Origin of the sequence: Streptomyces sp. AK010 (assembly GCF_014207295.1) — a bacterium.
Taxonomy (GTDB): Bacteria; Actinomycetota; Actinomycetes; order Streptomycetales; family Streptomycetaceae; genus Streptomyces; species Streptomyces massasporeus.
In genome coordinates this window covers 233,097-289,473 of the sequence record NZ_JACHCX010000006.1, presented here as the reverse complement: position 1 = coordinate 289,473, position 56,377 = coordinate 233,097, and the positions used below count along the sequence as shown (strand labels likewise).

52 protein-coding genes and 1 pseudogene (2 of these 53 only partly in view) are annotated in these 56,377 nt (G+C 72.6%); 24 read left to right on the top strand and 29 right to left on the bottom strand.

Translation table 11 applies throughout. The features are described 5' to 3' along the window. Window positions 1-497, top strand: partial view of a carbohydrate ABC transporter permease gene (locus HDC93_RS14640; protein WP_185010877.1) — the 3' portion only. The gene continues 334 nt to the left of window position 1, outside the view; 497 of the gene's 831 nt are visible here — the last part of the coding sequence; its start codon lies off the left edge, out of view; it ends in the stop codon at window positions 495-497. A 33-nt stretch (window positions 498-530) separates the two neighbouring features. Here the strand turns inward: HDC93_RS14640 and HDC93_RS14635 are convergent, their stop codons facing one another. The 3 genes from HDC93_RS14635 to HDC93_RS14625 all read right to left on the bottom strand — a co-directional run bounded on the left by HDC93_RS14635 (window position 531) and on the right by HDC93_RS14625 (window position 3,690). Then, window positions 531-1,820: a ribonuclease D gene (locus HDC93_RS14635; RefSeq protein WP_185010875.1), complete on the bottom strand. Its 1,290-nt coding sequence runs from the start codon at window positions 1,818-1,820 to the stop codon at window positions 531-533. 186 nt (window positions 1,821-2,006) lie between these two features. After that, window positions 2,007-2,669, bottom strand: a complete 663-nt coding sequence (locus HDC93_RS14630; protein ID WP_043444816.1) for a response regulator transcription factor — start codon at window positions 2,667-2,669, stop codon at window positions 2,007-2,009. A 346-nt stretch (window positions 2,670-3,015) separates the two neighbouring features. Next, window positions 3,016-3,690: a DUF3000 domain-containing protein gene (locus HDC93_RS14625; RefSeq protein ID WP_185010873.1), complete on the bottom strand. Its 675-nt coding sequence runs from the start codon at window positions 3,688-3,690 to the stop codon at window positions 3,016-3,018. A 101-nt stretch (window positions 3,691-3,791) separates the two neighbouring features. Between HDC93_RS14625 and hemE the strand changes: the two genes are divergently transcribed. Both hemE and HDC93_RS14615 read left to right on the top strand, forming a co-directional pair. After that, window positions 3,792-4,859, top strand: coding sequence for a uroporphyrinogen decarboxylase (gene hemE, locus HDC93_RS14620; protein ID WP_185010871.1), 1,068 nt, complete (start codon window positions 3,792-3,794; stop codon window positions 4,857-4,859). 114 nt (window positions 4,860-4,973) lie between these two features. Further along, entirely contained in the window at window positions 4,974-5,306 is a 333-nt protein-coding gene (locus HDC93_RS14615) for a hypothetical protein (protein WP_031109274.1), read from the top strand. Window positions 5,307-5,357: 51 nt separating this feature from the next. Here HDC93_RS14615 and HDC93_RS14610 read toward each other — a convergent pair whose 3' ends face one another. Beyond that, window positions 5,358-6,746 carry an FAD-dependent oxidoreductase gene (locus HDC93_RS14610; RefSeq protein WP_185010869.1) on the bottom strand — a complete coding sequence of 463 codons (1,389 nt, stop codon included), beginning with the start codon at window positions 6,744-6,746 and terminating at the stop codon, window positions 5,358-5,360. Between the two features lie 27 nt (window positions 6,747-6,773). Beyond that, window positions 6,774-7,754: a DUF4349 domain-containing protein gene (locus HDC93_RS14605; RefSeq protein WP_185010867.1), complete on the bottom strand. Its 981-nt coding sequence runs from the start codon at window positions 7,752-7,754 to the stop codon at window positions 6,774-6,776. Window positions 7,755-7,910: 156 nt separating this feature from the next. On the opposite strand from HDC93_RS14605, the gene hemG reads away from it, so the two are divergent. Both hemG and hemQ read left to right on the top strand, forming a co-directional pair. Further along, window positions 7,911-9,356, top strand: coding sequence for a protoporphyrinogen oxidase (gene hemG / locus HDC93_RS14600; RefSeq protein WP_185010865.1), 1,446 nt, complete (start codon window positions 7,911-7,913; stop codon window positions 9,354-9,356). Between the two features lie 5 nt (window positions 9,357-9,361). Next, complete coding sequence (hemQ, locus tag HDC93_RS14595; RefSeq protein WP_031112661.1) at window positions 9,362-10,105, top strand: hydrogen peroxide-dependent heme synthase; 744 nt, start codon at window positions 9,362-9,364, stop codon at window positions 10,103-10,105. On the opposite strand, the gene HDC93_RS14590 is transcribed toward hemQ, so the two are convergent. The 3 genes from HDC93_RS14590 to HDC93_RS14580 all read right to left on the bottom strand — a co-directional run bounded on the left by HDC93_RS14590 (window position 10,106) and on the right by HDC93_RS14580 (window position 13,446). Next, window positions 10,106-11,710, bottom strand: a complete 1,605-nt coding sequence (locus HDC93_RS14590; protein WP_185010863.1) for an alpha/beta hydrolase — start codon at window positions 11,708-11,710, stop codon at window positions 10,106-10,108. Between the two features lie 114 nt (window positions 11,711-11,824). Further along, entirely contained in the window at window positions 11,825-12,595 is a 771-nt protein-coding gene (locus tag HDC93_RS14585; RefSeq protein ID WP_185010861.1) for a TIGR04222 domain-containing membrane protein, read from the bottom strand. Between the two features lie 44 nt (window positions 12,596-12,639). Continuing rightward, window positions 12,640-13,446, bottom strand: coding sequence for a DUF4142 domain-containing protein (locus HDC93_RS14580; protein ID WP_185011069.1), 807 nt, complete (start codon window positions 13,444-13,446; stop codon window positions 12,640-12,642). A 350-nt stretch (window positions 13,447-13,796) separates the two neighbouring features. On the opposite strand from HDC93_RS14580, the gene HDC93_RS14575 reads away from it, so the two are divergent. The 3 genes from HDC93_RS14575 to HDC93_RS14565 are packed head-to-tail and all read left to right on the top strand — an operon-like array spanning window position 13,797 to window position 18,369. Further along, window positions 13,797-15,263 carry an aldehyde dehydrogenase family protein gene (locus HDC93_RS14575; protein WP_185010859.1) on the top strand — a complete coding sequence of 489 codons (1,467 nt, stop codon included), beginning with the start codon at window positions 13,797-13,799 and terminating at the stop codon, window positions 15,261-15,263. 56 nt (window positions 15,264-15,319) lie between these two features. Continuing rightward, the gene (locus tag HDC93_RS14570; RefSeq protein ID WP_185010857.1) at window positions 15,320-16,876 is read left to right on the top strand and encodes a GMC family oxidoreductase; all 1,557 of its coding nucleotides are present in this window, start codon (window positions 15,320-15,322) and stop codon (window positions 16,874-16,876) included. Next, window positions 16,873-18,369, top strand: a complete 1,497-nt coding sequence (locus tag HDC93_RS14565) for an APC family permease (RefSeq protein ID WP_185010854.1) — start codon at window positions 16,873-16,875, stop codon at window positions 18,367-18,369. Before HDC93_RS14570 ends, HDC93_RS14565 begins: the two co-directional genes overlap by 4 nt. A 36-nt stretch (window positions 18,370-18,405) precedes the next feature. Here the strand turns inward: HDC93_RS14565 and HDC93_RS14560 are convergent, their stop codons facing one another. After that, window positions 18,406-19,881, bottom strand: coding sequence for a DUF692 domain-containing protein (locus HDC93_RS14560; RefSeq protein WP_185010852.1), 1,476 nt, complete (start codon window positions 19,879-19,881; stop codon window positions 18,406-18,408). Window positions 19,882-20,511: 630 nt separating this feature from the next. Here HDC93_RS14560 and HDC93_RS39655 point away from each other — a divergent pair. Next, window positions 20,512-20,703, top strand: a complete 192-nt coding sequence (locus tag HDC93_RS39655) for an ion channel (RefSeq protein WP_398985126.1) — start codon at window positions 20,512-20,514, stop codon at window positions 20,701-20,703. Between the two features lie 11 nt (window positions 20,704-20,714). Here the strand turns inward: HDC93_RS39655 and HDC93_RS14550 are convergent, their stop codons facing one another. The 4 genes from HDC93_RS14550 to HDC93_RS14535 form a co-directional block, all read right to left on the bottom strand. Continuing rightward, window positions 20,715-21,173, bottom strand: coding sequence for a hypothetical protein (locus HDC93_RS14550; protein ID WP_185010850.1), 459 nt, complete (start codon window positions 21,171-21,173; stop codon window positions 20,715-20,717). 69 nt (window positions 21,174-21,242) lie between these two features. After that, on the bottom strand, window positions 21,243-22,004 hold the full coding sequence (locus HDC93_RS14545) for a peptidyl-tRNA hydrolase (protein ID WP_185010848.1): 762 nt from the start codon (window positions 22,002-22,004) through the stop codon (window positions 21,243-21,245). 67 nt (window positions 22,005-22,071) lie between these two features. Continuing rightward, window positions 22,072-22,284, bottom strand: a complete 213-nt coding sequence (locus HDC93_RS14540; RefSeq protein WP_185010846.1) for a hypothetical protein — start codon at window positions 22,282-22,284, stop codon at window positions 22,072-22,074. A gap of 28 nt (window positions 22,285-22,312) precedes the next feature. Continuing rightward, the gene (locus tag HDC93_RS14535; RefSeq protein ID WP_185010844.1) at window positions 22,313-23,830 is read right to left on the bottom strand and encodes an FAD-dependent oxidoreductase; all 1,518 of its coding nucleotides are present in this window, start codon (window positions 23,828-23,830) and stop codon (window positions 22,313-22,315) included. Window positions 23,831-23,914: 84 nt separating this feature from the next. Here HDC93_RS14535 and HDC93_RS14530 point away from each other — a divergent pair, with 84 nt between their 5' ends. Further along, entirely contained in the window at window positions 23,915-24,289 is a 375-nt protein-coding gene (locus HDC93_RS14530; RefSeq protein ID WP_185010842.1) for a metalloregulator ArsR/SmtB family transcription factor, read from the top strand. Beyond that, window positions 24,286-24,771, top strand: coding sequence for an SRPBCC domain-containing protein (locus HDC93_RS14525; protein ID WP_185010840.1), 486 nt, complete (start codon window positions 24,286-24,288; stop codon window positions 24,769-24,771). Before HDC93_RS14530 ends, HDC93_RS14525 begins: the two co-directional genes overlap by 4 nt. Before the next feature lie 163 nt (window positions 24,772-24,934). Here HDC93_RS14525 and HDC93_RS14520 read toward each other — a convergent pair whose 3' ends face one another. From HDC93_RS14520 to zapE, 5 genes are all read right to left on the bottom strand, one after another. After that, window positions 24,935-26,317, bottom strand: coding sequence for a PhoX family protein (locus tag HDC93_RS14520; RefSeq protein WP_185010838.1), 1,383 nt, complete (start codon window positions 26,315-26,317; stop codon window positions 24,935-24,937). Window positions 26,318-26,407: 90 nt separating this feature from the next. Beyond that, window positions 26,408-27,331: a slipin family protein gene (locus HDC93_RS14515; RefSeq protein WP_260419559.1), complete on the bottom strand. Its 924-nt coding sequence runs from the start codon at window positions 27,329-27,331 to the stop codon at window positions 26,408-26,410. Between the two features lie 168 nt (window positions 27,332-27,499). Beyond that, the gene (locus HDC93_RS14510; RefSeq protein WP_185010836.1) at window positions 27,500-28,984 is read right to left on the bottom strand and encodes a SulP family inorganic anion transporter; all 1,485 of its coding nucleotides are present in this window, start codon (window positions 28,982-28,984) and stop codon (window positions 27,500-27,502) included. A gap of 8 nt (window positions 28,985-28,992) precedes the next feature. After that, window positions 28,993-29,574, bottom strand: a complete 582-nt coding sequence (locus HDC93_RS14505) for a carbonic anhydrase (protein ID WP_185010833.1) — start codon at window positions 29,572-29,574, stop codon at window positions 28,993-28,995. Between the two features lie 711 nt (window positions 29,575-30,285). Beyond that, window positions 30,286-31,389: a cell division protein ZapE gene (zapE, locus tag HDC93_RS14500; RefSeq protein WP_185010831.1), complete on the bottom strand. Its 1,104-nt coding sequence runs from the start codon at window positions 31,387-31,389 to the stop codon at window positions 30,286-30,288. Between the two features lie 37 nt (window positions 31,390-31,426). Between zapE and HDC93_RS14495 the strand changes: the two genes are divergently transcribed. The 4 genes from HDC93_RS14495 (at window position 31,427) to msrB (ending at window position 34,869) form a co-directional block, all read left to right on the top strand. Further along, window positions 31,427-32,242 carry a pyrimidine reductase family protein gene (locus HDC93_RS14495; protein ID WP_185010829.1) on the top strand — a complete coding sequence of 272 codons (816 nt, stop codon included), beginning with the start codon at window positions 31,427-31,429 and terminating at the stop codon, window positions 32,240-32,242. 249 nt (window positions 32,243-32,491) lie between these two features. Beyond that, entirely contained in the window at window positions 32,492-32,965 is a 474-nt protein-coding gene (locus tag HDC93_RS14490) for a hypothetical protein (RefSeq protein ID WP_031106073.1), read from the top strand. Window positions 32,966-33,055: 90 nt separating this feature from the next. Further along, window positions 33,056-34,447, top strand: coding sequence for a UDP-N-acetylmuramate--L-alanine ligase (gene murC, locus HDC93_RS14485; protein ID WP_185010827.1), 1,392 nt, complete (start codon window positions 33,056-33,058; stop codon window positions 34,445-34,447). 14 nt (window positions 34,448-34,461) lie between these two features. Beyond that, a complete protein-coding gene (gene msrB / locus HDC93_RS14480) occupies window positions 34,462-34,869 on the top strand; it encodes a peptide-methionine (R)-S-oxide reductase MsrB (protein WP_030838861.1) in 408 nt (135 codons plus the stop codon). 107 nt (window positions 34,870-34,976) lie between these two features. On the opposite strand, the gene HDC93_RS14475 is transcribed toward msrB, so the two are convergent. Then, a complete protein-coding gene (locus HDC93_RS14475; RefSeq protein ID WP_260419557.1) occupies window positions 34,977-37,835 on the bottom strand; it encodes an ABC transporter substrate-binding protein in 2,859 nt (952 codons plus the stop codon). Window positions 37,836-38,086: 251 nt separating this feature from the next. Then, window positions 38,087-38,284, bottom strand: a pseudogene (locus HDC93_RS14470) (oxidoreductase); the annotation flags it as partial. A gap of 202 nt (window positions 38,285-38,486) precedes the next feature. Here HDC93_RS14470 and HDC93_RS14465 point away from each other — a divergent pair. The 6 genes from HDC93_RS14465 (at window position 38,487) to HDC93_RS14440 (ending at window position 44,241) form a co-directional block, all read left to right on the top strand. Continuing rightward, entirely contained in the window at window positions 38,487-39,185 is a 699-nt protein-coding gene (locus tag HDC93_RS14465) for a response regulator transcription factor (RefSeq protein WP_185010822.1), read from the top strand. Then, window positions 39,182-40,639: a cell wall metabolism sensor histidine kinase WalK gene (locus tag HDC93_RS14460; protein ID WP_185010820.1), complete on the top strand. Its 1,458-nt coding sequence runs from the start codon at window positions 39,182-39,184 to the stop codon at window positions 40,637-40,639. The genes HDC93_RS14465 and HDC93_RS14460 overlap by 4 nt, the downstream gene beginning before the upstream one ends. 80 nt (window positions 40,640-40,719) lie before the next feature. Next, window positions 40,720-41,844 (top strand): ABC transporter ATP-binding protein, encoded by a 1,125-nt coding sequence (locus HDC93_RS14455; protein ID WP_185011067.1) that lies wholly within the window; start codon window positions 40,720-40,722, stop codon window positions 41,842-41,844. After that, on the top strand, window positions 41,841-42,545 hold the full coding sequence (locus HDC93_RS14450; RefSeq protein ID WP_185010818.1) for an ABC transporter permease subunit: 705 nt from the start codon (window positions 41,841-41,843) through the stop codon (window positions 42,543-42,545). The genes HDC93_RS14455 and HDC93_RS14450 overlap by 4 nt, the downstream gene beginning before the upstream one ends. Beyond that, complete coding sequence (locus HDC93_RS14445) at window positions 42,542-43,207, top strand: ABC transporter permease (protein WP_185010816.1); 666 nt, start codon at window positions 42,542-42,544, stop codon at window positions 43,205-43,207. Before HDC93_RS14450 ends, HDC93_RS14445 begins: the two co-directional genes overlap by 4 nt. A gap of 77 nt (window positions 43,208-43,284) precedes the next feature. After that, window positions 43,285-44,241, top strand: a complete 957-nt coding sequence (locus tag HDC93_RS14440) for an ABC transporter substrate-binding protein (RefSeq protein ID WP_185010814.1) — start codon at window positions 43,285-43,287, stop codon at window positions 44,239-44,241. A gap of 65 nt (window positions 44,242-44,306) precedes the next feature. Here HDC93_RS14440 and HDC93_RS14435 read toward each other — a convergent pair whose 3' ends face one another. The 5 genes from HDC93_RS14435 to HDC93_RS14415 form a co-directional block, all read right to left on the bottom strand. Further along, window positions 44,307-44,891 carry an ATP/GTP-binding protein gene (locus HDC93_RS14435; protein ID WP_185010812.1) on the bottom strand — a complete coding sequence of 195 codons (585 nt, stop codon included), beginning with the start codon at window positions 44,889-44,891 and terminating at the stop codon, window positions 44,307-44,309. Beyond that, window positions 44,878-45,237 carry a DUF742 domain-containing protein gene (locus HDC93_RS14430; protein WP_185010810.1) on the bottom strand — a complete coding sequence of 120 codons (360 nt, stop codon included), beginning with the start codon at window positions 45,235-45,237 and terminating at the stop codon, window positions 44,878-44,880. Before HDC93_RS14430 ends, HDC93_RS14435 begins: the two co-directional genes overlap by 14 nt. Window position 45,238: 1 nt before the next feature. After that, window positions 45,239-45,670 (bottom strand): roadblock/LC7 domain-containing protein, encoded by a 432-nt coding sequence (locus tag HDC93_RS14425; RefSeq protein ID WP_185010808.1) that lies wholly within the window; start codon window positions 45,668-45,670, stop codon window positions 45,239-45,241. 14 nt (window positions 45,671-45,684) lie between these two features. Then, the gene (locus HDC93_RS14420) at window positions 45,685-48,123 is read right to left on the bottom strand and encodes a nitrate- and nitrite sensing domain-containing protein (RefSeq protein ID WP_185010806.1); all 2,439 of its coding nucleotides are present in this window, start codon (window positions 48,121-48,123) and stop codon (window positions 45,685-45,687) included. A gap of 191 nt (window positions 48,124-48,314) precedes the next feature. Then, window positions 48,315-49,319 (bottom strand): substrate-binding domain-containing protein, encoded by a 1,005-nt coding sequence (locus HDC93_RS14415; protein ID WP_185010804.1) that lies wholly within the window; start codon window positions 49,317-49,319, stop codon window positions 48,315-48,317. Between the two features lie 362 nt (window positions 49,320-49,681). On the opposite strand from HDC93_RS14415, the gene HDC93_RS14410 reads away from it, so the two are divergent. Together HDC93_RS14410 and mgtA are read left to right on the top strand one after the other, a co-directional pair. Then, a complete protein-coding gene (locus tag HDC93_RS14410; RefSeq protein ID WP_185011065.1) occupies window positions 49,682-50,029 on the top strand; it encodes a metalloregulator ArsR/SmtB family transcription factor in 348 nt (115 codons plus the stop codon). Further along, entirely contained in the window at window positions 50,019-52,511 is a 2,493-nt protein-coding gene (mgtA, locus tag HDC93_RS14405) for a magnesium-translocating P-type ATPase (protein ID WP_185010802.1), read from the top strand. Before HDC93_RS14410 ends, mgtA begins: the two co-directional genes overlap by 11 nt. On the opposite strand, the gene HDC93_RS14400 is transcribed toward mgtA, so the two are convergent. Next, a complete protein-coding gene (locus HDC93_RS14400; protein ID WP_185010800.1) occupies window positions 52,502-54,055 on the bottom strand; it encodes an LCP family protein in 1,554 nt (517 codons plus the stop codon). The two genes, mgtA and HDC93_RS14400, sit on opposite strands and share 10 nt — an antisense overlap. A 77-nt stretch (window positions 54,056-54,132) precedes the next feature. Here HDC93_RS14400 and tatA point away from each other — a divergent pair, with 77 nt between their 5' ends. Then, window positions 54,133-54,378 carry a Sec-independent protein translocase subunit TatA gene (tatA, locus tag HDC93_RS14395; protein WP_185010798.1) on the top strand — a complete coding sequence of 82 codons (246 nt, stop codon included), beginning with the start codon at window positions 54,133-54,135 and terminating at the stop codon, window positions 54,376-54,378. Here tatA and HDC93_RS14390 read toward each other — a convergent pair. The 3 genes from HDC93_RS14390 to HDC93_RS14380 form a co-directional block, all read right to left on the bottom strand. Continuing rightward, window positions 54,335-55,579, bottom strand: coding sequence for a cytochrome P450 (locus tag HDC93_RS14390; RefSeq protein WP_185010796.1), 1,245 nt, complete (start codon window positions 55,577-55,579; stop codon window positions 54,335-54,337). The genes tatA and HDC93_RS14390 overlap by 44 nt on opposite strands. A 128-nt stretch (window positions 55,580-55,707) precedes the next feature. Beyond that, window positions 55,708-56,166 carry a DUF6114 domain-containing protein gene (locus tag HDC93_RS14385; protein ID WP_185010792.1) on the bottom strand — a complete coding sequence of 153 codons (459 nt, stop codon included), beginning with the start codon at window positions 56,164-56,166 and terminating at the stop codon, window positions 55,708-55,710. Continuing rightward, window positions 56,166-56,377, bottom strand: the end of a protein-coding gene (locus HDC93_RS14380; protein ID WP_185010789.1) for a DUF6230 family protein. 460 nt of this gene lie beyond the right edge of the window; only the last 212 of its 672 coding nucleotides appear in the window; the start codon falls outside the window, past its right edge; its stop codon occupies window positions 56,166-56,168. Before HDC93_RS14380 ends, HDC93_RS14385 begins: the two co-directional genes overlap by 1 nt.

Genomic DNA, 56,377 nt, shown 5'->3' with positions numbered 1-56,377 from the left:
TCCTGGTCGCCGCGCTGGTCCCCGGTGTGACCACCCAGGTGGCCACCTTCCAGATCGTCAACAGCTTCGGCATGTTCGACAGCCTCTGGGCGCCGATCGCCCTCTACATGGGCACCGACATCGTCTCGATCTACATCTTCCTGCAGTTCGTCCGCTCGATCCCGGTCTCCCTGGACGAGTCGGCCCGCATCGACGGCGCCAACGCCTTCACGGTCTACCGCAAGGTCATCTTCCCGCTGCTGAAACCGGCGATCGCGACGGTCGTGATCGTGAAGGGGATCACCGTCTACAACGACTTCTACATCCCGTTCCTCTACATGCCCTCCGAAGATCTTGGCGTGATCTCGACGTCGCTGTTCCGTTTCAAGGGGCCGTTCGGCGCCCACTGGGAGACGATCTCGGCCGGGGCGATCCTGGTGATCGTCCCCACCCTGGCCGTCTTCCTGTTCCTCCAGCGGTTCATCTACAACGGTTTCACCCGGGGGGCCACGAAGTAGCCGGCCGCCCTTCTCGGGCGTCCTTCACCGGCTTCAGGCGTCCTTCGCGGACAGCGCCTCCACCAGCACCGGCGTCACCTGCTCCACCTGCCACGGCCGCGCACCGTGCCCGGCCAGGGCGGCGGCCACCGACTCGGCGTCCACCACCGCCGGCGGCTCCCAGCACACCCGTCGCACGGTGTCCGGCGTGATCAGATTCTCCTGCGGCATGCTCAGCCGCTCGGCCAGCGCCGACACCCCGGCCCGGGCCGCGGACAACCGCGCCGCGGCCACGGGGTCCTTGTCGGCCCAGGCACGCGGCGGCGGAGGCCCGGTCACCGGCTGGCCGGGCTGCGGCAGCTGCGCCTCGCTCAGCTCCTTGGCCCGGTCCACCGCCGCCTGCCACTGCTCCAGCTGCCGCCTGCCCACGCGGTGGCCGAAACCGTTCAGCGCGGCCAGCGCGTTCACATGGGCCGGAAGCGCCAGCGCGGCCTCCACGATGGCCGCGTCCCCGAGCACCTTGCCCGGCGACACGTCCCGGCGCTGCGCGATCCGGTCCCGGGTCTGCCACAGCTCCCGTACGACGGCCAGCTGCCGCCGCCGGCGCACCTTGTGCATGCCGGAGGTACGCCGCCACGGGTCCTTGCGGGGCTCGGGCGGCGGGGCCGAGGCGATCGCGTCGAACTCCTGGCGGGCCCAGTCCAGCTTGCCCTGCCGCTCCAGCTCCTTCTCCAGCGCGTCGCGCAGGTCGACGAGCAGCTCGACGTCCAGCGCCGCGTAGCGCAGCCAGGGCTCGGGCAGCGGCCGGGTCGACCAGTCGACGGCGGAGTGCCCCTTCTCCAGGACGAAGCCCAGCACGCTCTCGACCATCGCGCCGAGGCCGACCCGGGGGAACCCGGCGAGCCGCCCGGCCAGCTCCGTGTCGAACAGCCGCGTCGGCACCATGCCTATCTCGCGCAGGCACGGCAGGTCCTGGGTGGCGGCGTGCAGCACCCACTCGGCGCCGGACAGGGCGTCGCCGAGGGCGGACAGGTCGGGGCAGGCCACGGGGTCGATGAGGGCCGTTCCGGCGCCCTCGCGGCGCAGCTGCACGAGGTAGGCGCGCTGCCCGTAGCGGTAGCCGGACGCGCGCTCGGCGTCGACGGCCACGGGCCCGGACCCCGCCTCGAAGGCGGCGATCACCCGGGCCAGGGCGGTCTCGTCCGCGATGACGGGCGGAATGCCCTCACGCGGTTCCAGCAGAGGGATCGGCGCCTCCGTAGCAGAAGATCCGCCGTCGTCCGGAGGGGCGCCTCCGGTGGTGCGCAGTGAGCTGTCTGCTGCGGTGTCGTGGGCGTCGGTCACCTGTCAAGGGTATCCATGTATGGACAGCGCCCGCCGACGGAACGTTCCGTCGACGGGCGCCCGAGGGTCGCAAACCAGTCATGTCGGGGAAGCGGCGGGTTCACGAACCGTGAGTGACGTGAACGGGGTCGGCGGCCGACCCCGTTCACGTGAATGAATGATCACGAGGGGTCACGGCGGACCGGGTCAGTGGATGATCCCGGTCCGCAGCGCCACCGCGACCATGCCGGCACGGTCGCCCGTGCCGAGCTTGCGGGCGATGCGGGCGAGGTGGCTCTTGACGGTCAGAGCGGACAGGCCCATCGAGACGCCGATCGCCTTGTTCGACTGGCCTTCCGCGACCAGCCGCAGCACCTCGACCTCGCGGCCGGACAGTTCGCGGTAGCCGCCCGGGTGGCTAGGGGCACCCGGGGGGCGGCGGTGCAGTCGCGCGGCGGCGGCGCCGATGGGGGCGGCGCCCGGCCGGGTGGGGAGCCCGATGTTGGTGCGCGTGCCGGTGACGACGTAACCCTTCACTCCGCCGGCGAGTGCGTTGCGCACGGCGCCGATGTCGTCGGCGGCGGAGAGGGCGAGCCCGTTGGGCCAGCCCGCGGCGCGGGTCTCCGACAGCAGGGTGAGGCCGGAGCCGTCCGGCAGGTGGACGTCGGCGACACAGATGTCGCGGGGGTTGCCGATGCGGGGACGAGCCTCCGCGATGGACGAGGCCTCGATGACGTCGCGCACACCGAGCGCCCACAGATGGCGGGTGACGGTGGAGCGGACGCGCGGGTCGGCCACGACCACCATGGCGGTCGGCTTGTTCGGGCGGTAGGCGACCAGGCTTGCGGGCTGCTCGAGGAGAACGGACACCAGGCCTCCTGGGGTGCGGGACGGGGCCGGCTCGTGGGGGTGAAGCCGGGACGAACCGTGCTTTCAAGGTCACATTCGTCTTCGGCACCGAACCCGTCCGCCTTTAGAGAATGATCACGATTCGGTGATAACAATCCGTGCAATTCGGACACGCGGTCGATCATTCGAAGGCGGGACGGTTTCGGTCTGCGTCGGTACGCGGCCGAAAGTGGCCGTATCGACAAAGTGATTCGGCCAAGAGGGGTACGCAGGTGTGATCGTCGACCGGACATGGTTGACCGCCCCGCACAAGGTCGATCAGTGCGGGGCGGTCGGGGGTCGATCAGAGGTCGTTCAGGGGGTTCGATCAGCGGGGCTGCGGTCCTCGTCGCTGGGGGAGTGTCACCACGGACGCGTCCCCGGGGCCGGCCGGGGGCAGCCCCGCGATCTGGGCCAGCAGGTCGCACCAGGCCGCCAGATGCGCGGCCGTGTCCGGGGCTCCGCCCGGACCCTCGCGCGGCGTCCAGGACGCACGGATCTCGATCTGCGAGGCGGCCGGGCGCGCGGACAGCCCGCCGAAGTAGTGGGAGCTCGCGCGCGTGACGGTGCCGCTCGGCTCCCCGTACGTCAGCCCGCGGGTCTGCAGCGCACCGGTCAGCCAGGACCAGCACACCTCCGGCAGCAGCGGGTCCGCCGCCATCTCCGGCTCCAGCTCCGCGCGCACCAGCGTCACCAGCCGGAAGGTGCCCCGCCAGGCGTCGTGCCCGGCCGGGTCGTGCAGCAGCACCAGCCGGCCGTCGGCCAGGTCCTGGTCGCCGTCGACGACCGCGGCCTCCAGCGCATAGCTGTGAGGAGCGAGCCGCCTCGGCGGTGGCGTCGGCTCGACCTCGATCTGGGGCCGCAGCCGCGCCGCCTTGAGCGCGTCGACGGCGGCCTGGAAGGCCGGCGGGGCGGAGTCCGCCTCCCGCCGGTCGTTCTCGGTGTCCTTCGCTTCGTCCATTCCGCCAGCGCCGTCCGACAGTGGTCCCTGAGCCGCAGCCATGCGGGAAGATTACGGGGACCGGAGCCCGGGTGCCGGGCTAGACACCCCGCCCCTCTCCCGGGGCTGAACAGTGCCGTCCGACGGCGTGCGAAACTTGGCCCGTGAGTGCCAACGACGCCCCCCGGGTCCAGCAGCCGTCCGCCCCGCACGACTCCGCCTTCCTCAAGGCCTGCCGGCGCGAGCCCGTGCCGCACACGCCGGTGTGGTTCATGCGGCAGGCCGGGCGCTCCCTGCCGGAGTACCGCAAGGTGCGCGAGGGCATCCCGATGCTCGAGTCCTGCATGCGTCCGGAACTGGTCACCGAGATCACGCTCCAGCCGGTGCGCCGGCACGGCGTGGACGCGGCGATCTACTTCAGCGACATCGTCGTCCCGCTCAAGGCCATCGGCATCGACCTCGACATCAAGCCCGGCGTCGGCCCGGTCGTCGAGCGCCCGATCCGCACCCGCGAGGACCTCGCGCAGCTGCGCGACCTCACCCCCGACGACGTCTCCTACGTCACCGAGGCCATCGGCCTGCTCACCGGCGAGCTCGGCGCCACGCCCCTCATCGGCTTCGCCGGCGCGCCCTTCACCCTCGCCAGCTACCTGGTCGAGGGCGGCCCGTCGCGCACGTACGAGAACGCCAAGGCGATGATGTACGGCGACCCCGAGCTGTGGGCCGACCTGCTCGACCGCCTCGCGGACATCACCGCCGCGTTCCTGAAGGTGCAGATCGAGGCGGGCGCCTCGGCGGTCCAGCTGTTCGACTCCTGGGCCGGTGCGCTGGCCCCCGTCGACTACCGGCGCTCGGTGCTGCCCGCGTCGGCGAAGGTCTTCCAGGCCGTGGCCGGGTACGGCGTGCCGCGCATCCACTTCGGTGTCGGCACCGGCGAGCTGCTGGGTCTCATGGGCGAGGCCGGCGCGGACGTCGTCGGCGTCGACTGGCGCGTCCCGATGGACGAGGCCGCCCGCCGCGTCGGCCCCGGCAAGGCGCTCCAGGGCAACCTCGACCCGACCGTGCTGTTCGCCTCGACGGAGGCCGTCGAGGCGAAGACGCTCGAGGTCCTGGACTCGGCGAAGGACCTCGAGGGCCACATCTTCAACCTCGGCCACGGCGTCATGCCGTCCACGGACCCGGACGCGCTGACGCGGCTCGTGGAGCACGTGCACACGCAGACCGCGCGCTGACGCGGGGTCCGATCGGCCGGTCCGCTGAACGCGGCCGTACGCGCGTGCGTATGTGTCGGCAACCGCCCGCGGCGCGGGGAAGGCGGGTCGCGGGGCCGACGTGAGGAACAGGCGATGAACGACCGAGTTACTCCCGCGATGCACGCACTGCCCGACGGTGAGGCGGAGCTGACGCTGGTGGTGCGGCTGCCCTGGGAGGACGTGGCCCGCCTGGGGCAGGATGCAGGGCGGCTGGCCACGCAGTTGCGGCGGCCCGTGACGCTGGAGGAGGCGGTGAGCCACCGGTTGCGGTCGACCCGGGTGGCCTCGCACGCGAAGCCGGCGGGGGAGCAGCCGCCGGCGGTGACGGCCGCTCCGGCGTCGGTGTCGTCGTTGCCGTCCCGGCCGCCGGCGGAGCAGGCCCGGCAGGCGATCGACCGGATCAACGGTACGGCCGGGACGGCGTAGGGCTTCGCCGTGGAGGGGCGGGGTACTTGCCCGCCCCTCCGCCACGCACCTCTACGACGAACCGCGCACCTTCGCCGCCGCCTTGCGGGCCGCCACCAGGACCGGGTCCCAGACCGGGGAGAACGGCGGGGCGTAGCCGAGGTCCAGGGCCGTCATCTGTTCCACCGTCATGCCCGCCGTGAGGGCGACCGCCGCGATGTCGACGCGTTTGCCCGCGCCCTCCCGGCCGACGATCTGCACGCCGAGGAGGCGGCCCGTGCGGTGTTCGGCGAGCATCTTGACCGTCATGGCGGAGGCGTTCGGGTAGTAGCCCGCGCGGCTGGTCGACTCGATGGTGACCGCCTCGAAGCGCAGGCCCACCCGGTGGGCGTCCTTCTCCCGCAGGCCCGTGCGGGCGATCTCCAGGTCGCAGACCTTGCTGACCGCCGTGCCGACCACGCCCGGGAAGGTCGCGTAGCCGCCGCCGACGTTGGTCCCGATGACCTGGCCGTGCTTGTTGGCGTGGGTGCCGAGCGGGATGTGCCGCTCCTGGCCCGAGACCAGGTCGAGGACCTCGACGCAGTCGCCGCCGGACCAGATGTCCTCGTGGCCGCGCACCCGCATCGAGCGGTCCGTGAGGAGACCGCCGTGCGGGCCGAGGGGGAGGCCGGCGGCATTCGCGAGGGCCGTCTCGGGGCGGACGCCGATGCCGAGCACGACGACGTCCGCCGGGAACTCGCGGTCCCGCGTGACCACGGCCCGCACCCGCCCGTCCTCGCCGGTCAGGATCTTCGTGACCTCGGCGTCGTTCACCATCGTGATGCCCAGGCCCTCCATGGCCTCGTGCACCAGGCGGCCCATGTCGGGGTCGAGGGTCGACATGGGCTCGCTGCCCCGGTTGACGACCGTCACCTCGTAGCCGCGGTTGATCAGCGCCTCGGCCATCTCCACGCCGATGTAACCGGCCCCGACGACCACCGCGCGCCGGCCCCGCGTGCCCTCCAGCGTGTCGAGGAGCGCCTGCCCGTCGTCCAGCGTCTGCACGCCGTGCACACCGGCCGCGTCGACCCCGGGCATGTCCGGCCGGATCGGCCGGGCGCCGGTCGCGATCACGAGTCGGTCGTACGACGTCCAGGACTCCTCGCCGGACTCCAGGTCACGCGCGCGGACGCGCTGCCCGTCGGGGTCGAGTTCCGTGACCTCGGTGCGCAGCCGCAGGTCGATGCCCCGGGCACGGTGCTCCTCGGGGGTGCGGGCGATGAGCTCGTCCCGTTCGCTGACGTCGCCGCCGACCCAGTAGGGGATGCCGCACGCCGAGTACGACGTGAAGTGGCCCCGTTCGAACGCCACGATCTCCAGCTCGTCGGGGCCCTTCAAGCGGCGGGCCTGCGACGCCGCGGACATGCCCGCGGCGTCGCCGCCGATGACGACCAGTCGCTCCCGTGTACGGCTCATGTTCATGCGAACACGCTACGGGAGCAGGGCATTTCAGTCCCTCTCACCCGGGGTTCGCGGCTGCGTCGCCTCCGGGGCCGGACGGGCCGTCGGCAGCGGACCCAGGGCGGTCGCCGTGGGCGCGGGAGCGGGGCGGCGCGGCAGGCGAGGGCGTACGACGCGCAGCCACAGCAGGACGATCAGTGCGGCCACCGCCGCGAACGGCAGGACCGCGCCGAAGGCGACGGCGAGCCAGCGCAGCATCGTCACGAAGGCGCTCCAGCCACCCGCGAGCGCGTCCACGAAGCCCGGGTCGTCGTCCTCGGCCGCCTTCTGCACCGGGGTCTCGGACAGCGACAGGGTGATGGTGGCCAGGCTGGTGCGGTCCTTCAGGGACTTCTGCCGGGCGAGCAGCGACTCCAGGTCGGCCTGGCGGGTGCTCAGCTCGCCCTCCAGGGTCACCACGTCGCTGAGCTTCGTGGCCCGGTCCATCAGCTCGCGGATCCGGGCCACGCTGGCGCGCTGCGTGGTGATGCGGCTCTCCACGTCCACGACCTGGTCGGTGACGTCCTCGGCCTTCGCGCTGCGGTCGAGGAGCTTGCCGGAGCCCTCCAGATCGGTGAGGACCTCGTCGTACTTCTCGACGGGCACGCGCAGCACGACCCGGGTGCGTTCGTGGCCCTCGGCGTCCCGGGTGGTCGTCTCGTTCCCGACGTAGCCGCCCGCGTTCTCCACGCCGGTGCGGGCCTGGTCCAGGGCCTTGGGGACGTCCTTGACCCGCACGGTCAGGGAGGCCGTGCGGATGATGTGGCTCGCGGCGAGCTTCGGCGGCGCCGTGGCCCTGGCGCCGCTGCCGGTGCCGCCCGGGGCGGCCTCGCTCGAGACGCCCTTGTCGTCCGCCCCGTGGTCGGCGGCGGCTCTGCTGCCGCCCGGGGCGTCGTCCCCGGCGCTGCACCCCGTGAGTGCGAGGGCGGCGGCCAGCAGGAGCGCGGCCAGGGCCGGGGCGGGGCGTCGTACGGATCGTCGTGTGCGCATGCGGGCATCCCCCGGGGTCGATTCTGCTGACGCTTCTTCGACGCCCGGACGGCGCCGATCGTTTGGCCGGGACGGTTCCGATGCGGTCACGGTCGGGACTCGTGGCGGACACCGGGGCGCGGCGGCGCTGCCGGTGGGGTCTGAGAGGCTGGGGGCATGCGCGAAGTTCAAGGGCAGGTCGTCGTCATCGGGGCGGGCATCGCGGGACTGGCCGCCGCACACCGGCTGCTGGAGCGCGGGGCGCGGGTGACCGTGCTGGAGGCGTCCGACCGCGTCGGCGGCAAGCTGCTGCCCGGGGAGGTCGCGGGGGCGCGCGTGGACCTCGGCGCCGAGTCGATGCTGGCCCGCCGCCCCGAGGCGGTGGCGCTGGCCCGCGCGGTGGGCCTCGCCGACCGCCTGCAGCCCCCCGCGACCGCCACGGCCTCCCTCTGGACCCGCGGCGCCCTGCGCCCCTTCCCCAAGGGGCATGTGATGGGCGTGCCCGGCACCGCGTCGGCCCTGGCCGGTGTGCTGTCCGAGGAGGGCCTCGCCCGCATCGAGCGGGACGCCGAACTGCCCCGCACCGAGGTCGGCGACGACGTGGCGGTGGGGGAGTACGTGGCGGAGCGCCTCGGCCGCGAGGTCGTCGACCGCCTGCTGGAGCCCATGCTGGGCGGGGTGTACGCGGGCGACGCGTACCGCATCTCCATGCGCTCGGCCGTCCCGCAGCTCTTCCAGGTGGCCCGGACCCACACCTCCCTGACGGAAGGGGTCCGCGAGCTCCAGGCCAAGGCGGCCGCCGCGCAGCAGACCGGCCCGGTGTTCATGGGCATCCGGGGTGGCATCGGCACCCTGCCCCTCGCGGTGGCCGACTCGGTCCGGGCACGCGGGGGCGAGATCCTCACCCGGACGCCGGTGACGGAGCTGCGTCGCACGCCCGAGGGCGGCTGGCGGGTCGGTTCCGGCGAGCGCGAGTGGCGGGCGGACGCCGTGGTCGTCGCCGTCCCCGCCCCGGTCGCCGCCCGGCTGCTGCGCGCCGAGACCCCCGGGGCCGCCGCCGAGCTCGACGCCGTCGAGTACGCCTCCATGTCCCTGGTCACCCTCGCCTACCGCCGCGACGAGACGGCCCTGCCCGACGGCAGCGGCTTCCTCGTGCCGCCGGTCGACGGGCGCACCATCAAGGCGTCCACGTTCGCCTCGCAGAAATGGGGCTGGATCGCCGACGACAACCCGGACCTGGTCGTCCTTCGCACCTCCGTCGGACGGTACGGCGAGACGGAGATCCTCCGGCGCGACGACAGCGAGCTGGTCGAGGTCTCCCGGCACGACCTGAAGGCGGCGACCGGCCTGGACGCCACGCCCGTCGCCACCCGCGTCACCCGCTGGGACGGCGGCCTGCCCCAGTACCCCGTCGGCCATCACGCCCGCGTCGCCCGCATCCGCGAGCACATCGCCCGGCTCCCCGGCCTCGCCGTCTGCGGCGCCCCGTACGACGGCGTCGGCATCCCGGCCTGCATCGCCAGTGCGTACGCGGCCGTGGACCAGGTCCGCGGACACACGGGCGGTGTGGAGGAGCTCACCGCCCACCCGGTGCAGAGCCTGCACGGCGGGGCGGGAGAATGACAAGCATGAGTGACGACGCCTCCACCACGGCCTCCAGCGCCGCGCCCGACCGCATCGCGAACAAGGGCAAGCTGGCCAAGGACCTCAACGAGGTCATCCGCTACACGCTCTGGTCCGTCTTCAAGCTGAAGGACGTCCTCCCCGAGGACCGCGCCGGGTACGCCGACGAGGTCCAGGAGCTGTTCGACCAGCTCGCCGCCAAGGATGTGACCATCCGCGGCACCTACGACGTCTCGGGCCTGCGCGCCGACGCCGACCTCATGATCTGGTGGCACGCGGAGACCAGCGACGCGCTGCAGGAGGCGTACAACCTCTTCCGCCGGACGAAGCTGGGCCGCGCCCTGGAGCCCGTCTGGTCGAACATGGCGCTGCACCGCCCCGCCGAGTTCAACCGCTCGCACATCCCGGCGTTCCTCGCCGACGAGACGCCCCGCAACTACGTGAGCGTCTACCCCTTCGTGCGGTCCTACGACTGGTACCTGCTGCCCGACGAGGACCGCCGCCGCATGCTCGCCGACCACGGCAAGATGGCCCGCGGCTACCCGGACGTGCGCGCCAACACCGTCGCCTCGTTCTCCCTCGGCGACTACGAGTGGATCCTCGCCTTCGAGGCCGACGAGCTGTACCGCATCGTCGACCTCATGCGTCACCTGCGCGCCTCGGAGGCCCGGATGCACGTCCGCGAGGAGGTGCCGTTCTACACGGGCCGCCGCAAGGACATCGCCGAGCTGGTCGCCTCCCTGGCCTGATCAGCGGATGCGTCGCCCGGCCCCGGACCGGTCCGGGGCCGTCGGCTTCGGCTCGGCGTGCGGGGCGCACTGCGCGCTGCGTCCCGGCAGCCGGCCCTCCAGCAGATACGCCTCCATGTGCCCGTTGACGCAGGCGTTCGGGCCGCCCACCAGCCCGTGGGCGCCGGCGTCCCGCTCCGTCACCAGCACCGAGCCCGCCAGGCGGTCGTGGAGTTCGAGGGCGCCGTCGTACGGTGTGGCGGCGTCGCGCTCGGCGGCCAGGATGAGGGTCGGCGGCAGTTCGCCCGGCCCGGCGCCGACGTCGAGCGGTCGCTGCCGGGGGGCCCGCCAGTAGGCGCACGGCAGGTTCGCCCACACGTTGTCCCAGGTCTCGAAGGGGGCCACCCGCGCGAGCCGGGTGTTGTCCCGGTCCCACACCTTCCACTCCGTGGGCCAGGGGGCGTCGTTGCACTCGACGGCCACATAGACCGCGCGGGAGTTCTCCGCCTCGGCCGCCGCTTCCGGGTGCTGCTCCATCTGCTCGATCAGGGGCTTCGGATCACCCTTGAGGTACGCCGACAGCGCGTGCGCGCGGTGCGGCCACTGGTCGTCGTAGGAGGCGGCCTGCAGGAACGCTCCGTGCAACTGCCCCGGCCCGACCTTTCCGCCCGCCGGCTCGGCGGCCAGCCTCGCGCTCGCCCGCTCGTAACTGCGCAGCACCTCCCGCTCCGTCGCGCCCAGACCGTACACGTCGTCGTGCCGGGCGATCCACTCCCGGACGTCCCGCCAGCGGTCCTCGAACGCCGCCGACTGGGCCAGGTTGTTGCGGTACCAGATCCGCCCGGGACCGGGGTGGACCACCGAGTCGAACACCATCCGCCGGACGTGCGCGGGGAACAGCGTCGCGTACAGGGCACCGAAGTAGGTGCCGTACGACGAGCCCATGGAGGTCAGCCGCTCCTCGCCGAGCGCGGCGCGCAGCACGTCGAGGTCGCGGGCGTTGTTCAGCGAGTGGTAGTGCCGCAGCGCGTCGCCGTTCCGCTCGGCGCAGCCTCGCGCGTACGCCCTGGCCTTCGCGATGCGCTCCCTCTTGTACGCCTCCGAGGGGTGGGCCGGCGCCTGCGAGGGCCCGGTGAAGAACTGCTTCGGGTCCTTGCACGACAGCGGTGCCGAACGGCCGACCCCGCGCGGGGCGTAGCCGACGAGGTCGTACGCGGCGGCGATCCGCTTCCACTCGGGGAGCAGGCCGGTGAGCGGGAAGTACAGGCCGGTGGCACCGGGACCGCCCGGGTTGTGGACGAGGGCGCCCTGCCGGAGGACCTCGTGCTTGTCGTTCTGCGGGTCCTTCCGCGTGGCCCGGGCCCTGCTGACGGACAGTTCGATCTGCCGGCCGTCCGGGCGGGCGTAGTCGAGCGGGACGCTCACCGTGCCGCACTGCATGCGGCCCGGCAGGTCCTGCGCGTCGGGGCACGGGCCGAAGTCGACACCGGCCGCCTTCGCGCGCGCGGCGGCCACGGCGGTGCCGCGTAGCTCGGCCGCGCCCGTCCGGTCCTCGGCGTCCGGGGCCCCGGTGAGGGCGCTCAGCAGCAAGGACCCCGCGGCCGAACAGAGGAGGGCGGCTCTCATCGCGTATCCCTTCGGTGCACGGTGGCGACGAAAGGGATGTTTCGTTCGGGCGGAGGGGAAGGCAAGCACCGTCGGCCGGTGTCGGGCCCCAGGCCCCCGAGCGCCCCCGGTCGGTCAGTCGTGCGCCTCGCGGTGCGCGAACGCGGCGCGCAGGTCCGGTTCGCCGATCGCGCGCACGCCTCGTACGGCCACCGAGGTGAGGTACGTACGGTCGTCGGCGGCGCCGTCCGCGGTGTGGGTCAGCGCGCCGAGCAGCCGCCGGCCGGCCGGGGAGGCCCAGCGCGAGTAGGGGTGGATCTCGACCCGGGCGACGGCCAGGCAGCTCAGGTTCAGGGCGAGCGGCAGCGCGAACCACAGGGCGACCAGGTGCCGGGGCATGTCCGGCGGAAGCGGCGTCAGCAGCGCGGCCACGCCCAGCCCGAGGACGGCGACGGCCGCGACGCGCACCTGCCGGACGGCCGTGGCGACCGTCGTGCGGGCACTGTCCGGCACGGCGAGCCCCGCGCGCACCAGCCCCTCGGCGATCCCGCGCACCGGGTCCGCCGCGGCGGCCGTGGCCCGCACCGGCGCGATACGGCACTGCCCCTCGGGACCGATGGCTCCTATCACCGACCGCTCCATCTCGTCCCGCCCGCGCGGGTCGACGACGGTCGCCCAGCCGGTGTGGGCCAGGAGCAGCCGGCGCTGGCGGGCCATGGCGACCAGGGTCACGTCGGCGACCCGCCGGGGGCCGCCGGAAAGGAACGCCGCCTCGTACAGCGTGAGTTCACGCCCCCGGCCGGTGTCCGCGTCCACGGCCGCCGCGCGCACGGCGGCCAGACACAGGCGCGTGCACGCCGTGCCGGCCACGGCCCAGGCCGCCAGCAGGAAAAGAACCCAGAGCATATGTTGTTTGTATGTGACACGGTCCCGAAAACACCATGCCTCGTTCACAATCCGGACGGAGTGTTGTCGGTACGTGACGTTCCGTTTTGGTCCGGTGGCGGGCTGTAGGCGGGTGGCGGGAGCGTGTAGTCCGGCGAGGGCGACGACGGCGGCGGCACGACCGTCCCCGGGCCGGCGGCCGGGGGAGCGCTGCCGCCGGCCAGGGCGTCGAAGTCGACGTGACCCGTGGTCTCCAGGACCTTGATGTGGTCGAGGGCGGTCGTGTTGGCCTCGTCGGCGAGCTCGCGCACCGGCGAGTTGCGGGTGCTCGCGCGGACCTGGGCGACGACCGGGAACACCTTGCCGTGCGCCAGCCGCGGGATGGTGGCGAACTCGCGGTCGTAGTCCTCGCCCTGTGCCGCGTCGAGGCGGTCCAGCCGCTGCTTCTGCTGCTCGCTGGGCTCGTCGGGCAGGGGGAGGCCGAGCCGGGCGGCGACGTCGCGGACCCGCTCGCCCAGGAATCGGTGCCCCTCGACGAGGTGCCGGCCCGCCGTCCGCACGGCCGGCATGGTCCCCTTCGCCTGCGCCTGCCGCCCTGCCGGCAGCTCCCACAACCCGGCCGGCCGCTCCTTCGTGAGGAAGTCCTGGTCGAGCGCGGAGAGCGGGCCGTGGCTCGTCTGCAGGATGTGGGCGCTCAGTGCGTTCGGCGCGGCCTCCGGCTGGTCCGTGTACGACCAGAGCGGGAAGGCCGGCGCGGCGAGCGTCGCCGCCAGGCACGTGACGATGAGCCCTGTGCCGCTGAAGACGCCTCGGCCCTTGACGGGAGGTCGCGGTCGAAGCGTGGTACCTCCTGATACGGCACCGCAGGCCAGTGCGCTCCGGGTGCCGGGTTGACACGTTACTTCCGGGTCTACGTCAACTGCCGTACAGGGAGGAATGGTTGGTTCGGGGGTGAGCGGGGGCAAATGCGAGACACGATATGAGAGACGTACTGGCGCAAAGAGGAGGAATTCCTCCACCTCATGCCTCGCACGTCATCCGGGTGTTGGCCCCGGCACACTCGGGCGCGCGCGCCGGGGCCGCGCGACTAGCCCACCCGGGTCCTCTGGGCGGCCCGGACACCGTCGCGGCGGTGTGCCCCGTGGCCGCCGCCCGCCCGATGGGCCATGTTGCTGACCGTCGAGCCGATCGGGCTCCGGCCGGACGCGAAGGAGGCCCCGCGGTGGGTGAGCTGTACATCGACGGCGAGTGGACACAGGCGGCGGCCGGTGGCCGGCGCGAGGTGGTCAACCCCTACGACGCCTCGGTCGTCACCACCGTCGACGAGGCCGACGCCGCCGACGTCGACCGCGCCGTGCGCGCAGCCCGGCGCGCCTTCGCCGAGGAGGACTGGGCGGGCGCCCCCTCCCGCCGCCGCGCCGACCTGCTGATGCGCGTCCACGACCTGCTGCTGCGCGACCGCGAGGACATCGCCCGCACGGAGACGCTCGACACCGGCAAGACGCTCACCGAGGCCCGCATCGACGTGGAGGACGTGGCGAACGCCTTCCGCTACTTCGCCGAACTCGCGGGCAAGGACGGCGGCCGGGTCGTCGATGTCGGCCCGGACGTCCTCAGCCGGGTCGTCTATCAGCCGGTCGGCGTGTGCGCGCTCATCGCCCCGTGGAACTACCCGCTGCTCCAGGCCTCCTGGAAGGTCGCCCCGGCGCTGGCCGCCGGCAACACCTTCGTCCTCAAGCCCAGCGAGACCACCCCGCTCACCACCATCACCATGATCCGGCTCATCGAGGAGGCCGGCGCCCCGCCCGGCGTCGCCAACCTCGTGCTCGGCTCCGGGGCGACCGTGGGCGCGGCCCTGACCGGCCACCCCGACGTCGACCTGGTCTCCTTCACCGGCGGCCTGAACACCGGCCGGGCCATCATGGCCGCCGCCGCCGAGGGGCCGCGGAACATCGCCCTGGAACTGGGCGGCAAGAACCCCAACATCGTCTTCGCCGACGCCGACTTCGACGCCGCCGTCGACTACGCCCTCGACGCCGCCTTCCTGCACTCCGGGCAGGTCTGCTCGGCCGGTTCACGCCTGCTCGTCGAGGACTCCCTGCACGACCGGTTCGTCGAGGCCTACGCCGAGCGCGCCCGGGCGATCCGGCTCGGCAACGGCCTGGAGGAGGGCACCGAGAGCGGCCCGCTCAGCTCCGCCGAGCACCGCGAGAAGGTCGAGGGCTACATCGCCGTCGCCAAGGAGGAAGGCGCCCGGCTCGTCACCGGAGGCACCCGCCCCGACGACCCCGCCCTCGCCCACGGCTTCTTCCTGCTGCCGACGATCTTCGCCGACTGCGACCGCTCCATGCGCATCGTCCAGGAGGAGGTCTTCGGCCCGGTCGTCACCGTCGAACGCTTCCGCACCGAGGACGAGGCGGTGGAACTGGCCAACGACACCCGCTACGGCCTCGCCGGCGGCGTGTGGACCTCCGACGCCAGCCGTGCCCAGCGCGTCGCCCAGCGGCTGCGGCACGGCACCGTGTGGATCAACGACTTCCACCCCTACGTACCGCAGGCCGAGTGGGGCGGCTTCGGCCGCTCCGGCGTCGGACGCGAGCTCGGCCCGACGGGACTGCGCGAGTACCAGGAGGCCAAGCACATCTACCAGAACCTCGCCCCCGCCCCCTCCGGCTGGTTCAAGGGCTGACCGGACACACCCCACCGTCCGCCCGAGGCACGACGACCACCGAAGAAAGGCACCGCATGGCCACCACCCCCGCGCACGGCGCCGAGTCCGCCTACGACTACGTCATCGTCGGCGGCGGCACCGCCGGCTGTGTGCTCGCCGCCCGGCTCAGCGAGGACCCCGACTGTCGCGTCTGCGTCATCGAGGGCGGCCCCAGCGATGTCGGCGACGAGCGCATCCTGCGCCTGCGCAACTGGATCAACCTGCTCGGCTCGGAGTTCGACTACGGCTACACCACCGTCGAGCAGCCGCGCGGCAACTCGCACATCCTGCACTCCCGGGCCCGGGTGCTCGGCGGCTGCTCCTCGCACAACACCCTGATCAGCTTCCTGCCGCTGCCGCAGGACCTCGACGACTGGGTGAAGCACGGCTGCACCGGCTGGGACCCGGCGACGATCCTGCCCTACCGCGACCGGCTGCTCACGCAGATCGTCCCGGTGGCCGAGGCCGACCGCAATCCCATCGCCAAGGACTTCGTCACCGCCGCCTCCCGCTCCCTCGGCGTCCCCGTCGTCGACGACTTCAACGCCGAACCCTTCGCCGACGGCACCGGCTTCTTCTCGCTGGCCTACCAGCCGGAGGGCAACCTGCGCTCCTCCGCGTCCGTGGCCTACCTCCACCCGGTGCTCGACCGGCCCAACCTCACGCTGAGGCTGGAGACCTGGGCCCACCGGCTGATCCCCGACGCGTCGGGCCGGCTCACCCGGGTCGCCGTCCGGGGCGCCGACGGCGAACCCGCCACCGTGCGCGCCGAGCGCGAACTCCTCCTCTGCGCGGGCGCCATCGACACCCCGCGCCTGCTGATGCTCTCCGGCATCGGCCCGGCCGACGACCTGCGCGCCCTGGGCATCGAGGTACGGGCCGACCTGCCCGGCGTCGGGGAGAACCTGCTGGACCACCCCGAGTCCGTGATCGTCTGGGAGACCGCCGGGCCGCTGCCGCCCAACTCCGCGATGGACTCCGACGCCGGCCTGTTCCTGCGCCGCGACAAGGGTCAGCCGCGCCCCGACCTGATGTTCCACTTCTACCAGGTGCCGTTCACCGTCAACACCGAACGCCTGGGCTACCCCGTACCGCGGCACGGGGTGTGCATGACGCCGAACGTGCCGCGGGCCCGCTCCACCGGCCGCATGTGGCTGCGCAGCAACAACCCCGCCGAGCACCCCGCCCTGGACTTCCGGTACTTCACCGACCCCGAGGGCCACGACGAGCGCACCATCGTCGACGGCCTCAAGGTGGCCCGCGAGGTCGCCGCGACCGACCCGCTGCGCGACTGGCTCGTCCGCGAGGTCGCACCCGGCCCGGACGTCGTCTCCGACGCCGACCTGTCGGAGTACGGCCGCCGCGCGGCCCACACCGTCTACCACCCGGCCGGCACCTGCCGGATGGGCGCGGCGGACGACCCGGGGGCCGTCTGTGACCCCGAGCTGAGACTGCGCGGTTTCGAGGGCGTGCGGATCGTCGACGCGTCGGTGTTCCCGACGATGCCCACCATCAACCCGATGGTGACCGTGCTGCTCGCCGCCGAGCGGGCCGCCGACCTGATCACCGCGGAACGAGGGGCACGACGATGACCGGTACGCAGCCCCCCGCACCGGCGTCCGGCGCCCCCTCGGGGGAGCAGGGCTCCGAGTTCCGCAAGGACATGGGCCCCTGGGCCAACTTCGCCCTCGGCTTCACCTACCTCTCCCCGGTGGTCAGCACCTACACCCTCTTCGGCATCGCGATCGTCGACGGCGGGCCGCCGATGATCTGGGCGTTCGTGCTGGCCGGCTGCGGCCAGTTCCTCGTCGCGCTGATCTTCGGCGAGATCGTCGCCCAGTACCCGATCGCGGGCGGTGTCTACCCCTGGGCCCGTCGGCTGTGGGGCAAGCGCTGGGCGTGGATGACCGGCTGGGTGTACATGTGGGCGCTGCTGGTGACCATCACCTCCGTCGCGTACGGCGCCGGCCCCTACATCGCCATCCTCTTCGGCTTCGACGCCACCGTGCACACCACCGTGCTGTGCACCGCCGTGCTCATCGTCGTCGCCATCCTCATCAACTACATGGGCACCAAGGCGCTGTCGGCGGCGGCGCTCATCGGTTTCGCCGGCGAGCTCATCGGAGCCCTCGTCGTCGGCGTCTACCTGCTGGTCACCCACCGGCACCACGGCCTCGGCGTCATCTTCGACACCTACGGGGTCGAGGGAGACGGCTCCTACCTGCCGGCGTTCCTGGCGGCCGCCATCATCGGCCTCTACCAGTACTACGGCTTCGAGGCGTGCGGTGACACCGCCGAGGAGGTCGCCCACCCGGGCCGGGTCATCCCCCGCGCGATGCGCCGCACCATCTACATCGGCGGCGCGGCGGCCACGTTCACCTGCATGTCGCTGCTGCTGTCGGTCACGGACTTCAACGCGATCATCTCGGGCGAGGTGGCCGACCCGGTGGTGGACGTGCTGTACGACGCCATGGGCGAGACCGGGGCCCGGCTGGTGATGGCCGTGGTGCTGATCTCCTTCCTGTCCTGCACGATCAGCCTCCAGGCCGCGGCCGGGCGGCTCATCTACTCCTACGCCCGGGACGAGATGATCGTCGGACACCGGCTGCTGCGGCGGTTCGTCCACGCCCGTGCGGTGCCGAGCTGGGCGCTGTTCGTGTCCGCGGCGGTGCCGCTGCTCATCGCCTTCGCCTCACTGCTCTCCGAGGACGCCCTCACCAACATCGTCTCGTTCGCGATCCTCGGCATCTACGGCTCGTTCCAGATGGTGGTCCTGGCCGCACTGCGCGCCCGGCTCAAGGGCTGGAAACCGGCGGGGGAGTTCACCCTGGGCCGCTGGGGCCTCACGGTGAACATCGCCGCGCTGGCCTACGGCATCCTCGCCATCATCAACATCTGCTGGGCCCGCACCCCGGAGAAGTCCTGGTGGGAGAACTGGATCGTCCTGTTGTGCGGCGGCGTGGTGGTCGGAACGGGTCTCATCTACATGCTCACGACGCACCACTACGGCCGGGGCGAAGCGCTGGCCGGTGACGCCGTACCGGAGAAGCAGCTCTCTGCTTCCGGAGAGACAGAGGCGAAGTGACCGGCTGACGTGCCGACCGCGGCCTGGCCGGGGCCCTCACCGCCGCAGCAGGACCCTGCGCGTGGCGCGAGCCAGCCGGTCGGCCGGGCGGCGGGAGCGCGGCCTCGGGCCCGACCGCTCCAGCCACCACTGCCGCAGCTCCCGCCGCGCGCGCGTGTCCCCGGGGCGCCCGGTGGACAGCAGGTGCTCGGCGAAGGTGAGGGCGTCGCGCCGGTAGCCGTCGGTCATCGGGTGGCTCTGGGCGTAACCGAGGAACGCACTGCGGTACTCCGCCCCGAGGATCACCGGCAGTTCGGGGGCGACCTTCGCCACGACGTCCGCCCGCTTGGCCGCGAGCGCCCGGGCCTGCACACCGACCCGCGCCCGGTCGAACCCCTCGGGCACGGGCGTCCCCGCGACCAGCGCCGACAGCAGCGCCGCCTGCGCCAGCCCGAGCCGCTGCCGGGCCTCGTCGGCACCCTCTTGAGGGGGCAGGCCGAAGGCGCCCCGTGTCGCCCCGGCCGCCCCGGTCTCATCGCCCCGCCGTGCGGCGCCGGCCCCTGCCGGTGCCTCGCCGCGGGCACCCTCCCGCCGCGTGGCCCGGACCCCGACGAGCGGCTCACCGTCGCCGCCCCGGGCCTCGCCCGGCCGTCCGAGGGCGGCCGCCCCGGCGGCGGCCGAGCGGAGTTCCGTCTTCACGCGTTCGACAGCGCCGGCCTCCCATGCCCGGCGGATCGTGCCCAGCTCGTTCTCCAGCTCCGCCGGTTCCGGGAAGTCCTCGTCCCGTTCCAGGAGGACACCCGGAGGCGAGACGCGCGAGGCGAGGTCCGTCAGGATGTCGAGGACCGGCCGGGGGACCGGGTGGGCGTGGCTGTCGTGCCAGACGCCGTCGCGTTCGACACCGCCCGCGACATGGACGTAGGCGATGGCCTCCAACGGGAGCTCCGCGAGGGCCTTGGACGGGTCCTCGCCGCGGTTGACGTGGTTGGTGTGCAGGTTGGCCACGTCGATGAGGAGGCGGACGCCCGTGCGGTCGGCGAGGTCGTAGAGGAACTGGCCCTCCGTCATCTCCTCGCCCGGCCAGCAGATCAGCGCGGCGATGTTCTCGACGGCCAGCGGCACCGGCAGCGCGTCCTGCGCGATCCGTACGTTCTCGCACAGGACGTCCAGGGCGTCCCGGGTCCGCGGGACGGGCAGCAGATGGCCCGCCTCCAGGCGCGGGGACGCCGTCAGCGGCCCACCCGCCCGTACGAACGCGATGTGTTCGGTGATCAGCGGGGAGCCCAGCGCCTCCGCGCGCTCGGCCAGCGCGGTCAGCCGTCCCGCGTCGGGCCGGTCCGCGCCCCCGAGGCCGAGCGAGACGCCGTGCGGCACCACGGTGACGCCGCGCTCGCGCAGCCGCCGCAGCGAGTCGGGCAGGTGCCCGGGGCAGACGTTCTCGGCCACCGCCTCGACCCAGTCGATCCCCGGCATCCGCTCCACGGCGTCCGCGATCTCCGGCCGCCACCCGATGCCCGTCCCCAGTCGCTCCATCGTCCCCTCCTCCACCCGGCCCGTTCCTCGAACGTGAGGGGGGTATGGCCCAGCCGCCGGCCCCCGAACCGCGCCCGGCCCTCCTTCAGAGCAACATTTGAGGTTTGCGGGTCCCGCTCCCCGTTCCACCGACGGACGTACACGGTCGCGGCCCGCCCCGATTCGACGTGGACCGGACCCATGCCCGAAGGCAGCGAGCAGCCCCACCACCGCGCGCGGAAGCGGGAACCGGCATCGGGGTCGGCCGGTGTGCGCCGGCTGCGGATCGGGGCCGGAGCCCTGCTCGTGGTGGCGGCACGGCCCACTTCCTGCTGCCGCTGGAAGGGCTCGGCGCCGACCGGCCCTGGCTCGGCCGGCCGCTGCTCGTGATCTGCCTGGCGCTCGTCGCCGCGCTGCTGCTGCGCCAGGTGCGCGACGTCGTGCTGGAGAGGCCGCAGGCCCGCTCGGGCATCATGATCTCGATGCTGATGTGCCTGGCGGTGCTGGTGTTCTCGTCCGGCTCCTACGCACTGGCCCGGCAGCCGGGCCAGTTCACCGGTTTGCACACCCGGGTCGACGCGCTGTACTGCACCGTCGTCACCCGCGGGTCGACGCGCTGTACTTCACCGTCGTCACCCGCGGGTCGACGCGCTGTACTTCACCGTCGTCACCCCCGCGACCGTCGGCTACGGCGACGTCACCCCGCGCGGGCAGGAGGCCCGGCTGGTGACCGTCACTCAGGTCGTGTACACGTTCGTCTTCCTCACGGCGGCGGCCACCGCGCTGTCCCGCCGGCCGCACAGCGTGGTCGCCGCGCGCGACCGGCGCCCGCCGCCGTCCTGACCGGCAGGTTCTTACACGGGGCGGGAGCCGCGGTAGTTGAACACCGACCAGAGGACGAACAGGCCGGTCACGATCATGATGATCGACCAGAACGGCTGGTACGGCAGCCAGAGGAAGTTCGCGATCAGCGCCAGGCCGACCACGACGGCGCTCGCGACCCGGGCCCAGTCGGCTCCGGTGAACAGGCCCAGCCCGGCCACCACCACGAGCACGCCGACGATGAGGTGGATCCAGCCCCACGCGGTCAGGTCGAACTCGAAGGAGTACTGGCCGAAGCTCGTGTACACCTCGTCGCCCGCGATCGCCGCGATGCCCTGGAGCACCGCGAAGAGGCCGTAGACGACCATCAGGACGCCCCCGAGGACGAGACCCCCGGCCGCCCAGTCGCCGGAATCGCCCCCGCCGGAGCCGTCGGGCGTCCGGTCACCGGGGGTGGGCGGGGCGGGGGGAGGGGGTGCGGCGCTGGTCATGGCTGCCTCCGGGGTCGGGTCTGCTGGTAACCCCACTGGAGCACTCGTCCGGGACCGGCGCGCTTGTGACTACTCCGAACGGGTGGACGCCGCGCGGCCGGACCCGTGCGGCTCCCGGCGCAGCGCCGGGTGGTCCGCGACGACCGTGCACGAGCCGGGCGCGATCTCCGTGAACCCCGCGTCGCGCACCAACGGAAGCCCGGTGCCGGTCAGTTCGGACCAGCGGGTCGCCTCGGCCGTCCGGACGGCGAGCGGGAACCCCGCGTCGCGCCAAGCGGTCCGCTCCTCGTCGGACAGCTCCCACCAGGCCAGTTGTGCGGCGTGACCGGCCTGGGCCATGGCCTTGCCGGCCGACATGCCGAGGTCGGGGTTCAGCCACAGCACGGGGGCGGCGGGGTGCGCGTCCACCGGCGGCTCCGGGTCGTCGAGGTCGGTGCCGGACACCTGGAGTTTGGCCAGGTCCTTGGGCCAGCCGTCCAGCGGGACGGGCGGGAAGACCCGCACCTCGGCCGACTTGCCGGTGACCGTGATGCCGGGCAGCGCCTCGGCACGCCGCCACTCCGCGCCCCGTGCCCGCCGCACCACCTTGCGGATCCTGGCGTCCTGCCAGTCCCGCATCGCCCCGGCCCACTCGCCCTCACCGGCCGACCGCTCGTCGGCCAGGATCGTCAGCACGGCCCGAGCGGACGTCTCCAGCGCGTCCGTGCGCGCCGGCGGCTGCGCCTTCTCGATCCGCACGACCAGCGGCAGCACGAACTGCGGTGCCTCGTCGCGCGCCGAGGGTTCGGACCGGAAGGGACTGCCGCTCACGGGCGTCGGGTCTTCGCTCACGAAACCCAGTGTGCCAGCCGGGAGATCGTGCGGGACGGCCGCGTGCGATGCGCCGGTCACCCGCGGATCACCATGAACAGGCGGTGCGCTGCGCCTCCTGCCACTCGCAGAAGGGGCAGAGCGTGATGCCCTTGTACGACTCGGGGTGCTCCGTCGGCTCCCGGCACAGCACGCTCCCCCACTCTCGGCTGCGCTCGGGCGGGGGCCCCATCGCGTACGGCGGGCCGTCCGCCAGGGGCGGCCTGGTCGCGTCGATCAGGCAGGAGTCGTCGTCGCTCATACGTCCGGCGTGGGTCCGGGGCGTGCCGTCAGAGGTCCCGCTGTTCCAGGGGTTTGGTCGCCGGGCCCTGGATCACCTTGCCGTCGGTGTCGAAGCGGGAGCCGTGGCAGGGGCATTCCCAGGCGCGTTCGGCGGCGTTGAAGTCGACCAGGCAGCCCAGGTGGGTGCAGCGGGCGGAGACGGCGTGGAAGCCGCCGTCCTCGTCCCGGTACACCGCGACCCGGTGGCCGTCGGCCCGGACCACGGCGCCCTCGCCGGGCGGCAGGGACTCAACCGGCGGGGAGGGCCGCAGCCGGTCGCCCACGAAGTGCCCGGCGACCTTGGCCTGCGTCTTGAGCAACGCCGGCGCCTCACGCACCGCGGTCTTCAGCCGGCGCGGATCGTACAGCCCGCTCCACTCGCACTCCTCGCCCGTGATCTGCGCGGTCAGCAGCCGGCCGGCCATGATGCCGCCGGTCATGCCCCAGCCGCCGAAGCCGGTGGCGACGTACGCGTGCCGGGCACCGGGGTGCAGCGGGCCGACCATCGGCACGGTGTCCGTGGGCTCGGTGTCCTGCGTGGCCCACCGGTGGGTGACCTCCAGGTCCGGGAAGTGGCCGGTGGCCCAGGCGGTGAGACGTTCGAGACGGGCCCGCGGGTCGGAGGTGCCCGGCGTGAAGTGCTCACCGGTGACGATGAGCAACCGCCGGTCGCCCTCGAGGGGCGCGGTGCGCACCGAGCGGGTGTCCTCGTCGGGCGTGATGAACATGCCGTCCGGGTCCTGGCCGACGGGGATCGTCCCGGCGACGACCAGTTCGCGACGCGTGGACAGACGGGCGAACAGCAGGGCCCGGTCGAAGATCGGGTAGTGCGTCGCGACGACGACGTCCCGGGCCCGGACGGTCGCGCCGGTCGCGGTCGACAGCCTGCACGGCTCGCCCTCGTCCAGGCCGAGGACGGTGGTGTCCTCGAAGATCCGCCCGCCGCGTTCGACCAGGTCGGCGGCGAGGGCCAGCAGGTACTTGCGCGGATGGAACTGGGCCTGGCCGGTGACCTCGACCGCGCCCGCCACGGGGAAGGGCAGCCCGGTCTCCGTCACGAACGAGGCGGGCAGCCCGGCCTCGGCCGCGGCCTCCGCCTCGGCGCGCAGTTCCGCCACCCGGCCCGGGTCGCGCGCGTAGGTGTAGGCGCTCCTCGTCTCCCACTCGCAGTCGACGCCCAGTTCCTCCGCGATCCGGGCCGCGCGCCCGATCGCCTCGGACTGGGAACGGGCGTAGAGCCGAGCGCCCTCGGGGCCGCGGGTGCGCCGCAGCTTGTCGTAGACGAGTGTGTGCAGCGCGGTGACCTTGGCGGTGGTGTGCCCGGTGACGCCGGCCGCGACCCGCCCGGCCTCCAGCACGGCCACGCTCCGCCCGGCCCGCGTCAGCTCCCACGCCGTGCTCAGGCCGGCGATCCCGGCGCCGATCACGGCCACGTCGACGTCCAGATCCCCGTCCAGTGCCGGGTGGTGGCCGTCCGGTGCGGTCTCGAGCCAGTACGAGCTGCTGACCTGGTGTTCTTCGCCCATGGCCGGCGAGTACCCCCGTGCGTGCGCTTCAGTGTCGGGCGGGTCGCTTTACAGCGGGGGCGGGCAGGACTAACGTACAACCAAATGGTTGTAGATAAGCCGAGCGACGAGACGGTGGACCTGCTGTTCCACGCCCTGGCCGACACCACGCGCCGGGACATACTGCGCCGCTGCGTGCGGGAAGAGCTGTCCGTGTCCCGGCTGGCCGAGGCCTACCCGATGAGCTTCGCCGCGGTGCAGAAGCACGTCGCGGTGCTGGAGCGGGCGGGTCTGGTCACCAAGCAGCGCAGCGGACGGGAGCAGCGCGTGCGCACCGACCCCGACGCGGTGGGCCGCGCGCGCCAGGCCCTGGACGAACTCGAGTCGGCGTGGCGCGGGCGGGTGGACCGGATGGCCCGGCTCCTCGCCGAGGACCCCGGGACCGACGAGAACGACACGACGGAAGGACCCGAGCGATGAGTGTCACCAGTGTCGACAAGGACCTCGACACCCTCACCCTCACCCTGATCGCCGACTTCGCCGCCCCGGTCGAGCGGGTGTGGCGGCTGTGGGCCGACCCCCGGCAGCTGGAGCGCTGGTGGGGTCCGCCGGCCTACCCGGCGACCGTGGAGGAGCACGACCTCACCCCCGGCGGAGAGGTCACCTACTTCATGACCGGCCCGGAGGGCGACCGGTACCGCGGCTGGTGGCGGATCACCTCGGTCAGCGAGCCGACGGCCCTGGAGTTCACCGACGGCTTCGCCGACGACGGCGGCAAGCCCAAGGACGACATGCCGACCATGTCCGTGACGGTGCGGCTCAGCGCCCGCGACGGCGGCACGCGCATAGAGATGCGCTCCCTGTTCGGCTCCCGCGAACAGATGGAGCAGATGGTCTCCATGGGCATGGAGGAGGGCCTGAAGGAGGCCGTCGGCCAGATCGACGCCCTGCTGGCCGCCTGACGGAGCGCTCAGGACTGCCCCGGCGGCCGTTGTCGGCGCTCGTCCACGTCGAGTGTCACCGGGTCCCGGTGTGTCACCGGGCCCCCTCGCGGTCCTGTGCCCCGGTGGTCCGGCGGGGCGTCGGGTTTCGCACCCGGCGCCCCGGTCCGGTCCGGAGCGCCGGCTACCGGCGCCAGGGGCCCGTCACCGCGAACGTGGTGCCGGGCGTGTAGCAGTTGACGTACATCGTCTCGCCGTCCGGGGAGAAGGTCACCCCGGCGAACTCACCCCACTCGGGCTCCTGAGGGGTGCCGATGTTCTGCCGGTTGCGGGCCATCGCGTAGACCTGGCCGCGCCTGGTGACGCCGAAGACGTGCTGGGCGCCGTTGCCGTCCTCGCAGACCATGAGGCCGCCGCTGGGCGCCAGACAGATGTTGTCCGGCGACTCGCCCGGCAGCTGCACATCGGTGTCCGGGCCGAAGACGATCACCAGGGTGAGCCGGTGGCGCTCCGGGTCGTAGCGCCAGACCTGCCCGAAGTGGTCGGCGGCCGAACCGTCCGACCGGCGCGCGAAGGACGACACGAAGTACACCGAACGGCCGCCCCAGTAGCAGCCCTCCAGCTTCTGCGCGTGCGTGATGCCCTTGCGGCCGAAGTCCTGGAACCGGATCGGCGTCTGCGCGGCCTGCGGGTCCGGGACGTCGACCCACTCGATGTGGTCGAACTCGGCGCCGACGTTTTGGATGGACGACAGGTCCGGCACCCCGGGCACGCGCATGGCCTGGAGCCGCCCGCCCGCGCGCAGCGAACCCCTGCCGCCCAGCGGCCGGTCCGGCAGGAAGCGGTAGAAGAGCCCGAAGGGCTTCTCGAAGGCGTCCTCGGTCTCGTACACCACGCCCCGCCGGGGGTCGACGGCGATCGCCTCGTGCGCGAAGCGGCCCATCGCGGTCAGCGGCACGGCCCCGGTGCGGTGCGGGTCGGCCGGGTCGACCTCGAAGATGAAGCCGTGGTCCTTGGTGTAGCCGTTGGTGCCGGCCTTGTCCTCGGTCTCCTCGCAGGTCAGCCAGGTGTCCCAAGGAGTGGGCCCGCCCGCGCAGTTCACCGCCGTGCCGGCGATTCCGACGCGCTCCGACTGCACCCTGCCCCGGGAGTCCAGCGTCAGCGCGGTACAGCCGCCCTTGGCGGCCGGGTCGTAGGTGAGGCCCTCCACGGTGGGGACCGGGACCTTGCCGTCGGCGCGGTTCTCGTGGTTGCGGACCAGGTGGACCCGGCCGCCGCTGCCCGGGAAGGCCGACATGCCGTCGTGGTTGGAGGGCACCTTGCCCTCGCCGGAACGGAGTCGGTCCCCTTCGCGGGAGAGGATCCGGTAGCCGAACCCCTCCGGCAGGTCGAGGACGCCCTTCGGGTCGGGGACGAGCGGGCCGTAGCCGGTGCGGCCCATGCCCTGTGCGGCGGCGGTACCGGTGAAGAGTTCGGACAGGGCGCCGGAGAACGCGATCCCGACGCCCAGGGCGCCCGTTCCGGCGAGCATCTGACGTCGTGTGGCGGAGCGACCGGATTCGGTCATGGGGAAACCTTCCTGCTGGCGGACAGGAACTGTGATCCCGCTGTGTCTATCACCTGGTGCGGGCAACGGGAACCACGCGCGTAGCGCGGGTCACTTCTCCACCGCGCGCCGCAACTGCTCCATGGCCTCTCGGGGCTGCCCAGTGAGGTCGACGGCGCGCTCCCCGATCTCCGCGCGCTCCGCGGTCCCCGCGTGTCCCGGTGCTTCCTCGTGGCCCGGGGTCTGCGCCTGTCCGGAGCTCTCCGCGGGAGGAGGCTGCCCGCCCCGCTCCAGGAACCGCAGGAGTTCCACCGGAATGGGCAGGACGAGGGTGGAGTTCTTCTCTGCCGCCACCGCCATGACGGTCTGCAGCAGCCGGAGCTGGAGCGCCGAGGGCGTGTCGGCCATCTGGCGAGCGGCCTGGGCCAGCTTCTTGGAGGCCTGGTACTCGGCGTCGGCGTTGATGAGCCGGGCCCGCCGCTCCCGGTCGGCCTCGGCCTGGCGGGCCATGGAGCGCTTCATGGTGTCCGGCAGGGAGACGTCCTTGATCTCCACGCGGTCGATGGTCACACCCCACTCCACGGCGGGGCTGTCGATCATGAGCTCCAGGCCCTGGTTCAGCTTCTCGCGGTTGGACAGCAGATCGTCCAGCTCGCTCTTGCCGATGATCGAGCGCAGCGAGGTCTGCGCCATCTGCGAGACGGCGAAGCGGTAGTCCTCGACGTTGACGATCGCGGCCCCCGGGTCCACGACCTTGAAGTACACCACCGCGTCGACCCGCACGGTCACGTTGTCGCGGGTGATGCCCTCCTGGGCGGGCACGGGCATGGTCACGATCTGCATGTTGACCTTGCGGAGCCGCTCCACCCCCGGAACGATCAGGTTGAAGCCGGGCCGTCGCACGTCCCCGTGCAGACGCCCGAGCCGGAAGACGAGCCCCCGCTCGTACTGCTTGACGACCCGCGCCGCGGAGGCCAGATACACCAGCGCACCGGCCCCGACCGCGGCCACCACGCCGAGCACCTCTTCGACCATGCCGACCTCCCCGTTCAGAGGTCCGAATCCGTCTGCTTCTGTAACGATATGCCCGAATCGGGGCGCGGGGCCATGCCCGGTGCCCGGGCCGGAACGGGGGCGGACACACGTGGTCCGGGGCGCGCAGCCGGCGCGCCCCGGACCTGTGCCCGGATGATCCGATCGTGGCTAGACGGCGGTGACCTTCTTCGTCGGGGCCTCCTCGGGTTCCGTGACCTTCACCGGCTCCGTACCCGTCGCGCTGTGGCGGGCGGCCCAGTTCTCCAGGGCCGTGCGGCAGGCGTGGTCGAGGTGGTGCAGGCCCGAGAGGTTCAGCTCGACCGGGCGGTCCTGCGGCAGGCTCTCCAGGTCCTCGAGGATCTTCGGCAGCCGCAGGAAGGTCGCGTTGCCGGACAGGTGCGCCTGGATCGGGCCGGCGCCCTTGTCGATGATCTCGAGCTTGATGTGCGAGGCCTCCCAGGCGGTCTTGACGACCGACAGGGCCAGTCCGATGAGCACGCCCTCGAACATGTTCACCGCGACGATCGACACGGCGGTGACGACCAGGATGACCGCCTCGCCCCGGTGCTCTTTCCACAGCGGCACGATCTTGGCGAACGGGATCAGTTTCCAGCCCGCGTGGACCAGGATGCCGGCGAGGGCGGGCAGCGGGATCAGGGCCAGCGTGGAGGGGAGCAGCGCGGCGAACAGCAGGAGCCACACACCGTGCATCACCCGCGAGGCCTTGGTCCTGGCGCCCGCGCTGACGTTGGCGGAACTGCGGACGATGACCGCGGTCATCGGCAGTGCGCCGAGCACACCGCAGACGGTGTTGCCCGCGCCCTGCGCCATGAGCTCCTTGTCGTACTGGGTGCGCGGGCCGTCGTGCAGCCGGTCCACCGCGGCGGCGCTGAACAGGCTCTCGGCGGAGGCGATCAGGGTGAAGGCGACGATCGTGCCGATGACGCCGATGCCCACGCTGCCGAAGGCATCCAGGCCGGGCGGCTGGATGGAGTCCAGCAGGCCCTTCACCTCGACCGTGGCGACCGGCAGGTCGAAGACGGCGTTGGCGGCGATGGCCAGGATCACCGCGGCGAGCGCGCCGGGTACGGCCTGTGCGTTCGTCGGCAGCTTCTTCCACAGCACCATCACCGCGATGGTGGCCGCGCCGAGCGCGAGGGAGGTGAGCGCCGCTGTGCTGCCGGCCGCGTCGACGGCGGCACCGGGCAGGCCCAGGATCTTGTCGATGCCGGAGGCGGGTGCCTTCAGCCCGGCCGTCGCATACAGCTGGCCGGCTATGAGGACCAGACCGATTCCGGCCAGCATGCCCTCGACGACCGAGACGGATATCGCGCGGAACCAGCGGCCGAGCTTGAGCGCGCCCATGACGAGCTGGAGCAGGCCGGCGGCCAGCACGATGACGCCGAGCGCGGGCAGCCCGTAGGTGTCGACGGCCTCGAAGACCAGCACGGTCAGGCCGGCGGCCGGTCCGGACACTTGCAGGCTGCTGCCGGGCAGGAGTCCGGTGACGATTCCGCCCACGATGCCGGTGACCAGGCCGAGTTCGGCCGGGACGCCGGAGGCGACGGCCACGCCCACGCACAGCGGGAGCGCGACCAGGAACACGACGAGCGAGGCGGTGAAGTCCTGCCTGAGATAGGGGAACTTGGTCATGGCTCCCCTCACAGCTTCTCGAAGGAGTCGGTGTCCGCGCGGTGCTCGCGCACGACGCCGGTGTGCACTTCGTAGAACCAGGCGCGCAGGCCGAGCCGCCCTTCCGCCAGCCCGCGCTCGACACAGGGGTACGACCGCAGGCGCAGGACCTGGGCGAGGACGTGGTTCTGCACGGCCTCGGCGACGGTCGGGTCGGCGGGGTCCTTGCATGCGGGCTCGTCGGCGGCGCGTGCGAGCCAGTCGCGCACCGCCGGTACGGCGGCGAGGTCGTCGCCGCGTACCACCGCGCCCACGGCGCCGCAGTGCGAGTGGCCGCAGACCACGATCTCCTTGACGCCGAGGACCTCCACGGCGTACTCGATCGTGGCCGCCTCCGACGTGGGGTGCTCGAAGGAGTGCGGGGGAACGACGTTGCCCGCGGTGCGCAGCTCGAAGAGCTCGCCGGGGCGGGCGCCCGTGATCAGGGCCGGGACGACCCTGGAGTCGGAGCAGGTGATGAACAGGACGTCGGGGGACTGGCCCTCGGCGAGGTGGGCGAACTCCTCAGGGCGCTGTCCGAAGCTGCGGGCGTTGTCGATGAGGGGTTGCATGAGTGTGGTGACTCCTCCTGGCGCGCAGTGGGGGCGCGTCGGACGGGCATGACAGGGGGTGGGGGGAACTGCCGTACCGCTCAGCAGCGGAAGACCTGCAGGGCTGCCGGCGTGTGCGACGTCGAGGATCTCGACGCGTGGTGGTGCGCGGAGCCGGGTCTGACCGGTTCGGGCACCGCCGGCCGGAGGTCCCTCCGCAGGGGCCGCTCCGGCGCCGAGGGCGCGGAGTCGGCGGTGTGGGACCGGTCGCGGGTCCGCAGGGGACCGGTCGGGTCCCCGTGGTGTCCGCCGGCGCGGCAGGTGGCCGTCTCATCACGTAGAGCCTTCCCGGAGGACTTGTGTCCGGGACGCGTTGACGTGCCCGAGGGTTTTGTCCCGGGCTGAGCCTTGGCCTTGGCTTGACTGTGCGTATACGCGGTTGCGAAGGACGCGGTCGGTGCGAAGAGCTGGAGGGCGAGCAGGGCGGCGGCGAGGACCGCGACCACGGTCCGTGCCGTGCTGCCTCGGTACATGCGCCCCCCTCTCGTTCATTTCCTGCTTCTAGCGCGGACCAACACTTGGTCAACGACTGGTCAAGAAACACGTTAACCCTGCAAGGTCGTTTGCAGGGTTAACTTAACGTTTCAAGCTGAAGAGAGCCTGAAAAACGCAGGTGGAATGGCTTGAACAAGCCCTACCCATCGGGTGGTTGGCGCGGTAATGGAGTTGTAATCACCGGGGGTCCACGAGCTTGCTCGCGTCGCGAGCCAGCGCGGTGAGCCGGGAGATGGCCCGGAAGTACTTCTTTCGATAGCCGCCGTTCAGCATCTCGTCACTGAACAGCTGGTCGAAGGGCAGTCCCGAGGCCAGCACGGGCACCTCGCGGTCGTAGAGCCGGTCCGCGAGGACGACGAGCCTGAGGGCCGTCGACTGGTCCGGAACCGGCCGCACACCGGTGAGGCAGACCGCCTTGATGCCGTCGGTCAGAGCGCCGTACCGGCTGGGGTGAACCCGGGCCAGATGCTCCAGGAGGGGCGAGAACGCGTCGAGGGAGGCGCCCTCGGTGGCGTGCGCGGCGTCGGTGACCTGTTCGTCGGAGTACGGCGCCGGGGCCTCGGGCAGACCGCGGTGACGGTAGTCCTCGCCGTCGATGCGCAGGGCTTGGAAGTGGGCCGACAGGCCCTGGATCTCGCGCAGGAAGTCGGCCGAGGCGAACCGGCCCTCGCCGAGCTTGCCGGGCAGCGTGTTGGAGGTGGCGGCGAGCGCCACGCCCGCGTCGACCAGCTTGCCGAGCAGGGTGGAGACCAGGACGGTGTCGCCCGGGTCGTCGAGCTCGAACTCGTCGATGCACAGCAGGCGGTGGCCGGACAGGGTCCGGACGGTCTGCTGGAAGCCGAGTGCGCCGACCAGGTTGGTCAGCTCCACGAACGTGCCGAACGCCTTCAGCTCGGGCTCGGCCGGGGTCGCGTGCCACAGGGACGCCAGCAGGTGCGTCTTGCCGACGCCGTACCCGCCGTCGAGGTAGACGCCGCGCGGCCCCGCGGGGGTCTTCTTCGGCGCCTTGCCGAAGCCGAACAGCCGCCGCTTGCCGGATCCCGCGGCCCCGCCCGGGCCGAGGCCCGCCGCGAAGCCCTCCAGGACCCGGACGGCCTCCGTCTGGCTGGGCTGGTTCGGGTCGGGGATGTACGTGCTGAAACGGACCGAGTCGAACCGCGGCGGCGGCACCATCTCGGCGACCAGCCGGTCCGCGGGGACATGCGGCTCGCGGGCGCACAGGGACAGCGGGGCCGGGTCGGTTATGGGGCCGGATCCGGAGGGGGCCAGGGGAGAAGACACGGTTCACCATGCTACGGCGCGTGGAACACTGCACGGCATGCGACGTCTGTTCCCTGTGACCGATGAAACAGCAGCTCCGGCGCCGGGTGGCGGGTCCGGTGAGGGCGCCGGGCGGGAGTGGAGCCTGGCGGAGCTGGCCGCCGCGTACGCCTATCCCGAGCCGGGGCCCGGCGGGCCGGTGCCGTGGCTGCGCGCCAACATGGTGTCCACGCTGGACGGGGCCGCCCAGCACGACGGCCGTTCGCAGCCCATCTCCAGCGCCACCGACATGCGGATCTTCGGCACGTTGCGGGCGCTCGCGGACGTCGTGGTCGTCGGCGCGGAGACGGTACGCAAGGAGGGGTACCGGCCGGCCCGCGCGCGGGAGGACTTCGCGGCGATGCGGCAGGCGGCCGGGCAGCAGCCCGCACCCGCGATCGCGGTGGTCACCGCCAGTCTCGACCTGGACTTCTCGCTCCCGCTGTTCACCTCGCCCCTGGTGCCCACCCTGGTCCTCACGGGAGCCGCGGCCGCCCCGGACCGCATCGCCACCGCCGAGAAGGCGGGCGCCAGGGTGGTGACCGCCGGGGACGGCATCGGCGTCGACCCCGTCCGTGCCGTCCGCGCCCTCGGCGACCTCGGCCACACCCGGCTCCTCACCGAGGGCGGCCCGCGGCTGCTCGGGCAGATGGTCGCGGCGGGCGCGCTCGACGAGCTGTGCCTGACCGTCTCCCCGATGCTCACGGCGGGCGAGGCCCAGCGCATCGCCGGCGGGCCGGCGGTCACGGTCCCGCACCGCTTCGGGCTGGTGTCGATGCTGGAGGAGGACGGCTTCCTGTTCACGCGGTACGGGCGGGTCCGGGAGGCGTACTGAAACGCCGGGCCCGGGGTAGGAGGTGTCGGCGGTCGGTCGGAGAGTCCGGCCGACCGGTTCATCCGGAAGCGGGGGTGAACCTCACTGTCAGTCCGTTAATCAGCGGAATATGCCGTTCTGTTTGGTTTTCGGAGGGCACACTGGATCCGGCAGTACCCGTGCGAGCACGGGGCAGGATGGTTTCCGCAGGCCCGTTGCGGCCCGCGGAGGAGTGGGGGCCACGGGCCCCCGGAGCAGAAGGGGCGCCTGGTGTTCACAAGCGTTTTGATGATCGAGAAGGCGCTGACGTCGGCCGACGTGGAGTTCGTCACCACCTTGCACGGTGAGGAGCAGGTCTCCTTCCAGGTGCTGCTCCAGCCGCGCGGTGAGCAGGCGGACCGCCTGCTGCGGGCCATCGACGACGTGGCGCTCGGCGAGCTCGACGAGGCCGTGCGCGAGGGGGAGACGCCGGAGGGGGAGGAGGCCCTGAGCGTGGGGCAGCGGGCGCTGGAGGTGTCACTCGCCGCGTTGCGCACCTCGGGCAGCCCCGCGGAGGGACGGCTGATCGAGGACCATCCGCTGGACGCGCTGAAGTCCCTGGTGGAGGAAGCCGGGGCGGACGAGGTCATCGTGCTGACCGATCCCCACTACGTGGAGGAGTTCTTCCACCGCGACTGGGCCTCCCGGGCCCGGCACAAGGTGGGCGTGCCGGTGCTGAAGCTGTTCTCGCACAGCAAGGCCTAGGGGCGGGGCTCTGCGGGCCTGGCGCGGCCCTGCGCGCTCCTGAAATAGGGTGGGGGCGCTCACTCTCGTCACCCGAACTTGGAGACACGCATGGCAGCCGGCCTTCCTCCCGCCATGGACCGACCGCACTTCATCGGGATCGGTGGGGCCGGCATGTCGGGGATCGCGAAGATCCTCGCGCAGCGCGGTGCCGTCGTGGCGGGCAGTGACGCCAAGGAGTCGGCCACGGCCGAGGCGCTGCGGGCGCTGGGGGCGACCGTGCACATCGGGCACGCCGCCGAGCACCTCGCCGACGACGCCAGCTGTGTGGTGGTGTCGTCGGCGATCCGGCAGGACAACCCCGAGCTGGCCCGCGCGGCCGAGCTCGGCATCCCCGTCGTGCACCGGTCCGACGCGCTCGCCGCCCTGATGGACGGGCTGCGGCCGATCGCCGTCGCCGGTACGCACGGCAAGACGACCACGACGTCGATGCTGGCCGTGGCACTGAGCGAGCTGGACCTGAAGCCCTCGTACGCGATCGGCGGAGACCTGGACGCGCCCGGCTCCAACGCGCTGCACGGCGAGGGCGAGATCTTCGTCGCCGAGGCCGACGAGTCGGACCGCAGCTTCCACAAGTACGCCCCCGAGGTCGCCGTCGTCCTCAACGTCGAACTCGACCACCACGCCAACTACGCCTCGATGGACGAGATCTACGCGTCGTTCGAGACGTTCGTGGACCGGATCACCGACGGCGGCACGCTGGTGATCGCCGCCGACCACGAGGGCGCCCGGGAACTGACCCGCCGCGTCCGGGCACGCGACGTGACCGTGGTGACGTACGGCGAGTCCGACGACGCCGACGTGCGCGTCCTGTCGGTCGTGCCGCAGGGGCTCAAGAGCGAGGTCACCGTGGTGCTGGAGGGGCAGGAGCTGACCTTCGCGGTCTCCGTCCCCGGCCGGCACTACGCGCACAACGCGGTCGCCGCGCTGGCGGCGGGCGTGGCCGTCGGGATCCCGGCGGCCGACCTGGCCCCGGCGATCGCCGCGTACACGGGCGTGAAGCGCCGGCTCCAGCTGAAGGGCGAGGCCGCGGGCGTCCAGGTCATCGACTCCTACGCGCACCACCCCACCGAGATGACCGCCGACCTGGAGGCCATGCGCGCCGCGGCCGGTGACGCCCGGATCCTGGTCGTCTTCCAGCCGCACCTCTTCTCGCGGACCCAGGAGCTCGGCAAGGAGATGGGGCAGTCCCTCGCCCTCGCGGACGCCTCGGTCGTGCTGGACATCTACCCGGCGCGCGAGGACCCGATCCCGGGCGTCACGAGCGAGCTGATCATCGAGGCGGGCCGCGCCGCGGGCGCCGACGTGACGCCGGTGCACGACAAGGCGGACGTCCCGTCGGTCGTCGGGGGAATGGCGAAGCCGGGTGATCTCGTTCTCACCATGGGAGCGGGCGACGTCACCGACCTCGGCCCGCACATCCTGGACCGTCTGTCGAACTGAGGGGCTGGAGGCTCATGCCGTACGACGTGGAGAAGCCGGACGAGCAGTGGCGCGCGGAACTGACCCCGGGCGAGTACGCGGTCCTGCGGCAGGCGGCCACCGAGCCCGCCTTCACCGGCGAGTACACCGACACCAAGACCCGGGGCGTCTACTCCTGCCGCGCCTGCGGCGCGGACCTGTTCACCTCGGACACGAAGTTCGAGTCCCACTGCGGCTGGCCGTCCTTCTTCGACCCCAAGGACACCGACGCGGTGGAGCTGATCGAGGACCGGTCGCACGGCATGGTGCGGGTCGAGGTGCGGTGCGCCCGGTGCGGCTCGCACCTCGGGCACGTCTTCGAGGGCGAGGGGTACCCGACGCCCACGGACCAGCGGTACTGCATCAACTCGATCGCGGTGCGGCTCACGCCCGACGCGAACTGAACGGGTCCGGCGGTTCCTCCGGGCGGACGCCCCGGAGGAGCCCCCTGATCTGCTCGCGGGGTTCCGTCGGCGAGGACGTCCGAGTCCGGATCGCGTGAGGGCCGCGCTCAGCGGCGGATCCGGCACTCCTGCTGTGTGAGGCGCTTCGTGTCCCCCGCGGTGCGCCTGCACAGCTCGTGCGTGACGGAGGTGCCGTCTGTGCCGCGGCGGACCTCCTTGAGGACGATGCTGTGCCCGGTGCGGTCGCCGTACAGCGGGGCGCCGGTGAAGTCGATGGTGCCGGTGGCCATGCCCTCGATCTTGACGCTGCGCAGGTTCACCCAGGTCGAGGCACGGCTCTGCGGCCGGTCGCCCCGGGTGGCCGCCCAGAACAGGGCACGGGTCGCGTCATGGGCGAGGGCGGTCTGGCCGCTGGCCAGGGCGGGGCTGTCGTGGCGCAGACGGTGGTCCCGCAGTCCGGGCAGGTGCCTGGCGGCGTCCAGGTAGAAGGCCGTTCCGCCGGCGGCCTTGCGCAGCTCCGCGAGGGCCGCGTGGTACAGCGTGACCTTCGGCGCGACGGACTGGCCGCCGCCGGCGAAGTCGGCCTTGGACAGGTCGTCGCCGGTGAGGATGGCCAGAGGCCTCCCGGCACACCCCGGTTCGGTGCCCAGCTGGGTCATCAGGGGATCGATGTCCTCCACCCGGCCCGCGAAGTAGATGACGGAGGGGACCCGGCTGCCCCGGCAGATCTCCTGGGCGTGCGAGCGGAGTTCGGGCTTGCCGCCAGTCAGGGTGTAGCGGCGCTGTGGGAGCGGGGTGAAGCCCTGTCTTCGCAGCATCGCCTGGCCGTAGCGCGCCTGTTCGTCGGTGTAGAGGTCGTCGGTCCTCGCCGTGTCGCGGGCCAGGACGAGGGCGTACTGCCGCCGGTCCGGAGTGCGCAACTGGGCGGCGATCAGCCCGAGTTGTCGGGTCTGCCACTCGTCCGTGGCGGCCAGGCTGAACCAGTTGGCGAACTCGCGGGGCAGATACGTCGCGGAGTTCGTGCCCGAGACGACCGGCAGGCCGGCCTCCATCAGGATGCGGGTCGTCGCCCGGCTCGACTTCAGGTCGCGGCCGGTACCGACGACCCCGACCACGGTCGGGTCGTGGGCGGCGTACGCGGCGATCGCCTCGGCCATCTCCTCCTGGTGCCCCAGGTCCACACCGCCGTTGGCGATCAGGACGCGCAGCTTCACGCTGGAGTTCTCGTTGTTGACGGCCTGGGCCAGATACACGCCGGCCAGTTCCTCGGCGCCCTTCACGAGGGAGGAGCCGGCCGAGAGGTCGGCGCTGAGCGGCCCGGCGTAGACGACGGTGACGTACGTGCCGGCGTGGCCGTCGAGGACCTTCGCGTTCTGCCGGGCGATGCGGTCCTCCAGGTCGGCCACCGTCCAGGGCGTCTCGTCGGCCGTGAGCGCCTCGACGTCGTCGCCCGGCTCGGGCGCGGGCAGCCAGTCGGCGAACCGGAGTCCGTCCGTCGCTATGCCGATGCACTCGGTGCGGCCGTCGGGTGCCTGCTCGCGCCGGGTGTCCCGGTTGGCGGTCAGCACGGACGCCGAGCAGTACCGGTCGTGCAGGGCGTCGGCCCGCATCACGGTGGCCGCGGACAGCAGGGCGATCACCAGGACCAGGCTGTGCAGGGCCCACACCAGCCGGGCGAGCGTCGGCCGGGCGGAGGCCCGCAGATGGTGGCGGCCCTCCTCCAGAGGACCCAACTGGTCGTGCGGCAGCGGGATCTTCATCGCCCACGGCAGGACGGACCGCTCCCGGCTGGGCGACTGCTCGGCGCGCAGGTTGCGGCCCCACTCCCGGTACCAGGTGCGCAGCCGTACGCCGAACGTGGGCGGTGTCGCGTCCGGGGCGGGCGCCGTCTGGACGACACTGCGCTCCAGGCGCGGCACGTCGTGGGCGCGCACCGCCGCGACCACGAGCAGCGGGTCGAGCTCGCTGCGCCGGCTGCGGACGTCGCTGATGGCCCGGATCAGCTCGATGCCGCCGTTGCGGTCGTCCGCGTGGGGCAGGAACAGCATCGGCGGGCGCGGCCGTTTGAAGCCGCGCAAGTCCCAGCTCCAGCGCCGGTGGTTGTCCCGCAGGTCCTCGCGCAGCGCCAGCACGCACAGCTGGAGGTGGAAGTCGCCGCCCGCCCTGAGCGCCTCGGCCACGTCGTAGGCGCGGGCCGCGATCGCCTTCCAGGAGCGCACCGGCCGCAGCAGCGACACCTCGGTGGACTCATCCTGGTCCGCCGCCCTCAGGAAGGTCGTCGTCAGGAACCAGCGGCTCTCGCGGCGCAGCCACAGGAAGATCGGCGCCCGCCCCGGCAGGGCGTAGTTGAGGACGGTCAGCAGCAGCAGGAAGACGAGACCGGCGCCGACCGCGACGTACCACTCGCTGCGGGCCAGCAGCGCGGCGAGGACGGTCACGAGGCTCGCCGGGAGGATGTGGGCCATGTCGAACAGCGGCAGGCCCGAGCGCCAGCGCGCGGTGTTCTTCGGCCGCCAGCGCTGCTGCGCCAGCTCGTCCAGCAGTCGCCGATGCTGGTCCTGCCCGGCCTCGGGACTGCCCGGGGCGGGCGAGGGCCAGCTGTCGCCGAGTGCCGCGACCGCGTCGTCGATGGCGTGCACCAGCCGCAGCCGGGGGAACGCGTAGCGCCGGTAGAGCGCTTTCGGGCCGCCCCATTTGCGCGGGTCGCTCAGGGCCCGCACCAGGGCCGCGGCCCGGCGCACCTCCGTGGAGCCCTCGTAGGCGTCCTGGGTCACCGCGCAGCGTGTGCCGTGCGCCTCCTGGCCCGCGTGCAGCTGCCGGACCAGCCCGGCCACGGCGTCGTCGTCCCGGCTCTCCTGCGCGTGCACGACGAACACCGGCATCGGCGGTTCGGTGCTCCTGCGGAAGTCCTGGATGAGGATCTCGAGCTGGTTCTGCAGATGGCGCCCGGCGTCGCTCTCCGGCATGCCGTCATGGCCCCCAGGGCAGTCCGGCGGCGTGCGTTCGGCGTTCACCATGGGTAACCCCCGTTGACCTTCGGCGACCTACGAGGTTAACCCGTGCGGATGTTGTGGGAGTGGGTGACGCACGAAATCCTGTTCCGTCCCGGTCATTGACGCCGCCCGCCCGGATCCCCGCACTGGCCTGACCCCGTAGTCGAGCAAGCTCTTTCTCCCCGTGAGGATCGGGTGACGGCGTAGTCCGTGCTGTCAGCCGCCACCCCCGGAGAAGCCTCGAACCACGGCAGCCGCGCCACCAGCAGCAGCTGGAACGCCATGAGCAGCGCCGCGTACAGGCCGGTCAGCCGGCCCAGCACGATCAGCGCGTTCGAGGTGAAACCGGCCTGCGCGAAGAACACGGTCACCACGCCGGCGTTCGCCAGAAGCACCGCGTACAGGCCGATGCGGCCCACCACTTCGGAGCGCACGCCCGGGCGGGTCGCCACGGGGGGCGGAGTGTCGTCACGGCCGGCAGCTCCTTGATCGGCTCCTGGGGCACCGAGCTTGGCGCGGGGGAGCTGTCGGGAAGCTGTCGCTCGACTTTCGAGTCTTTATCGATCCCGCGGCGAGGAGGCACGCGGCTATGGCGGCACGGGAGCTGTGCAGCACTATGAGCTCGTGGAAAAAGTACGACTTCTCGTCGTCGACGACGACCCGCCCATCGCCGATCTCGTCGCGACCGTCGCCCGCTACGAGGGCTGGGAGGCGGTCACGGCGTACACCGGCGAGGACGCGCTGGAGCGGGCCGCCGAGTTCCACCCGGACATCGTGGTGCTGGACCTGATGCTGCCCGGCGTGGACGGCTTCGGCGTCCTGGACCGGCTGCGCGCCTCCGGCACGATGGTGCCGGTGGTGTTCCTCACCGCGCGCGACGGCGTCGCCGACCGGGTCGCCGGCCTCACCCGGGGCGGCGACGACTACCTGGTCAAGCCGTTCGCCGTGGAGGAGCTGATGGCCCGGTTGCGGACCGTGCTGCGGCGCAGCGCCGGGCCCGCCTTCCAGCGTTCCGTGCTCCGGGTCGGCGACCTCTCGATGGACGAGGACACCCGGGAGGTGCGGCGCGGCGCGAGGTTGCTGTCACTGACCCCGACCGAGTACGAGGTGCTGCGCTACCTCATGCGCAAGTCGCCCACCGTGCTCACCAAGGCGCAGATCCTCGACCACGTGTGGGAGTACGGCTTCGGCGGCCGCTCCAACGTCGTCGAGCTGGTCGTCAGCCGGCTGCGCCGCAAGCTCGACGAGACCGACGACGGCGGCGCGCCCCTGATCCACACCGTGCGCGGCTTCGGGTACGTGCTGCGGCAGGCCGCCGAGTGATCGCCCGGCTGCGCCGGGCCTACCGCCGCATGCGGCTCGGCACCCGGCTGGCCCTCGGCCTCGGCGCCCTGTCCCTGGTCGTGTTCGCCGTCGTCGGCACGGCCCTGACCACGTACATGCGGGACTACCTGTCGGCCCAGCTCGACACCCAGCTCGCCCAGGCCCAGATCGCCCAGTCCAAGAGCATCGCGGACTACGGCACCCTCTCGGGCAAGAAGTACTACAGCTGGTTCTACGCCGTGTACGACGTCTCGGACGGCACGCCCGAGCTCCGCAGGCCCGAGGACCCGGCCGACCTGCCCAAGGACGTCGACGACTTCACCTCCCTGGCCCGGGCGCAGACCGCGGCACACACCGAACTCCTGCGCACCGAGCACCTCAGGGGCGCGGGCTCCTACCGGTTGCGCGCCTGTCAGGTCGAGCCCGGTGTGGTCCTGGTCAGCGCCGCGCCGCTGGAGGACATCGAGGACACCGTCGAGCAGCTGATCACCCTCCAGGTCGTCACGTTCGCGCTCGCGCTGCTCGCCCTGGTGGTGCTCGGCCGCCGGATGCTGCGCCGCGGCCTGAAGCCGCTCAGCGACATGGCGTCCACCGCGCACGGCATCGCCTCGCACGACCTGACCGAGTCGGCGGCCCGGCTGCCGCTGCGCGCCGACGGCCGGGACGGCGGGCCCGAGGTGGACGAACTGCGCACCGCCTTCAACACGATGCTGGAGCACATCGACGACTCCCTCGCCGTGCGCGCCGAGGCCGAGCAGCGGCTGCGCCGCTTCGTCGCCGACGCCTCGCACGAACTGCGCACCCCGCTGATGTCGGTGCGCGGTTACGCCGACCTCTTCCAGTACGCCGCCGCCAACGCCCCCGAGGAACGCGACCGGCACCTGGCCCGGCTGCGCGCCGAGGCCGCCCGCATGGGCATCCTCCTGGACGACCTGCTGCTGCTCGCCCGGCTGGACGCGGCGGAGGTGGAGGCGCCGCTGCGGCTGCAGGACGCCGACCTGGTGGAGCTCGTGGGCCAGGCCGCGGACGCCTTCCGCGCGGGCCGCCCGGACCATCCGCTGACGGTCCTCGCGGGTCCGGGGCCGGTGCGGCTGCCGATGGACCCGCTGCGCATCCGGCAGGTCGTCGACAACCTCCTGACCAACGCCGCGGTGCACACCCCGGCCGGCACGAAGGTGTCGCTGGAGGTGGCCGTCGTGCCCGGCGCCGCCGAGGTGCGGGTCGCCGACACCGGGCCGGGCATCCCGCCCGACGACCAAGACCGGGTCTTCGACCGCTTCTACCGCGTCGACAAGGCCCGCAGCCGCGACCGCGGCGGCAGCGGGCTCGGTCTCGCGGTCGCCCAGTCGCTGGTCCGCGCCCACGGCGGCCGCATCGAGCTGACCAGCACGCCGGGAGCGACGGTGTTCACCGTGCGCCTGCCCGTGAACGACGTACGCCCTGCGGACCGGTGAAAGGCGCCCCCTAGAATCGTCCGGACACAGCCCGTACGACCATGGCCATCGCTTCCGCCAACCCGAAGGGCTCCGGCGCCTTGATACGGATCGAATCAGTCACCAAGCGCTACCCGGACGGCACGGTGGCTGTCGACCGGCTGTCCCTGGAGATACCCGACCGCTCGATCACCGTCCTCGTCGGACCCTCGGGCTGCGGCAAGACCACCACCCTGCGGATGATCAACAGGATGGTCGAACCGAGTGAGGGAACGATCCTCCTCGACGGCGAGGACATCCAGCGCCGCCCCGTCACCACCCTGCGCCGGTCCATGGGGTACGTCATCCAGAACGCCGGCCTCTTCCAGCACCGCACGATCCTCGACAACATCGCCACCGTGCCCCGCGTGCTCGGCTGGGGCAAGCAGAAGGCCCGGGCCCGGGCGGCCGAGCTGATGGAGCGCGTCGGCCTCGACGCCGCGCTCGCCAAGCGGTACCCGTACCAACTCTCCGGCGGCCAGCAGCAGCGCGTCGGTGTGGCCCGGGCGCTCGCGGCCGACCCGCCCGTGCTGCTCATGGACGAACCGTTCTCCGCGGTCGACCCGGTGGTGCGCAAGGGACTCCAGGACGAACTGCTGCGCATCCAGGGCGAGTTGGGCAAGATCATCGTCTTCGTCACCCACGACATCGACGAGGCGATCAAACTCGGCACGATGGTCGCCGTGATGCGCGAGGGCGGTCGCCTCGCCCAGTACGCGCCCCCGGCCGAGCTGCTGTCCAACCCAGCCGACGCCTTCGTCGAGGACTTCCTCGGAGCCGACCGAGGCATCCGGCGGCTGTCGTTCTTCCCCTCCGCCGAACTCCTGCTGACGACCGGCCCGGTGATCCCGGTGGACGCCACCGCCGAGCAGATCACCGCCTCCGGCGCCGACTGGCTCCTGGTGACCGACGCCGGGGGACGGCCCCTCGGCTGGGCCGAGCCGGAGGAGCTGACGGCGGGCGCCATCGACCCCGGCAGGCTCCGGCCGCACGGCCGGCCCTTCGTCCCCGGCACCGACTCCCTGCGGGCCGCCCTCGACTGCGCCGTGCTCTCCCCGTCCGGCTGGGCCGTCGCCGTGGACGACACCGGCCGGGTGACGGGCGTGGTCGCGCAGCAGACCATCGGCGAGGCCATCCGCAGCGCCCACGCCGCCGGCCACACCGACGCAGCCAAGGTCGCGTCGTGAACGACTTCTTCGACATCCCGAGCGACCTCCAGCACAGCTACGCCGGCCTGATCGGACTGCATCTGCGCGAGGCCCTGCTGCCCGTCCTGGCCGGGCTGCTGCTCGCGCTGCCGCTCGCCCAGCTCTGTGTCCGCTTCCGCTGGCTGTACCCGCCGGTGCTCGGCGCGACCACCATCCTCTACGCCGTCCCGTCGCTGGCCTTTTTCGTGGTCCTCATCGACTACACCGGCCAGACCGAGCTGACCGTGATGATCCCGCTGGCCGTCTACAGCCTCGTGGTGCTCGTCCCGGCCATCGTCGACGGGGTGCGGTCCGTGCCGCAGGAGACCCTGGCCGCGGCCACCGCCATGGGGTTCGGGCCCGTACGCCGTTACGCGCAGGTGCAGTTGCCGATCGCCGTGCCCGCCATCATCGCCGGGCTCCGGGTCGCCACCGTCTCCAGCATCTCCCTGGTCAGCGTCGGCACCCTCATCGGCAACCAGGGCGCCCTCGGCAACCTGCTCGCCGACGCGCAGAAGTACGACCGCCCCGAGCTGGCCGTGAACTCCGTGATCACGACCGCCGTCCTGGCCATCCTGTGCGACGCCCTGCTGGTGCTGCTCCGCGTCGTGCTGACCCCGTGGATGCCGAACGGCACCCGCAGGCGCCCGAAGCCGAGCACGCGCCGGCAGCTGCCCGCCCCCCAGGACGTGACCCGGTGAACGTACTGAACTTCGTCGACGCCTTCTTCAGCGACAGCGCCCACTGGCACGGCTATGACGGCATTCCGCAACGCCTGCTCGAACACGTCCAGTACTCGGCCCTGGCCCTGGCCCTGGCCGCCGCGATCGGCCTGCCCGTCGGCCTGCTGACCGGACACACCGGCAAGGGCGGCAACGCCCTGGCGTTCATCGCAACCGCCGCCCGCGCGCTGCCCAGTTTCGGCCTGCTGGTGCTGATCGTCATCATGATGGGCTTCGGCCTGCTGCCCGTGATGATCCCCCTGGTCGTCCTCGCCGTGCCGCCGATCCTGGTCACGACCTACGAAGCGGTCCGCACCGTCGACCCGTCCCCGGTGGACGCCGCGCGCGGCATGGGCATGCACGAGTCGCGGATCCTCTTCCGGGTCGAACTGCCGGTCGCGCTGCCGCTGATCCTGAGCGGACTGCGCTCGGCGGCCATCCAGATCGTCTCGACGGCCACCATCGCCGCGTACGTCAGCCTGGGCGGCCTCGGCCGCTACATCGTCGACGGGCTCTACCAGCGCGACTACGAGAAGGTCGTCGGCGGCGCCACCCTGGTGGCCGTCCTGGCCCTCGTCACACTGGCGCTGTTCTGGGCGGCGGGCAGGGTGGCCGTGTCGCCGGGGGTACGCAGACGCTGAGACCCGGCCCGGGTCTGTGACAAACCGTGATCAGCACGCTCTTGACTGATCACAAAGCCGCTGGATTGGATCGTTGAATGACTTCTACCGCGAAGAGCAGCAGGTCCAGGACGAGGCACACCAGCGCGGCGGCCGTCGCGCTCACCGCCGCTGCGGCGCTGCTCGCGGGCTGTTCGTCCGGCGACCCCTCCGACAACCCCCTGGCGGGCGAGAAGGCGAAGGCCGGCACCGTCGTCGTCGGCTCCAACAACTTCGCCGAAAGCACCCTGCTCGCCGACATCTACGGCGAGGCACTCAAGGCCAAGGGCCTCAAGGTCTCGTACAAGCACAACATAGGCAGCCGTGAGACGACGTACGGGCTGATGAAGAACGGCTCCGTCACCGTGCTGCCGGAGTACAACGGCTCGCTGCTCGCCTACTTGGACCCCAAGGCCGAGCAGAAGTCCGCCGAGGCGGTGAACACGGCCGTCAAGGCCAAGCTGGACAAGAAGCTGACCCTGCTCCAGTCGTCGCCGGCCGAGGACAAGGACTCGGTCAGCGTCAACGCCGAGACCGCGAAGAAGTACAAGCTCACCTCCTCCTCCACCCTCGCGGACCTCAAGGAGGCCGCCCCGGACCTGGTGATCGGCGGTTCCCCCGAGTTCCAGACCCGGCAGCAGGGCCTCAAGGGCCTGAAGTCCGTGTACGGCCTGGAGTTCAAGTCCTTCAAGGCGCTCGACGCGGGCGGCCCGCTGACCCAGGCGGCGCTGACCAGGAACACCGTCCAGGCCGCGGACATCTTCACCACGGACCCGACCATCGTGAAGGAGAAGTTCGTCGTCCTGAAGGACCCGGAGAACCTCTTCGGGTTCGCCAACGTGACGCCGCTGGTCAACAAGAGCGGCCTCCCGCAGAAGGGCGTCGACGCACTCGACGCGGTCTCCGCCAAGCTGGACACCGAGACGCTCCTGGAACTCGACGCGCAGGTGCAGCTGGAGAAGAAGGACCCGCTGGACGTGGCGACGGCGTGGCTGAAGTCGGCGGGCCTGAACTGACGGGCCGCTGACCACCGGACCCGGGCGGCGGGAACCGCCCGGGCCGGTATCGGCGGCGGCGGCCCCTACGCCTGCACCGCCGACGCGATCAGCTGGTCGATCAGGGCGATCAGCACGTCCCGGCACGACTCCCGGTCCCGGGCGTCGCACAGCAGCACCCGCACGTGCTCCGGCACCGCGAGCGCCTCCCTGATGTCCTCCGGCGGGTACGGGTGTTCGCCGTGGAAGCCGTTGACCCCGACGACGAACGGGATGCCCCGGCGCTCGAAGAAGTCGATCGCCGCGAAGCTGGACTCGGGCCGGCGCACGTCGACCAGGACCACCGCGCCGAGCGCGCCGAGCGCCAGGTCGTTCCACATGAACCAGAACCGCTGCTGCCCCGGCGTGCCGAACAGGTACAGCACCAGTTCCCGGCTGATGGTGATCCGGCCGAAGTCCAGGGCCACCGTGGTGGACCGCTTCTCCTCGATGCCGTCGAGGTCGTCGACGCCCAGACCGGCCATGGTCAGGGGTTCCTCGGTGCGCAGCGGGACGATCTCGCTGACCGACCCGACCATGGTGGTCTTGCCGACGCCGAAGCCCCCGGCGATGAGGATCTTGACCGCGTCGGGTGCCGAAGACGCGTCAGTGGCAAGGTCAGAGCCGGCCAAGGCCGTCCCTCACTTTCTGCAGCAGGTCCAGGTCCGGAGTCGTACGGGAGACGAGGCGCGGCGGGCGGACGGTGATGCGGCCCGCCTCCAGCAGGTCGCACAGCAGGATGACGACCACACTCACCGGCAGGTCGAGCCGGGCGGCCAGCTCCGCCACGGCGACGGGCTCCGCGCACAGCCGGAGGATCCGGGAGTGCTCGGGCTGGCACCGGGCCGCCGTGACGGGCGGCGGATCGACCGCCGTGACCGTCGAGATGAGCGTGAAGTCGGCGCGGCTGGGCCGGGTCCGACCACCGGTCAGAGCGAACGGCCTGACGAGCCGCCCCGCCGGGTCACCTGCTTCCACCTCACACGCCGGGATCGACGACGGGGCCGGCCATGCCCCGCGGTGCCGCGCTCAGGTGCTCGCCGATCTTCTTGACCAGCATGTTCATCTGGTACGCCACCACCCCGACGTCCGCGCCCGGCCCGGTCAGCACGACCAGATGCGCACCGGGACCGGCGGAGGTCAGGATCAGATAGCTGTGGGCCATCTCGATGAGCGCCTGGCGCACCGGACCGCCCCGGAAGTCCATGCTGACGCCCTTGCTGAGGCTCATCAGCCCCGACGCGGTCGCCGCGAGCCGCTCGGCGTCGTCGCGCAGGAAGCCGGTGGACTTGCTGACCACCAGACCGTCCTCGGAGAGCACCACGGCCTGGTGCACGTCGGCGACGCGCTCCACGAGACCGGTCAGCAACTGGTCGAGCTGGGTGTGCGTGGCGGGGATGGGGCGTGTCATGGGGGTGTCCTTCGTCAGCGGTCTGCGGGCGGAGTCGAGGGGACGGGGCCGGCGGCCTGCCGGGGTACGGCGGCCACCTCCTCGTCGTGGGGCGGCTCGGCGTCGTCGTCACGGGCCCGGAGCGTGCCGCGCTGGAAGCCTGCCAGGGAGGACGCGGCGGCCTCCGCGGTGAAGTCGTCGAAGGAACCGTCGTCCTCGGCGGGCGCGGACTCCTCGCGCAACTCCTCCACCAGGCTGGTCTGCGGCACCCGGCGGGGGAGCGGGGCGAGACCGTCCCGGCGGGGGACGACCTCGCGCGGGGCGGACGGGGCGGCGGAGGCGGTGCGGGCCGTGACGAGGGGCCGGAGCTCGCGGGCGGACCCGGCGGCGCGTTCTTCGGGTCCTCCTTCCGACTTCTCTCCGGTCGTCCCCCGCGCGTCGGCGCGCTCCGGCGACCCGCTCGGCTCGGCGTCCAGCGCACCCCGTCCGTCCGCCGCCACCAGCCCGCCCTCCGGGGTGTCGCCGTCCTTCGCCCCGCCGTCCGCGCTCTCCCGCACCACGATCTCGTGCGGGATCAGCACGATCGCCGTGGTCCCGCCGTACGGCGACGAGCGCAGGGTGACGGTGATGCCGTGCCGGTGGGCCAGCCGGCCGATCACGAACATGCCGAGGCGCAGGTCGCCGGCGAGCGCCACCACGTCGAACTGCGGGGGCACCGCCAGCTGTTCGTTGAAGGACATGTAGTCCTCCTCCGACATGCCGAGGCCGCGGTCCTCGACCTCGACGGCCAGGCCCTTGGCCACCATCCCGGCCCGTACCGTGACGGGGCTCGGGGCGGGGGAGTACGCGGTCGCGTTGTCGATGAGCTCGGCCAGCAGGTGGATGACGTCGGCGACCGCGGGCGGCGCGACGTACACCTCCTCCTCGGTGAGCACCTCCACCCGCTGGTACTCGGCGACCTCCCCGACCGCGCTGCGCAGGATGTCCATGAGGGCGACGGGCTCGCTCCAGCTGCGGCCGGGCCGTTCGCCGCTGACGATGACGAGGTTCTCCTCGTAGCGGCGCAACTGGCTGGCCGTGGAGTCCAGTTCGTACAGGCCCTTGAGGATGTCGGGGTCGGTGTGCTCGCGCTCCAGCGTGTCGAGCTTGCTCAGCTGGAGGTTGACCAGGTTCTGGCTCTGCCGGGCAATGCCCAGGATGATCTTCTGGAAGCCGCGCCGGGTGTCGGCGAGTTCGACCGCGGTGTGCACGGCCGTGCGCTGGGCGGTGTTGAACGCCCGGGCCACCTGGCCGAGTTCGTCATGGCCGTAGTCCAGCTCGGGCGTCGCCGACTCCGGGTCGACCGTCTCGCCCCGGTCCAGCCGTGCCACCACGTCGGGCAGCCGCTCCTGCGCGAGGCTGACGGCGGCCCGGCGCAGGCCGCGCAGCCGCCGGGACAGCGAGCGGGTGATGCGCCACGACATGCCCACGCACAGCAGCAGCGCGAGCAGCCCGCCGGTGCTCAGCAGCGCCGCCTTGAGCAGCAGGGCGTCGGCGTTGTCGGCACTGCGCTCCAGCAAGTCCGCCGTCTGCCGCTCGATGAGGCCCGTGTACTGCTGGGACAGCGTGTCCATGGCGGCGGACCACTGCTTCTGCGCGTCCGGCAGGGCGATCCGGTCGGCGGAGGCGCTCGCGTTGCGCGAGGCCAGCACTCTGTCCTCGACGGACTGCAGCGTCTGCCACTCGCGGCTCGCCAGGATCCGCTCGGTCTGCGCCTTGGCGTCGCCCGTAAGCTGCGGCACGACCTGGTCCTGGACCAGCCAGCGCCGGGTGCTCACCAGCTCCGTGAACTGCGTCCACGCCTTGTCGTCCAGGTGCCCGGTCGGCCAGGCCAGCGTCAGCTGCGCGTCCTCCTGGGAGACCAGCTCCGCCGCGTGCTCCAGACCGACCAGCGGGCCGGCCTGCGAGGTGAGGTCGCCGTCGTCGACCTGTGACAGCTCCTGGAAGGCGTGGATCTGGTCGTCGATGATCGACGAGTACTGGTCCAGCGCCTGCTGCGCGGTGATGTCGGTCGGGTTGTCCACCTGGTCCCGGTAGTACTCCAGGCTGCCCACCGAGCCCAGCACCGAGTACAGCCGGTCGGATATGCGGGAGGGCGCCTTCTCGATCGCGTCCGCCTGCCCGACCAGCTCGGCGACCGCCTTGTCGGTCTGAGCGCGCTGCGTGTCGAGGGCGGCCCGCGAGCCCTTCGGAGTGGCCAGCCAGGCGGCCGAGAGGCTGCGCTCCCGCTGCAGCGCCAGCGTCGTATCGGTGCCCATGGCGCCGGTCGACCGGCTGAGGTCCGTCTGGTCGCGCAGCCTGAGGCCCTCCGAGAACATCTGGATCGTCGTCACGCCCCACATCGCGGCGAGGGTGACGCTGGGCACGAGGGCCAGGAGCACCAGGGAGAGGCGTATGGAACCGAGACGGCGCCGGGCACCTGTCCGTCGAGACATCGTCGTCCTAGGGCGATCAGCGGGGGGTGAGGAGCGGGGAGGCGGAGCGGTCGGGGGGTGTGGGGGACGGGGGCGGGGGTGGTGCCGTCCCCGGCACGGCAGATGGGATGGGCAGGATGTTATCCGTACAAGTGGGCGTGCGGACCGGGCCTGACCGAATCTTTGGCGACACCGTCACAGGAAGTCTCCGGTCACCGGGTTCCGGCGGCCGCGAACCGTGCCACGGCGGACACGTTCGACCTCGTCACGAAGGCGGGTCCGGTGAGCACCGGGGCCGTTCCGCCGCCGCTGACGTTGCCGTTGGTCCGGTACAGCCACAGGGCGTCCACGGCGAGGTAGCCCTGCAGGTACGGCTGCTGGTCCACGGCGAACTGCACGTCACCGTCCCTGACCGCCTCGACCAGGTCCTTGTTCAGGTCGAAGGTGGCGACCTTCGCCCGGCTGCCGGACCGCCGCACGGCCTCGACCGCGCTCAGCGCGAACTGGGCGCCGTTGGTGACGACCTCGTCGATGCTCGAGTCCTGCCGCAGCCGGGCGGCGATCGTGGCGGTCACCGCGTCCGGGTCGGTGCCGTCCACGTACAGGTTGTCGGTGTCGCCGCGGAAGGTCTTGCGCACCCCCGCGCAGCGGGCCTCCAGCGCGACGTTGCCGCGCTCGTGCACCACGCACAGGGCGTGCTCGGCCTTGAGGCCGTCCAGCTTGTCGCCGACGGCCCGGCCCGCGACGGACTCGTCCTGGCCGAAGTACTCCAGGAGCCCGGTCGGGCGCCAGGCGTCGATACCGGAGTTGAGCCCGACGACCGGAATGCCGGCCGCCTTGGCCTGGGCGACCGGACCGCGCATCGCCGCCGGCTTGGCCAGGGTCACCGCGATGCCGTCGGCCTTGTCGCGGACCGCGTCCCGCACCAGATCGGCCTGCGCGGCCGGGTCCGCGTCACCGACGTACGTCAGGTCGATGCCGTCCTTGGCGGCCGCCGCCTCGGCGCCCCTGCGCACCAGGTCCCAGAAGGCGTCGCCCTTGCCGCCGTGCGTCACCAGGGTGACCTTCATCCCGCCGCCGGACCCGCCCGCCGCGTCCGCCGTGTCGTCGGCGGCTCCGAACACGGAGCAGCCGGACACCAGCAGGCACAGGGCAAAGGCCAGCGCCGCGACACGGGTGCGTCTCACGGAGATGTGCGGCGGGGGAGAAGTGTTCATGAGGGGCGGACCTCGCTGTGCGGCCGAGCAAGAGCAGGGTGAGAGTGCAGGCGGGGGCGCAGGATGCACCGGACGCATGACTCTCGCTGGCCCGGAGCCAATCGTGTGTGACCACCGGTCGTCAAGTGAGCAGCCACATGCCGTGAGTTGGCGCTGCCGCATTGTGATGACCTGTCCGGCCGGTCGGACAACGGGGCGTCGCGGACACTCTCACCTCGGCTTTCCGTACCGTCCGTGCGGTTCGGCCGGTGCCCGCCGGCCGGCTCGACGGCGGAGGAAATGCCCCCCGCGGGGGGCCCTTCGGGCCCGCCTAGACTGGGGCGGCGCGCAGGGCGAGGCAGGCGAAGGAAGGGGCGGTGACGGTGGCGGCAGCCGGCGGTGGTTTCGAGGACCCCTCCGAGGACGTGCTCGCCCGGGCAGCCGCGGCCTTCGGCCTGCTGGCCTCGCCCGCCCGCCTGCACATCGTCTGGGCGCTGGCCCAGGGCGAGAGCGACGTGACCGGGCTCGCCGAACGGGTCGGCGGCGCCCTGCCCGCGGTCAGCCAGCACCTCACCAAGCTGAAGCTGGCCGGACTCGTGCGCTCCCGCCGCGAGGGCCGCCGCCAGGTGTACTACGTCGACGACCCCGACGTCGTCGAGGTCGTACGGCTCCTCGTCGACCGGCTCACCGACCGCGCCGCACCGCAGCGCCGTCGCCTCCATGGCCTCTGAGACCGCCGAAGGCACCACCCTGGAGGTGCTGCGGCGGCTGGAGTCGGGTCCCCGGGGGCTGACCGAATCGGAGGCCGCCACCCGGCTCGCCGCCGTCGGCGAGAACACGCTGCCGGACCGCCGCACCCCGTCCTGGCCCCGCCGGTGCGCGGGCGCCCTGCGCGACCCCTTCACCGCCGTCCTGCTCTGCCTCGGCCTGGTGTCTGCCGCCGTCGCCTCCTGGGGCACCGCCATGGTGATCCTCGCCCTGGTCGCGGTCAGCTGTGTGCTGCGGGCGAGCGGGGAGCACCGGGCCGACCGGTCCCTGGCCGCCCTGCGCGAACTGGTCGCAGGCACCGCCACGGTGCTGCGGCGCCCCGGCCCCGCCGAGCCGCCGGAGCCCCGGGAGGTGCCGGTCGCCGAACTGGTCCCCGGCGACGTACTCCGGCTCGGCCCCGGCGACCTGGTCCCGGCGGACGTACGGCTGCTGCGGGCCCGCGGGCTCACGGTGCACCAGGGCGCGCTGACCGGGGAGTCGGCGCCGGTGGCGAAGCGGGCGGTCGACGACGACGCCCCCGATGAGCACCGGCTCTGCTTCCAGGGCAGCACGGTCGCCTCGGGCGGTGCCACCGCCGTGGTGGTCGCGACCGGGACCGGCACCCGGTTCGCCGCCGCTCACCGGGTGCCCGAGGCGCCCCGGGCGGGCGGGGCCTTCGACCGGTCCGTGCACGGCATCTCCTGGGTGCTGATCCGGTTCATGCTGCTGACGCCGCCGCTGGTGCTGATGGCGAACGCGACCCTGCGCGACCGCGGCCTGGAGACACTGCCCTTCGCCGTCGCGGTCGCCGTCGGGCTGACCCCCGAGATGCTGCCGGTGATCGTCACGACCTGCCTCGCCCGGGGCGCCACCCTCCTCGCCCGCGCGCACGCCGTGATCGTCAAGCGCCTGCCCGCGCTGCACGACCTGGGCGCGGTCGACGTGCTGTGCGTCGACAAGACCGGCACCCTCACCCAGGACCGTCCGGTCGTCGAGAAGGCCCTCGGCCCGGACGGCCGGGACGACCCCGAAGTGCTGCGCTGGGCCGCCGTCGGCGCCTGGTGGACCCTCCAGCTGGCCGAACTGCCCGCCCCCGACGCCCTTGACGAGGCCCTGCTGGAGGCGGCCGGGGCGGTGGGCGAGGAGTACGACGGGGTGGACGCCGTGCCGTTCGACCCCGTGCGGCGGATCGCGACGGCGGTGGTCCGAGGCGAACTCGGGCGGCACACCGTCGTCGTCACCGGGGCCGCGGAGTCCGTCCTGGAACGCTGCGCGACGCCGCCCGGCGAACACGACCGGCTGCTCGCGCTCGCCGCCCGGGAGGCGGACGCCGGTCTGCGGGTCCTGGCCGTCGCCACCGCCGACCGTCCCGCCGGCGCCCGCACGTCCCACGCCCGGGGCCTGGCCTTCCGGGGCCTGGTGACCTTCCGGGACGCCCTCGCCCCCACCGCCGCCGAGGCGTTGCGCGCCCTGGCCGACCGCGGCGTCACCGTGAAGGTCCTCACCGGCGACCACCCCGCCACGGCGGCCCGGGCCTGCCGGGATCTCGGTCTGGACCCGGGCGAGGTGCGCACCGCCGCCGAACTGGCCGACGGCCCCGGCGAGGCGGCGGTCGTCGCCCGCTGCACCCCCGAGGACAAGGCCCGCGTCGTCACCGCCCTGCGCGCCGCCGGGCACACCGTCGGCTTCCTCGGCGACGGTGTGAACGACGTGGCCGCGCTGCGCGCCGCCGACGTGGGTATCGCGCCCCGCTCCGCCGTCGGCGTCGCCCGGGAGAGCGCCGACGTCGTGCTCGCCGACAAGGACCTCACGGCGATCGGCCACGCGATCACGGCCGGCCGGCACGCGAGCGGCAACATCGCCTCGTACCTGCGCGTCACGCTCTCCTCGAACCTGGGCAACGTCGTCGCCATGCTCGGCGCCGGACTTCTCCTGCCCTTCCTGCCCATGCTCCCGGCCCAGGTGCTCGCGCAGAACCTGTGCTTCGACGCTGCCCAGCTCGCCTTCGCCCACGACCGTCCCGGCGCGGCGGCCCTGCGCGGACCCGCGGTGCTGAGGCCGCGCTCCTTCCTCCGTTTCGCCATCGGTTTCGGGATGCTCAACGCGCTCGCCGACCTGGCCACCTTCGCCGTGCTCGCCCTCGCGCTGAACGGCCCCGACGCCGTGGACGACGAGGCCGTGTTCCACTCCGCCTGGTTCACCGAGAACCTGCTCACCCAGGCCGCGGTCATGCTGCTCCTGCGCACCGGCCGGCGCGAGGGACCGGGCCGCGCGCCGGGCCCGGTCGGCCTGGCGGCGGCCGGCCTCGCCGCCGTCGGCCTGCTGCTGCCGCCGAGCCCCCTCGGTTCGGCCCTCGGCATGACCGCTCTGCCCGCCGCGTACTACCTGCTGCCGGCCGTCGTCCTCGGCGTGTACGCCCTGGCCCTGACGGCGGCCCGGGCCCGGCAGCGGCGGCGTCAGCCGTAGGTGAGGTTCGAGCAGGGGTCGTCGTCCGCGGAGCGGGCCCCGTCGGCGACCTCGGACGGCACGGCGGTCGGCGCCGGGGACGCGGACGCGGCCGGGCCGTCCGCGTAGGCCTGCCCGAGCACGACGCTGATCCCACCGCCGGTCACCGACCGGAGCTCGGCCCCGGGGAAGGCCCGTGCCGCGGTCCTGGCGCGGTCCTCCAGGCCCGGCCCGTACTCGACGAGCGTGGTCGGGTGCTCCTGGTCGGTCGCCGTGGCCGTGCCGGTGACGGTGAAGCCGGCCCCGGTGAGGGTCGCGGCGGCGCGGGTGGCAAGGCCGGGGACGGCGGTGCCGTTGTACACGGCGACGTCGATGCCCTCACCGGAGACGGGCGTGGGGGAGGCGGAAGCTGCGGAACCAGCGGTTTCGTTCTTCTTCCCGCCGGCGTTCCCCCCGTCGATCGTGCGGTCGGACCTGAGCGCGGCCCACAGGGCGTCCGCGTCCGGCTGGACGATCGCCACCCGGGAGCCCTCGTAGCGCCAGGGCAGGGTGACGAACTTGGTGTTGTGCAGGTCGATGTCCTTCAGGGACATCGCGAAGGAGATCAGTTTGCCGGCGGAGCCGAGGCCGGGGTCGACGGTGAGCGACTTCGTGGCGGCGTCGGCCAGCGGCAACAGCCGCGTCGGAGTGAGGCCCTTGCTCTTGACCTCCTTCAACAGGCTCGCCACGAAGGCCTGCTGGCGTTTGATCCGGCCGATGTCGGAGCCGTCGCCGATGCCGTGCCGGATCCGGACGTAGTCCAGCGCCTTCTGCCCCGACACGGTCTGCTCGCCCTTGGGAAAGAGCAGCTTGCCCGGGGCGGTGAGATGCGGGTCGAGATCGTTCTCGTAGACGTTCTGCGGCAGGCACACCCTCACCCCGCCCACCACGTCCGTCAGCTCCGCGAAGCCCTTGAAGTCGACGACGACGGTGTGGTCGACGCGCAGCCCGGAGAGCTGCTCGACCGTGTTCTGGGTGCAGGCCGGGTTGCCCGCGGTGGTCCGGCCGACCGAGTACGCCGCGTTGAACATCGTGTTGGGCTGCGCCGTGGTCCATGTGCCGTCGGGCAGCTTGCAGGGCGGGATGGTCACCAGTGTGTCGCGGGGGATGGAGACGGCGATCGCGTGCCGGTGGTCGGCGTAGACGTGCAGCAGGAAGGCGGTGTCGGAGCGGCCGACGTCGTCCTTCTCGCCGCCGCCCAGCGCGTTGTTGCCGCCGGTGCGGGTGTCGGAGCCGATGACCAGGACGTTCTCGCCCTTCGACGCGGCGGCGTCGGGGCGGTTGTCGGAGAGCCCGCCGGAGTCGAAGGTGCTGATGTCGCCGTCCAGCTTCAGATAGAGCCAGCCGGCACCGCCCGCGGCGAGCACGAGCAGGGCGAGCCCGACCAGGAGGGCGGTGCGTATGCCCCGGCCGCGTCGGCGCTCGCGCCGGCGCCTGCGGGCCCGGGGCGCGCCTCTGCTGCCGTGGGCGGCGCCCCCGCTCCGGTGCCGCGGCGGGTCCGTCCTCCGATTGCTGGTGACCGTCATCGGCGTCTGCTTGCCTCTCGCCCGGGGGTTGTACAGTTGCGCAATGTAGCAACTGTTGACGAGAGGGAGGGCATGACGTGCTGCGCAACGGACTGGAGCCCTGGCATCTGCTGATCGTGGCGATCGTCGTGATCGTGCTGTTCGGATCGAAGAAGCTGCCCGACACGGCGCGATCGCTGGGCCGCTCGATGCGGATCCTCAAGAGCGAGGCCAAGGCCCTGAAGGAGGAGGGCGCCGGGGAGCCGGACTCCCGGCACACGGCGCCCGCCGCGCCGCCCGTCAGCCCGTCAGAACCGCCAGCGACCGATGGCCGTGCGAGATGAAGGAGTCCACCGGCGGCAGCCTCTCACCCGGCACGGCTAGAGCCAGGCCTTGGAACCGTTCGAAGAGCGCGGGCAGGGCCACCCGCGCCTCCAGCCGGCCGAGCGGGGCGCCCAGGCAAGGGTGGACGCCGTACCCGAAGGCCAGATGATCCTTCGAAGCCCGGGTGACGTCGAAGACGGCGGCGTCCGGGCCGTGCTGCTCCGGATCGCGTCCGGCGGCGGCGTACGCGGCGAGGATCGCCTCTCCCTTGCGGATCACCACACCGTCCGGCCCGCCCAGTTCGCCGAGGGGCAGGTCCTCGACCGCGTACCGCAGCGGCAGGCTGGCCACCGGCGCCTCGGCCCGCAGCGTCTCCTCGATGACGTCGTCCCAGGAGGCCTGCCCGCCGAGGACGAGCGCGAGCTGGGCGGGATGGCCGAGCAGCGCGTGGACGGCGTTGTCGGGCAGGTTGACCGTCGTCTCGTGACCGGCGCTGATGACGAGTATCAGCGTGTCGAGCAGCTCCTGCTCGCTGAGCCGTGTGCCGCCGCCCTCCTCGCGGGCCGAGATCAGCGCGGAGGTCAGGTCGTCACCGGGCGCCGCCCGCTTCGCGGCGACCAGTTCGCCGAGGACGGCGTAGAACCGCGCGTAGTTGTCGGCGACTTCGGCCGGGCCGGCCGAGGTGTGGAAGACGCCGTCCACCACGACCCGCAGCTCGGCGCCCAACTCCTGCGGCAGTCCGAGCAGTTCGCCGATGACCTGGATGGGCAGCGGATAGCAGAACTCCTCCCGCAGATCGACCGCGTGGCCGTCGGCCCCCGCCTTGGCGACGCGGTCGAGGAGCGCCGCGGTGATCTCCTCGATCCGAGGGCGCAGCGCGGCGGTGCGGCGGGCGGTGAACGCCTTGGAGACGAGGACGCGCAGGCGTTTGTGCTCGGTGCCGTACGCCGTGAACATGTTCTGCACCGCGACCCAGGTGTACAGCGGCCAGTCCGGTGAGACCTCGCCGTCGATCCAGCGCTGCCAGTGCCGGCGTGGGTCCTTCGACACCCGCGGGTCGGTGAGCAGCCGCTTCAGAAGCGGCGCGCTGCTGACCGCCCAGGCCGGGACACCGTGGGGGAGTTCGACGGGCGTGACGGGTCCGCGCTCACGGATTTGGGCGGCCTCACCGTGGATGTCGCGGCCGGTCGGGTCGATCACCATCGGGCGGCTGAACTGCATCGGACTCTCCCTGGGCTGACGGCCGTTCGCACAGCGCGCGGACGCCCGGCGAGCGAGCGCGCGACACGTCCAGCCAAGTGGCCGCGACCGGGCCGCGCCAGGGGGGGGCAAAGGGGCACTGGCCTGATTCAGGCGGTCCGGCCGGCCTCCCGCTCCAGAGGCCGTGCCACGGCCTTGGCGGCCTGGGCCTCCTTCCGGCGCCGCCTGCGGCTGACGCGGGGTTCCTGGTCCGGGAGCCAGCCGAAGGCGAGGCAGCTGCCGGCCATGCCCAGGAGCAGGCCGATGAAGAAGCCGCCCAGGTTGGAGGTCAGCCAGGTGCCCAGGGAGACCAGTACCCCGATGACCGAGTAGAACAGGCGCTGGGCGGGGTTGAAGAGGATCAGCACGCCGCACAGCAGCATCACGGCCGGCAGCAGATAGCCGGCCAGTCCCTGCATGCCGACGTGCAGGATGACGTCCAGCGACGCCTTCAGCGTGAGCAGGACCTCCACTCCGCCGAGGGCGAGCAGCAGCCCGCCCCAGAACGGGCGGCCGGCCCGCCACTGTCGGAAGGCGGGCCGGACTCCCTCGCGCGGACCGCGCGACATCAGCAACCCGATCCGCTGAAGCCCAGCTTCAGACCCGGCAGCTTGAACACGCCGGCGGTCGTGGCGTAGTTGGTCTGCCGCAGGTTGGCGATGTGCACGGTGTCGGACTGCTGACTGAACACGCCCTTCGGCCCCCGGCCGTTCGGCCCTGCCTTGTCCAGCGTGCTGGCGTCGTTGCCGATCTCGATGTTGTTGAACGCGGCGTCGCCGG

What these genes read in the sequence shown, in the direction of transcription:
- HDC93_RS14625 (WP_185010873.1), bottom strand. Translation starts at nt 3,690, where the DNA reads ATGGCTGCGGCTCAGGGACCACTGTCGGACGGCGCTGGCGGAATGGAC.
- HDC93_RS14615 (WP_031109274.1), top strand. Translation starts at nt 4,974, where the DNA reads ATGAACGACCGAGTTACTCCCGCGATGCACGCACTGCCCGACGGTGAG.
- HDC93_RS14610 (WP_185010869.1), bottom strand. Translation starts at nt 6,746, where the DNA reads ATGAACATGAGCCGTACACGGGAGCGACTGGTCGTCATCGGCGGCGAC.
- HDC93_RS14605 (WP_185010867.1), bottom strand. Translation starts at nt 7,754, where the DNA reads ATGCGCACACGACGATCCGTACGACGCCCCGCCCCGGCCCTGGCCGCG.
- hemG (WP_185010865.1), top strand. Translation starts at nt 7,911, where the DNA reads ATGCGCGAAGTTCAAGGGCAGGTCGTCGTCATCGGGGCGGGCATCGCG.
- hemQ (WP_031112661.1), top strand. Translation starts at nt 9,362, where the DNA reads ATGAGTGACGACGCCTCCACCACGGCCTCCAGCGCCGCGCCCGACCGC.
- HDC93_RS14590 (WP_185010863.1), bottom strand. Translation starts at nt 11,710, where the DNA reads ATGAGAGCCGCCCTCCTCTGTTCGGCCGCGGGGTCCTTGCTGCTGAGC.
- HDC93_RS14585 (WP_185010861.1), bottom strand. Translation starts at nt 12,595, where the DNA reads ATGCTCTGGGTTCTTTTCCTGCTGGCGGCCTGGGCCGTGGCCGGCACG.
- HDC93_RS14570 (WP_185010857.1), top strand. Translation starts at nt 15,320, where the DNA reads ATGGCCACCACCCCCGCGCACGGCGCCGAGTCCGCCTACGACTACGTC.
- HDC93_RS14565 (WP_185010854.1), top strand. Translation starts at nt 16,873, where the DNA reads ATGACCGGTACGCAGCCCCCCGCACCGGCGTCCGGCGCCCCCTCGGGG.
- HDC93_RS14560 (WP_185010852.1), bottom strand. Translation starts at nt 19,881, where the DNA reads ATGGAGCGACTGGGGACGGGCATCGGGTGGCGGCCGGAGATCGCGGAC.
- HDC93_RS14550 (WP_185010850.1), bottom strand. Translation starts at nt 21,173, where the DNA reads ATGACCAGCGCCGCACCCCCTCCCCCCGCCCCGCCCACCCCCGGTGAC.
- HDC93_RS14540 (WP_185010846.1), bottom strand. Translation starts at nt 22,284, where the DNA reads ATGAGCGACGACGACTCCTGCCTGATCGACGCGACCAGGCCGCCCCTG.
- HDC93_RS14535 (WP_185010844.1), bottom strand. Translation starts at nt 23,830, where the DNA reads ATGGGCGAAGAACACCAGGTCAGCAGCTCGTACTGGCTCGAGACCGCA.
- HDC93_RS14530 (WP_185010842.1), top strand. Translation starts at nt 23,915, where the DNA reads ATGGTTGTAGATAAGCCGAGCGACGAGACGGTGGACCTGCTGTTCCAC.
- HDC93_RS14525 (WP_185010840.1), top strand. Translation starts at nt 24,286, where the DNA reads ATGAGTGTCACCAGTGTCGACAAGGACCTCGACACCCTCACCCTCACC.
- HDC93_RS14520 (WP_185010838.1), bottom strand. Translation starts at nt 26,317, where the DNA reads ATGACCGAATCCGGTCGCTCCGCCACACGACGTCAGATGCTCGCCGGA.
- HDC93_RS14515 (WP_260419559.1), bottom strand. Translation starts at nt 27,331, where the DNA reads ATGGTCGAAGAGGTGCTCGGCGTGGTGGCCGCGGTCGGGGCCGGTGCG.
- HDC93_RS14510 (WP_185010836.1), bottom strand. Translation starts at nt 28,984, where the DNA reads ATGACCAAGTTCCCCTATCTCAGGCAGGACTTCACCGCCTCGCTCGTC.
- HDC93_RS14505 (WP_185010833.1), bottom strand. Translation starts at nt 29,574, where the DNA reads ATGCAACCCCTCATCGACAACGCCCGCAGCTTCGGACAGCGCCCTGAG.
- HDC93_RS14495 (WP_185010829.1), top strand. Translation starts at nt 31,427, where the DNA reads ATGCGACGTCTGTTCCCTGTGACCGATGAAACAGCAGCTCCGGCGCCG.
- murC (WP_185010827.1), top strand. Translation starts at nt 33,056, where the DNA reads ATGGCAGCCGGCCTTCCTCCCGCCATGGACCGACCGCACTTCATCGGG.
- msrB (WP_030838861.1), top strand. Translation starts at nt 34,462, where the DNA reads ATGCCGTACGACGTGGAGAAGCCGGACGAGCAGTGGCGCGCGGAACTG.
- HDC93_RS14475 (WP_260419557.1), bottom strand. Translation starts at nt 37,835, where the DNA reads ATGCCGGAGAGCGACGCCGGGCGCCATCTGCAGAACCAGCTCGAGATC.
- HDC93_RS14440 (WP_185010814.1), top strand. Translation starts at nt 43,285, where the DNA reads ATGACTTCTACCGCGAAGAGCAGCAGGTCCAGGACGAGGCACACCAGC.
- HDC93_RS14425 (WP_185010808.1), bottom strand. Translation starts at nt 45,670, where the DNA reads ATGACACGCCCCATCCCCGCCACGCACACCCAGCTCGACCAGTTGCTG.
- HDC93_RS14420 (WP_185010806.1), bottom strand. Translation starts at nt 48,123, where the DNA reads ATGTCTCGACGGACAGGTGCCCGGCGCCGTCTCGGTTCCATACGCCTC.
- HDC93_RS14415 (WP_185010804.1), bottom strand. Translation starts at nt 49,319, where the DNA reads ATGAACACTTCTCCCCCGCCGCACATCTCCGTGAGACGCACCCGTGTC.
- mgtA (WP_185010802.1), top strand. Translation starts at nt 50,019, where the DNA reads ATGGCCTCTGAGACCGCCGAAGGCACCACCCTGGAGGTGCTGCGGCGG.
- HDC93_RS14400 (WP_185010800.1), bottom strand. Translation starts at nt 54,055, where the DNA reads ATGACGGTCACCAGCAATCGGAGGACGGACCCGCCGCGGCACCGGAGC.
- HDC93_RS14390 (WP_185010796.1), bottom strand. Translation starts at nt 55,579, where the DNA reads ATGCAGTTCAGCCGCCCGATGGTGATCGACCCGACCGGCCGCGACATC.
- HDC93_RS14385 (WP_185010792.1), bottom strand. Translation starts at nt 56,166, where the DNA reads ATGTCGCGCGGTCCGCGCGAGGGAGTCCGGCCCGCCTTCCGACAGTGG.